Origin of the sequence: Amycolatopsis sp. NPDC058986, assembly GCF_042741125.1 — a bacterium.
In the GTDB taxonomy this organism is placed as follows: domain Bacteria; phylum Actinomycetota; class Actinomycetes; order Mycobacteriales; family Pseudonocardiaceae; genus Amycolatopsis.
In genome coordinates this window covers 1-57671 of the sequence record NZ_JBHYJW010000001.1, presented here as the reverse complement: position 1 = coordinate 57671, position 57671 = coordinate 1, and the positions used below count along the sequence as shown (strand labels likewise).

At 66.0% G+C, this 57671-nt stretch carries 45 protein-coding genes (1 of these 45 running past the window's edge); 18 read left to right on the top strand and 27 right to left on the bottom strand.

All coding sequences use genetic code 11. From position 1 onward, the window contains the following. The 3 genes in view from ACFW0G_RS00225 to ACFW0G_RS00215 are tightly spaced (each overlapping or abutting the next) and all read right to left on the bottom strand, a layout consistent with a single transcriptional unit that may run on beyond the window. Positions 1 to 670, bottom strand: the 5' portion of a protein-coding gene (locus ACFW0G_RS00225) for an FAD-dependent oxidoreductase (RefSeq protein WP_378322377.1). The gene continues 593 nt to the left of window position 1, outside the view; only the first 670 of its 1263 coding nucleotides appear in the window; it begins with the start codon at positions 668 to 670; the stop codon falls past the left edge of the window. Beyond that, positions 670 to 3834: a ferritin-like domain-containing protein gene (locus ACFW0G_RS00220; protein WP_378322376.1), complete on the bottom strand. Its 3165-nt coding sequence runs from the start codon at positions 3832 to 3834 to the stop codon at positions 670 to 672. The genes ACFW0G_RS00225 and ACFW0G_RS00220 overlap by 1 nt, the downstream gene beginning before the upstream one ends. Further along, on the bottom strand, positions 3831 to 4523 hold the full coding sequence (locus ACFW0G_RS00215; protein ID WP_378322375.1) for a class I SAM-dependent methyltransferase: 693 nt from the start codon (positions 4521 to 4523) through the stop codon (positions 3831 to 3833). Before ACFW0G_RS00215 ends, ACFW0G_RS00220 begins: the two co-directional genes overlap by 4 nt. A 205-nt stretch (positions 4524 to 4728) precedes the next feature. On the opposite strand from ACFW0G_RS00215, the gene ACFW0G_RS00210 reads away from it, so the two are divergent. Beyond that, positions 4729 to 6621: an FAD-dependent monooxygenase gene (locus ACFW0G_RS00210; protein ID WP_378322373.1), complete on the top strand. Its 1893-nt coding sequence runs from the start codon at positions 4729 to 4731 to the stop codon at positions 6619 to 6621. Positions 6622 to 7646: 1025 nt separating this feature from the next. Here ACFW0G_RS00210 and ACFW0G_RS00205 read toward each other — a convergent pair. The 5 genes from ACFW0G_RS00205 to ACFW0G_RS00185 all read right to left on the bottom strand — a co-directional run bounded on the left by ACFW0G_RS00205 (position 7647) and on the right by ACFW0G_RS00185 (position 13411). Further along, positions 7647 to 8882, bottom strand: a complete 1236-nt coding sequence (locus tag ACFW0G_RS00205; RefSeq protein ID WP_378322371.1) for an aspartate aminotransferase family protein — start codon at positions 8880 to 8882, stop codon at positions 7647 to 7649. An 11-nt stretch (positions 8883 to 8893) separates the two neighbouring features. Then, positions 8894 to 10090, bottom strand: coding sequence for an MFS transporter (locus ACFW0G_RS00200; RefSeq protein ID WP_378322370.1), 1197 nt, complete (start codon positions 10088 to 10090; stop codon positions 8894 to 8896). Continuing rightward, on the bottom strand, positions 10087 to 11313 hold the full coding sequence (gene hemA / locus ACFW0G_RS00195) for a 5-aminolevulinate synthase (RefSeq protein ID WP_378322369.1): 1227 nt from the start codon (positions 11311 to 11313) through the stop codon (positions 10087 to 10089). Before hemA ends, ACFW0G_RS00200 begins: the two co-directional genes overlap by 4 nt. Positions 11314 to 11591: 278 nt before the next feature. Next, positions 11592 to 11906 (bottom strand): hypothetical protein, encoded by a 315-nt coding sequence (locus tag ACFW0G_RS00190; RefSeq protein ID WP_378322368.1) that lies wholly within the window; start codon positions 11904 to 11906, stop codon positions 11592 to 11594. 1283 nt (positions 11907 to 13189) lie between these two features. Further along, a complete protein-coding gene (locus ACFW0G_RS00185; protein ID WP_378322367.1) occupies positions 13190 to 13411 on the bottom strand; it encodes a hypothetical protein in 222 nt (73 codons plus the stop codon). A gap of 75 nt (positions 13412 to 13486) precedes the next feature. Between ACFW0G_RS00185 and ACFW0G_RS00180 the strand changes: the two genes are divergently transcribed. Next, the gene (locus ACFW0G_RS00180) at positions 13487 to 14758 is read left to right on the top strand and encodes a helix-turn-helix domain-containing protein (RefSeq protein ID WP_378322366.1); all 1272 of its coding nucleotides are present in this window, start codon (positions 13487 to 13489) and stop codon (positions 14756 to 14758) included. Between the two features lie 399 nt (positions 14759 to 15157). Here the strand turns inward: ACFW0G_RS00180 and ACFW0G_RS00175 are convergent, their stop codons facing one another. Then, positions 15158 to 16390, bottom strand: a complete 1233-nt coding sequence (locus tag ACFW0G_RS00175; RefSeq protein WP_378322365.1) for a helix-turn-helix domain-containing protein — start codon at positions 16388 to 16390, stop codon at positions 15158 to 15160. A gap of 1069 nt (positions 16391 to 17459) precedes the next feature. Between ACFW0G_RS00175 and ACFW0G_RS00170 the strand changes: the two genes are divergently transcribed. Beyond that, positions 17460 to 18185, top strand: coding sequence for a response regulator (locus ACFW0G_RS00170; protein WP_378322363.1), 726 nt, complete (start codon positions 17460 to 17462; stop codon positions 18183 to 18185). 18 nt (positions 18186 to 18203) lie between these two features. Beyond that, positions 18204 to 19190 (top strand): S1 family peptidase, encoded by a 987-nt coding sequence (locus tag ACFW0G_RS00165; RefSeq protein WP_378322362.1) that lies wholly within the window; start codon positions 18204 to 18206, stop codon positions 19188 to 19190. A gap of 979 nt (positions 19191 to 20169) precedes the next feature. Here ACFW0G_RS00165 and ACFW0G_RS00160 read toward each other — a convergent pair. After that, positions 20170 to 20709, bottom strand: a complete 540-nt coding sequence (locus tag ACFW0G_RS00160) for a class I SAM-dependent methyltransferase (RefSeq protein ID WP_378322361.1) — start codon at positions 20707 to 20709, stop codon at positions 20170 to 20172. 905 nt (positions 20710 to 21614) lie between these two features. Here ACFW0G_RS00160 and ACFW0G_RS00155 point away from each other — a divergent pair. From ACFW0G_RS00155 to ACFW0G_RS00115, 9 genes are all read left to right on the top strand, one after another. Continuing rightward, positions 21615 to 22031 carry a hypothetical protein gene (locus tag ACFW0G_RS00155; RefSeq protein WP_378322360.1) on the top strand — a complete coding sequence of 139 codons (417 nt, stop codon included), beginning with the start codon at positions 21615 to 21617 and terminating at the stop codon, positions 22029 to 22031. Between the two features lies 1 nt (position 22032). Further along, positions 22033 to 24339: an MMPL family transporter gene (locus ACFW0G_RS00150; protein ID WP_378322359.1), complete on the top strand. Its 2307-nt coding sequence runs from the start codon at positions 22033 to 22035 to the stop codon at positions 24337 to 24339. Positions 24340 to 24462: 123 nt separating this feature from the next. Continuing rightward, positions 24463 to 25044 carry a DUF6230 family protein gene (locus tag ACFW0G_RS00145; protein WP_378322357.1) on the top strand — a complete coding sequence of 194 codons (582 nt, stop codon included), beginning with the start codon at positions 24463 to 24465 and terminating at the stop codon, positions 25042 to 25044. 50 nt (positions 25045 to 25094) lie between these two features. After that, positions 25095 to 25928: a DUF6114 domain-containing protein gene (locus tag ACFW0G_RS00140; protein WP_378322356.1), complete on the top strand. Its 834-nt coding sequence runs from the start codon at positions 25095 to 25097 to the stop codon at positions 25926 to 25928. 1258 nt (positions 25929 to 27186) lie between these two features. Continuing rightward, a complete protein-coding gene (locus tag ACFW0G_RS00135; protein WP_378322355.1) occupies positions 27187 to 29496 on the top strand; it encodes a sensor histidine kinase in 2310 nt (769 codons plus the stop codon). Between the two features lie 65 nt (positions 29497 to 29561). Beyond that, positions 29562 to 29990: a roadblock/LC7 domain-containing protein gene (locus ACFW0G_RS00130; RefSeq protein WP_378322354.1), complete on the top strand. Its 429-nt coding sequence runs from the start codon at positions 29562 to 29564 to the stop codon at positions 29988 to 29990. After that, a complete protein-coding gene (locus tag ACFW0G_RS00125) occupies positions 29987 to 30376 on the top strand; it encodes a DUF742 domain-containing protein (protein ID WP_378322353.1) in 390 nt (129 codons plus the stop codon). The genes ACFW0G_RS00130 and ACFW0G_RS00125 overlap by 4 nt, the downstream gene beginning before the upstream one ends. Before the next feature lie 60 nt (positions 30377 to 30436). Further along, entirely contained in the window at positions 30437 to 31240 is an 804-nt protein-coding gene (locus ACFW0G_RS00120) for an MHYT domain-containing protein (protein ID WP_378322740.1), read from the top strand. A 175-nt stretch (positions 31241 to 31415) separates the two neighbouring features. Continuing rightward, positions 31416 to 32675, top strand: a complete 1260-nt coding sequence (locus ACFW0G_RS00115) for a helix-turn-helix domain-containing protein (RefSeq protein ID WP_378322352.1) — start codon at positions 31416 to 31418, stop codon at positions 32673 to 32675. Positions 32676 to 33239: 564 nt separating this feature from the next. On the opposite strand, the gene ACFW0G_RS00110 is transcribed toward ACFW0G_RS00115, so the two are convergent. From ACFW0G_RS00110 to ACFW0G_RS00100, 3 genes are read right to left on the bottom strand one after another with little or no spacing between them, the layout of a single operon-like run. Further along, positions 33240 to 33593, bottom strand: a complete 354-nt coding sequence (locus ACFW0G_RS00110) for a hypothetical protein (RefSeq protein WP_378322351.1) — start codon at positions 33591 to 33593, stop codon at positions 33240 to 33242. Next, on the bottom strand, positions 33583 to 34398 hold the full coding sequence (istB, locus tag ACFW0G_RS00105) for an IS21-like element helper ATPase IstB (protein WP_378322349.1): 816 nt from the start codon (positions 34396 to 34398) through the stop codon (positions 33583 to 33585). The genes ACFW0G_RS00110 and istB overlap by 11 nt, the downstream gene beginning before the upstream one ends. A gap of 6 nt (positions 34399 to 34404) precedes the next feature. Beyond that, positions 34405 to 34608: a hypothetical protein gene (locus ACFW0G_RS00100; protein ID WP_378322348.1), complete on the bottom strand. Its 204-nt coding sequence runs from the start codon at positions 34606 to 34608 to the stop codon at positions 34405 to 34407. Between the two features lie 104 nt (positions 34609 to 34712). Here ACFW0G_RS00100 and ACFW0G_RS00095 point away from each other — a divergent pair, with 104 nt between their 5' ends. Then, entirely contained in the window at positions 34713 to 35258 is a 546-nt protein-coding gene (locus ACFW0G_RS00095) for a transposase (RefSeq protein WP_378322347.1), read from the top strand. After that, positions 35147 to 35620: a transposase gene (locus ACFW0G_RS00090; RefSeq protein ID WP_378322346.1), complete on the top strand. Its 474-nt coding sequence runs from the start codon at positions 35147 to 35149 to the stop codon at positions 35618 to 35620. The genes ACFW0G_RS00095 and ACFW0G_RS00090 overlap by 112 nt, the downstream gene beginning before the upstream one ends. A 445-nt stretch (positions 35621 to 36065) precedes the next feature. Here the strand turns inward: ACFW0G_RS00090 and ACFW0G_RS00085 are convergent, their stop codons facing one another. Continuing rightward, positions 36066 to 36479, bottom strand: a complete 414-nt coding sequence (locus ACFW0G_RS00085; protein WP_378322345.1) for a nuclear transport factor 2 family protein — start codon at positions 36477 to 36479, stop codon at positions 36066 to 36068. A gap of 187 nt (positions 36480 to 36666) precedes the next feature. On the opposite strand from ACFW0G_RS00085, the gene ACFW0G_RS00080 reads away from it, so the two are divergent. Further along, entirely contained in the window at positions 36667 to 37902 is a 1236-nt protein-coding gene (locus ACFW0G_RS00080) for a PucR family transcriptional regulator (protein WP_378322344.1), read from the top strand. A 9-nt stretch (positions 37903 to 37911) separates the two neighbouring features. Here the strand turns inward: ACFW0G_RS00080 and ACFW0G_RS00075 are convergent, their stop codons facing one another. The 7 genes from ACFW0G_RS00075 to ACFW0G_RS00045 form a co-directional block, all read right to left on the bottom strand. Beyond that, positions 37912 to 38751 carry an NAD(P)-dependent oxidoreductase gene (locus ACFW0G_RS00075; RefSeq protein WP_378322343.1) on the bottom strand — a complete coding sequence of 280 codons (840 nt, stop codon included), beginning with the start codon at positions 38749 to 38751 and terminating at the stop codon, positions 37912 to 37914. A 20-nt stretch (positions 38752 to 38771) separates the two neighbouring features. Next, entirely contained in the window at positions 38772 to 40316 is a 1545-nt protein-coding gene (locus tag ACFW0G_RS00070; RefSeq protein ID WP_378322342.1) for a long-chain fatty acid--CoA ligase, read from the bottom strand. A gap of 82 nt (positions 40317 to 40398) precedes the next feature. Continuing rightward, a complete protein-coding gene (locus ACFW0G_RS00065) occupies positions 40399 to 41436 on the bottom strand; it encodes an alpha/beta hydrolase (RefSeq protein ID WP_378322340.1) in 1038 nt (345 codons plus the stop codon). Beyond that, the gene (locus tag ACFW0G_RS00060; RefSeq protein WP_378322339.1) at positions 41433 to 42971 is read right to left on the bottom strand and encodes a flavin-containing monooxygenase; all 1539 of its coding nucleotides are present in this window, start codon (positions 42969 to 42971) and stop codon (positions 41433 to 41435) included. Before ACFW0G_RS00060 ends, ACFW0G_RS00065 begins: the two co-directional genes overlap by 4 nt. A gap of 148 nt (positions 42972 to 43119) precedes the next feature. Further along, the gene (locus ACFW0G_RS00055; RefSeq protein ID WP_378322338.1) at positions 43120 to 44610 is read right to left on the bottom strand and encodes an aminobutyraldehyde dehydrogenase; all 1491 of its coding nucleotides are present in this window, start codon (positions 44608 to 44610) and stop codon (positions 43120 to 43122) included. A gap of 1 nt (position 44611) precedes the next feature. Then, entirely contained in the window at positions 44612 to 45049 is a 438-nt protein-coding gene (locus tag ACFW0G_RS00050; RefSeq protein ID WP_378322337.1) for a hypothetical protein, read from the bottom strand. Beyond that, a complete protein-coding gene (locus ACFW0G_RS00045) occupies positions 45046 to 46683 on the bottom strand; it encodes a GMC family oxidoreductase (protein WP_378322336.1) in 1638 nt (545 codons plus the stop codon). Before ACFW0G_RS00045 ends, ACFW0G_RS00050 begins: the two co-directional genes overlap by 4 nt. Positions 46684 to 46736: 53 nt before the next feature. Between ACFW0G_RS00045 and ACFW0G_RS00040 the strand changes: the two genes are divergently transcribed. Beyond that, positions 46737 to 47366 carry a TetR/AcrR family transcriptional regulator gene (locus tag ACFW0G_RS00040; protein ID WP_378322335.1) on the top strand — a complete coding sequence of 210 codons (630 nt, stop codon included), beginning with the start codon at positions 46737 to 46739 and terminating at the stop codon, positions 47364 to 47366. Between the two features lie 185 nt (positions 47367 to 47551). Here ACFW0G_RS00040 and ACFW0G_RS00035 read toward each other — a convergent pair whose 3' ends face one another. From ACFW0G_RS00035 to ACFW0G_RS00020, 4 genes are read right to left on the bottom strand one after another with little or no spacing between them, the layout of a single operon-like run. After that, positions 47552 to 48925, bottom strand: coding sequence for an acetyl/propionyl/methylcrotonyl-CoA carboxylase subunit alpha (locus ACFW0G_RS00035; protein ID WP_378322334.1), 1374 nt, complete (start codon positions 48923 to 48925; stop codon positions 47552 to 47554). A 3-nt stretch (positions 48926 to 48928) separates the two neighbouring features. Beyond that, positions 48929 to 49144 carry a biotin/lipoyl-binding carrier protein gene (locus ACFW0G_RS00030; RefSeq protein ID WP_378322333.1) on the bottom strand — a complete coding sequence of 72 codons (216 nt, stop codon included), beginning with the start codon at positions 49142 to 49144 and terminating at the stop codon, positions 48929 to 48931. Beyond that, positions 49141 to 50697 carry an acyl-CoA carboxylase subunit beta gene (locus ACFW0G_RS00025; protein WP_378322332.1) on the bottom strand — a complete coding sequence of 519 codons (1557 nt, stop codon included), beginning with the start codon at positions 50695 to 50697 and terminating at the stop codon, positions 49141 to 49143. The genes ACFW0G_RS00030 and ACFW0G_RS00025 overlap by 4 nt, the downstream gene beginning before the upstream one ends. Next, positions 50694 to 52325 carry an AMP-binding protein gene (locus tag ACFW0G_RS00020; protein ID WP_378322331.1) on the bottom strand — a complete coding sequence of 544 codons (1632 nt, stop codon included), beginning with the start codon at positions 52323 to 52325 and terminating at the stop codon, positions 50694 to 50696. Before ACFW0G_RS00020 ends, ACFW0G_RS00025 begins: the two co-directional genes overlap by 4 nt. Before the next feature lie 81 nt (positions 52326 to 52406). Between ACFW0G_RS00020 and ACFW0G_RS00015 the strand changes: the two genes are divergently transcribed. Next, positions 52407 to 53591 carry a saccharopine dehydrogenase NADP-binding domain-containing protein gene (locus ACFW0G_RS00015; RefSeq protein WP_378322330.1) on the top strand — a complete coding sequence of 395 codons (1185 nt, stop codon included), beginning with the start codon at positions 52407 to 52409 and terminating at the stop codon, positions 53589 to 53591. A gap of 77 nt (positions 53592 to 53668) precedes the next feature. Here the strand turns inward: ACFW0G_RS00015 and ACFW0G_RS00010 are convergent, their stop codons facing one another. Then, positions 53669 to 55111 (bottom strand): MFS transporter, encoded by a 1443-nt coding sequence (locus tag ACFW0G_RS00010; protein ID WP_378322329.1) that lies wholly within the window; start codon positions 55109 to 55111, stop codon positions 53669 to 53671. Between the two features lie 15 nt (positions 55112 to 55126). Continuing rightward, a complete protein-coding gene (locus tag ACFW0G_RS00005; RefSeq protein ID WP_378322328.1) occupies positions 55127 to 56632 on the bottom strand; it encodes a flavin monoamine oxidase family protein in 1506 nt (501 codons plus the stop codon). Positions 56633 to 57671: the final 1039 nt, after the last annotated feature.

Below are 57671 nucleotides of genomic sequence, written 5' to 3'. Positions count from 1 at the left end.
GGTCGGTGGCGCCGAAGATCTTGCCGTTGCCGATGCGCACACAGATGCCCTCGTCCGGATCGGTGTCCCGGCGCGAGATCCGGAAGAAGATCACGTCGAGCGAGCAGCCGATCAGCCGGGGCGTCACGCCGACGGCGCGGCGGATCGCCGAGTGCCGACCGTCCGCAGCGAACACCAGCGTGGACCGGATGTCGAACTCGCCCTGCGGCCCGCGCGCCCGGACGCCGACCACGCGGGCGTTCTCCCGCACCACGTCCAGCGCTTCGGTGCGCATCATCAGCCGGAAGGCGGGATACCGGGCGGCCTCGGCGGTGACCAGATCGAGGAAGTCCCACTGCGGCACAAAGGCCATGTACGGGTAGCGCACCCGCAGCCGGCGGAAGTCGGCGATGTTGATGCGTTTGCCGTCTTGCACCACGCCGATCGTCGTGACCTTCTGGTGCGGCAGCTCGTGGAACTTGTCCACTAGGCCGAGCTCGTCCAGGATCTGCAGCGTCGCCGGATGCACTGTGTCGCCACGGAAGTCGCGGTGGAAGTCGGCGTGCTTCTCCAGCACCACGACGTCCACACCGGACCGGGCCAGCAGCAGCCCGAGCATCGCACCGGCCGGGCCGCCGCCGACGACGCACACCGTGGTGGACGCAGCCGGGGTGTGTTCGACTCTGGTCATCACAGGTCCTTCAGGTCCATCGCGCGCAGCTGCTCGCCGATGAACGCGAGCAGGTCTGCGACGGTCGGGGTGAGGCGGGTGCACTTGCGGGCCAGCGCGGCGATCTCATCGAACTCGCGCGCCATCCACTCCACGGCGACGTCCGGACGGGGGATGTAGACGGGCTCCTCGTCGAGCTCGAAGGACGGACCAGCGGTGCGGCCGGGACGGCCCGACGGCAGCGTGACGATCAGCTCGCCCAGCGGCCTCAGCACGCCGGTCATGATGTCCAGCGCCCAGTTCATCAGCCGCGAACGGCGCAGGCTCTTGTCCAGGCTGTATCCGAAGTGCTGCACCATCAGCTGCATCGACATGAAGTACGAGCGGTTGAACACCGTCATCGCCAGCCGGGCCGGCTCGTACGTGACCAGGTCCATCGCTGGGTTGCCGGGCCGCAGCGTGGGGTTGCGCATCACCGGATAGGCCGGCTTCCACGGGATCCGGCGGTCGTTGGGGCCCTGGGCCCGCTCGTGGATCAGCAGCTCGGAGATGCGCAGGAAAGTGTCGAAGTGCGACTCCTCGGCCGGCAGCGTGGACGGGATGTGGCCGCCCTCGCCGTGCTCGGTGACGAAGTCGATGGCGAACACCGCGCTGGAGACGTCGTCGACCTCCAACTGATAGTCCGGGTGCACGGCGTTGACCGACTCGCGCATGAACAGATGGTGCGCGCCCCCGCCCCGGCCCTTCTTGACCAGGAACACGCCGGGCACCGCCTGCACGCCTTCGCGGATGGCCGCGTACAGCTCACTCAGCGACCCGTACTGGTACGGCTCACCGTCCGGCCGCAGTGCCGTCGAGTCGTTGCCCTCGACCTCCTCTATCAGCTCGTGCGGCTGCTCCAGAGCGACGAAACGCTGCACACTGGCCAGGTTGAGCGCTTCGAGCGAGAACTCCAGCGGCACGCAGACCTTGCCATTGATGTCGCCGAAGTTCAGCCGCGGCAGATGGAACGGCCGCCCCATGGCCATCAGGATGTTGTTGATGGCAAGGAAGTGCATCATCTCCTCGCGGGCAACACACATCAGGCTGCCGCGGATGCCGTTGCTCCACGACTGTGTGCCCTCGCCGCACGCGATCAGCAGTTGCTCCGGGGTCCATTCGCCGCGATCGACGTACTGCCGGCCCGCGCTGTGGAGGGGGACTGAGTACGCCGCATAGAGGTACTGGATCATCGTGGCTAGCTCGATCGCCGCCGCCTGGTACAGCGCGTGCAGCAGTTGCTCCTTGGTGGAGATCACGCCGAGCTTGCGGTGCTGCTGCACCATCGTGGGCGGGGTCTGCCGCCGCGCCTCGTCGGCCAGCAGGTAGCGCAGCATCATCCGGATCTGCGGCGCGCTCATGTCGCGGGTCGGCGGCATGTAAAACGTCTTCGACTTGTGCTGGGGATCGGAGACGTGCCAGATCAGCCGGGCGTACGGCTCGACCTTGAACTCATCGGCCAGGCTGAACACTTCGGCGCGCATGAACGAGTACTGCAGCTCGTAGTACGCCAGCGCCTCGCGGTAGAGAGTGTGGAAGGTGATCTCGCTGTCCGGCAGGTCGTCGAGGTGCCAGTGGTTGGGCAGCACCCGGACCGCCACGCTGCCGACCGCCGACCAGTAACCCTGCTCGTCGTCGTTGTCGTAACGCTGGGCGGCGTTCTCCCCGCACGGCAGCTCCTGGCCGTCGGGCAGCAACAGGATCTTGGCGGCGCCGCCCCGGATTCCTTTGATCGCGATCGCGCCCTGCCCGTGCTCGTCGGTCGACGCCACGCACTCGGGCTGGTAGTCCTGTTGCCCGGCAAGCAGAAACGCCGCGATCCGCACGTCCTCGTGGTCGCTTTCGAGCGGCCGGCCGCGGGGGTTGACGTACTGCCGGACGAGAATACGGTCCACACGGGCCGGCTCACCACGCACGTACGAGCGGATGGGGATCTCGACCGCGTGGTCCTCCCCCGTCTTCGGGTTCTCGTGTTCAAGGAACAGAGCCGCCTCGTCGGATTCGACGACCGTCTCCTCCTCACGGGCCAACACCGTGCCGTCGGACGTGGTGATCACCAGGGCTTCGCCGGGATTGCCGACGCCGCCGTCGAACCGGGGCACCACCAGCACGCCCGAGCTGAGCCGGTACGCCTCGCCGAGGTAGGCCTCGCGGGAAATGGTCGCGAGCACCGTACCCGAGCTGGTCCGCACGTCGAGATCGCCCAGGTCGGCGAACGGCCCGACCCGGTGCGTCGGGCCGGGACCACGAGTGTCGGCCCGGTTGGTCACCGGGATCGCGCTCACCAGATTCGCGGTGACGATGGCGTCGTCGACCTGAATGGACAGGTTGTGCAGCGCCGAATCCCCGGCGACGCGTGGGGTGAGCAGCCGGCCCGACGGGTAGGTGCGCAGTTCCGTCGCGTGCCACGCGGCGATTGTGCCGCGCAGGTCCCAGAAGTCCGGCTCGCCGTTGGCGGTGGGCGTGGCCATGTTGGTCATCGCGAACTGCACCACCAGTCCATCGGCCGCGCCAGACTCGACCAGTTCGCGCAGCCGCACCAGCGTGGGCGAGTCCACCGCGCCGGCCAGCCAGTTCAGGCCGTCCGTACGGTCCACGACGAACTGGTGCACCACCGACCGCCGGAACCGGGGATCGAGGCTGTCGTCCCGGACGTAGGCAGTGTTCTGCCAGCGCGGCGGGCACATCCCCGACACGTCGCCGGTGACCAGGTAGCCGACCTCGTGCGAACGGCCGAGCCGGCCGAGCGCGAGCTGGCCCACCATGACCGTGGTCGTCCAGTTCGAGGCCGGGTCCACGTCAAAGACGCGCGATCGGTTCGCAGTGCCGGCGGTGTATTCGCAGTAGTGGCCCCATAGATCGAGCTGCCGCCCCACCAACAGGTCCGCGACGCCGACCACGCCCGGCGACAGCTCGCAGCCGACCACCTGCGCGTCGATCCAGAAGTGGCCGTTGCCCTCGAAGTTGGTTCCCTTGGCCGCCAAGAGCTCGTGGTACTCGCTGACTGGGCGGTCAGTGTCGAACACCCCATCGTCGGTCACCGCCTGGTTGGTCTCCAAGTCGAGCAGCCCCGCGCGCGGACCGGTCGGCAACCTGGTGACGGCGACCCCGGCGAAGTGCACCCGCGGCAGGTCAAAGACGCTCACGCAGCGTCCCAGACGGCCGCGCTCATGGTGGGGATGACGTCCTTGGTGATCCGCACACCCGGCAGCGACTTCTCGTACTGGAGCGCGAACTCGGTCTCGGTGAGCGGGGCCGCCTGCGCGCTCATCTCCAGCCAGCGCGGGTGCAGCATCATCCGGATCGAGTCCACGGCCGACTCCACATCGCCGGAGACGTCGTAGATGATCTTCCCGGTCTCGAACGCGTACGCGCTCTGCTCGCGCGGCTCGGCCCCGCCGTCCGACTGCGTCACGTCGATGATCACCAGCCGGCCGCCGGGCGCCACCAGGTTGCGCAGTCTCGGCAGCACGACGTCGGCAGATCCCATGTGGAACACCGCGTTCACCGACATCACCAAGTCGAACACGCCGTCGCGGTCGGGCGTGAGATCGATGGCGCTGCAGCACTTGTAGCGTACCGGCACCCGGGACGGCTTGGTCTTGGCGATGTCCAGCATCTTCTGCGAAATGTCCACGCCCACGACCTCGTCATAGCGGTCGGCAAGCAGGCGGCAGTTGTTCCCGCCGCCGCAGCCGACGTCGATCGCGCGCACCCCGGTCCGCAGCTGCTCGGTGAGCCACGACCGCACCGGACTCGTCGCGGCGTCCCGGACTTGGGTGAACCGCTCGTAGAGCTCGGCGAGGTCGTCGAAATACGGTTCCGTTGCGCTCATGGCACTCCCGGCTTCGTAGCGATCGGTGCGTGGTCAACTGTCACGATCGATGCCGCCCGCACCTGCCCAAAAGGGCCACAGTGCAGAACCTGCGCGCTCACGTGGGGAGATCTGCTCATCACACACCACGCCGGGTGATGTGGCGCGTGCCGGTCGCTCGCGATACTCGCTCACACAGAATCGGCGATGCGAATGGGGAAGTCCGATGCGCGACGAATACGACTGCGACGTACTCGTGGTGGGTGCGGGCCCGACTGGGCTGTGCACCGCGCTCATGCTGGTGCAGCACGGCGTGCGCGTCCGGATCGTGGACCGCAAGCCGGGTCCGGTCGAGCAAGCCCGCGCGGCCATCGTGCACGCGCGGACGCTGGAGTTCCTGGACCGTCTCGGCGTCGCGGAAGCGGCGGTGGCCCAGGGGCTGCCCATCACCGACGTGGCGATCCACGAGAGCGGCCGGCACGCTGGCGACATGCCTCTGGCCGGCGAGGGCGTCGCGGCCCAGACCCGCTTCCCCTACGCACTCGCCCTGGAACAGTTCGAGACTGAACGACTGCTGGTCGAAGCGTTGGGGGAACACGAAGTCGCCGTCGCCTGGGACTCGGAAGTGCAGGATCTGATCGACACTGGCGACGGCGTGCGGGTCCGGATCGAGTCTGAGGACGGCCCGGCCACGGTCACCGCGCGCTGGCTGGTCGGCGCCGACGGCGCGAGCAGCACAATCCGCCGGTTCCTCGGCCAGGAATTCGACGGCAAGACCTACGAACAGGCCGGCATGCTCGCCGACGTCACGCTGGACGTCGACCTGGGGGTGAAGGGCATGCGCCTCAACCTGACTCGCGGCGGCTTCGTCGGCATCCTCCCGCTGGCGAGCGGCCGCTGCCGACTCTTCGGCGTCGTGCCGCCCGCGCTGCACCAGGCGCCCGCGCAGCCCGGCGGCCCGTCACACGAGTCATACGCCCCCCTGGAGAGCGCCGACCTACAGCGCTGGTTTGACGACTACTTCAAAGTGGACGCACGCCTGCGCGAGGTGGTCTGGGCATCGATGTTCCGCTTCCACAGCCGTCTCGCGTCCCGATTCCGTGTCGGCAACGCGTTTCTGGTCGGCGACGCCGCGCACATCCACAATCCAGCTGGCGGCCAGGGACTCAACCTGGGGATCGGCGACGCGGTCAATCTCGCCTGGAAGCTCGCGCAGGTGGTCAACGGCGAAGCGCCGATGTGGCTGCTGGACACCTACGAATCCGAGCGCCGGCCGATCGCGGAGAGTGTCCTGAAACGCACCGACCTGGGTTTCAAGCTGGAGACCGCCAACAATCCCATGGCCAGCTGGATGCGCGCCCACGTGGCCACGCGCGTCGTCGGTGTGGTCAGCAGGCTTCCCCCGGTGCGCAGGCTGTTCTTTCACATGTTCTCGCAGTTGTGGATCACCTACCGCGGCAGCCGTGCGGTCGGTTCCGCCGCGGGCGCATTAAAGCCTGGCGACCGCGCGCCGTACGCGCCAATCAAGCCGACCCGTGACGGCGCGCGCAGCATCCTGGACCTGACGTACGGCGCGGGCTACCACGTGCTGGTGTTCTCCGCCGACAACATGGACACCGACGAACTCGGGTCCCAGCTCGCTGCCCGCTACAGCGCGTCCGTTACCACACACGTAATACCGGCCAGTGAGCACGCGGCTTACCAAGCCTATCAAGCGGACGGCGCACGCCTGGTGCTGGTGCGACCAGACGGGCACATCGCCGCGCTCGCCGCCCCCTGCGTCGGTGGAGCCGCTCATTACGCACTTGGACACCGTGCTTACCCAACCCGGTGGCCCGAGCTACCGATAGTTTACGGCGGTTTCAGCGGAACCCCGGAGCTCAGGGGGTATCTATTAATCCCGTGCAGCGTGGCAGTGCCCACGCATCCGCCGTCACGCCGACCATCCCAGCGGCGGCCAGGCAGGCAGCCACGCCGGCGGAGCGAGCAGGACGCCCTCTCCGCCTTGCCCATAGGTGCACTGCGCTGTCGTGCTTGGCCACCAGCGCGGCGGCGACCCGCGCCCGCCTTCAAACAGGCTTCCACAATAAGAACGAGACGACAGCATGTGCCGGTTTAGGACGACCCGTAGAGCCCCATCGCGTAAACGTGATCATTGCATTTCCGAGAAACGTCGAAATTCCACCGGAGATGAAACGCCCAAAATTGTTCGAATAGTTCGCCTCCGAGCAGATGACACTGCCGTTGCGCTGATTAAAAGTCCTGTATTACGAAATTCCGCGAACTTGTCGTGTACCTTCGAGCCGACGACGAATCTGGAGGAAGCGCTCACCCGTTCTGGGCGGCGCTCGAACCAGCCGAGCTGCCGCGCCTTGGCGAGCCGTCCTACGGCACGCACATGCGCGAACGCGGAGGAGGTCGAGCTTGGTGCGGCCGTACATCTGTCGTTTGATGGCCTTAAAAGCCGGTGGGCGTTGCCTTCGACCTTGACGGAGCCGTAGGGTACGTGTCGGGAGGTTCGTGAAGACACCTCCTTCACGGCCCGGCGGGCCCGGGTCAGTCTCCCGGGCTGCAGTGTTCGATCACGCCGACCGGGATGAGACTCGCGCGATCGATGTCGTCGGCGGTCACCACCAGCAGGCGCTCCTTTTACTCATGGATGATCGTTCCCTCGACAAGAACGATCATCCCAGGTCAAACGTCCTTCTCGCCAAGGGTGCTCCCGCGCCGCGCGCGGTGAGGGACAGTATGCAACGTCACGCCCAGATCCACGACGTACACGCCACCATCCGGTCAGGTGGGGAATTACATGACCGCCGACACCTTGATACCAGCACCTTTATCGCGCAAGGTATGCACGGCGGCGTGTCGTTCCGGGGGTGCGTATCGCCTACCGGTCCATCCGTCGCCAGCATCGACCTCGAAGGGGGTCTTTACCTCCCTTGCTGCGCTGTTGGTGGGGCGCCAGTTCTCGGTTTCAGCCGCGGTCTCTCCCACTCCGGCGCTAGGCGTGAAGTACACCTCTCCACTTCGCTTTGCGCATGTGTATTGCGCCGGCGGGGCACGCTGCCGTGTTTCCGATACGCCAGGAGGCGGGATGATACCGGCAGGGTTCGCCTGGATGAGGTCCGGGCGAGCGTGGGGTCAGCAGGCAGTGAGTGCGGCGTCCAGTCGTCGGGTGAGTTCGTCGATGTCGTCTTCGGTGCTGGTCAGTGGGGGTGCGATCAGGACAGATTCTGTAGTGGTGTTGATTCCGGCGGGACAGAGAATCAGCCCTGCGTTCCGGGCGGCGATGGTGAGCTGCCGGGCGCTGGTGGAGGGGCGGTGCGGAGCGTAGGTGAGACCGAGGCCGAGCATCAGTCCGCGTCCGCGGACGTCCGTGATGCATGGGTGGCGTGTGCGGAGCACGTCCAGTTGGGCACGCAGGCGGACGCCGAGTTCTCCGGCACGACGCGGAAGGTCGTGGGCGATGGTGTAGTCGAGCACGGCGAGGCTGGTCGCGGCGGCCAAGGGGTTGCCCGACATGGTGTGCCCGTGGATCACGGAGCCGATGTCGCCCTCGAAGGCCTGCGCGACAGTGCGGTTGATGAGGGTTGCGGCGAGGCTGGTGTAGCCCCCGGTCAGGCCTTTGCTGGTCGTGAGCAGGTCGGGGGTGACTCCAGCGGTGTCGATCGCCCACCAGGATCCGGTGCGGCCGAGGCCGCTCATCACTTCGTCGGCGATGAGCAGAAATCCGTGCTCGTCGGCCAGGGAGCGCAGACCGCGCACGGTTTCGAGTGACATCGGCGCGGCGCCCGAGGACGCACCTCCAAGGGGCTCGATCAGGACGGCCGCAATGTTCTGCGGTCCGCGAGCACGGATGGCTCGTATCCACTCGCCCAGCCCCGCGCGGAGCTGTCCTGCGCGGGGCGTGACACGCGGCGTGGCGACGTGGTTGTCGAGGAGTGGTGCGAAGGCCGCGGTTCGCCGTTGGGGATGGCCTGAGAGGGAGAGCGCTCCCGCGGTCATGCCGTGGTAGCTGGGTTTCTCGGTCAGCACGTGCCGTCGTCGGTGCTCGCCGTTGCGGTGGTGGTAGGCGAGGGTGACGCGGAGCGCGCATTCGTTGGCTTCGGAGCCGGAATTGGAGTATTCGATGTGGTCGAGGCCCACCGGTGCGATCGACACCAGAGTCTGGGTCAGCTGATCGAGGGCGCCGGAGATGAATTGGGATCGGTGCACGAAGCACACCCGGTCGAGTTGGTCGATGATCCGGGCGATGATGTCGGGATTGCGGTGTCCGAGATTGGTGTTGAGGACACCGGAGGACCCGTCGAGGTACTCCTTGCTGTTCTGGTCGTACAGGTACACGCCGTCGGCGTGGCTGATCGTCGGTCGATGCACGCGTCCTCCGTTCAATGGTGGCTGGCGGGCCGGGAGCAGCGGTCCCTGCCCACCAGGGTGAGAGACAGTGCGACGGCGGTGGCGCCCAGGCTTCCCGCCACGACCGCGAATGCGGCGCCGCCTACGGGGAGTAGTCCGAGCATGCTGGTCGCGGCGGCGGCACCGGCGTTCATCATCGCGTTGTTCCAGGACACCGCGGTAGCCCGCCGCGAGGGCACCACTGTGCTGAGGTAGGCCTGCTGGGTGCTGTAGAAGGCACCTCCGGCGACGAACCATCCGGTGAGGCCGGCGAGGCTGGCCACGAGACCTTCCGACACCAGCGCGGTCACGATCGAGGCGGTGAACAGCAGCCCCCAGGCCGCGGAGAGGCCGATCTCGTGCCGTCCTGCCAGGCGGGCCCGGTCGATCGCCGGGCCGGCGACGAGCGAGCCGATGAGCGAGCCGCATCCGACTATCAGCCCGGTCAGGCCGAGACCGTGCAGGGTAAAGCCGAAGCGTTGGGTGTAGAGGATTCCGGTGAAGGTGAAGGCGCCGAGTCGTGCGCCCTGTAGCGCCGCCGTCGCGGCAAGTGCGAGGCTGACCCGTGAGTCGCGCCAGAGCCGCCCCGCCGTGCGCCGGGCCGGGCGGGTCGGTGCGGGGCCGGTGTCATATCGGGTCACGCCGAGCAGGATGATGGCGAGTGCGAGGCCGATCGTGGTGAAGGTTGCGCGCCAGCTGAACATGGCGGCGATCATCGTGCCCGCCGGGATCCCGGCGACCTGCCCGAGCGCGTAACACGCGGCGCCGAAGGACACCGCCCTGCCGCGCTGGCGTGGATGCGCCGCCTCGGCCAGGTAGGCCCAGATCGCCGGTGCTGCGGCAGCACCGCCCAGCCCCGTCACCGCGCGGGCGGCGACGAGCCACGGCAGCGTGGACGCGGCCGCGCACAGGAGGTTCCCGGTGAGGAACACCGCGATACCCGCGAGGATGAAGGTCCTGCGGCGGGCCCGGTCGGCCCAGGCTCCCAGCAGGGGGCTGGCGAGGGCGTAGCTCAGTACATACGCGGTGACCAGATACGCTGCAGTGCTCGGTGCGGTGCGCAGCTCCGTGGCGATCGTGGGCAGTAACGGCGCTATGACGTACATTTCGCTGCCCATGAGGAAGAACACGGCGTAAAGCAGTACGAATCTGCCCCACGGGGTGCGCAGCGCGCTGGTGGAGGCGGTCATTGCGCCGCGAGGGTGCGGTGCATGCCCAGTTCGGTCCATTCGCGACTGATCGCCTGGGTGAGCCGGAGGACATCATCCGGTTCGTGTACCGGTGAGGGATTGATGCGCAGTCGCTCAGTGCCAGTGGGAACGCTGGGGTAGTTGATCGGCTGCAGGTACATCTGGTGCAGGTGCAGCAGCCGGTCGGCCAGTTGCTTGCACAGGTGCGCGTCGCCAACTAGCACGGGGACGATGTGGCTCTGCTCGGACATGACGGGGATGCCCGAGTAGTGCAGGAGCCGTTTGAGCATAGTGGCGCGGCGGTGCAGCAGGTGCCGCTCGGCATCGGACTCGCGCAGGTGCCGCACGCTGGTCAGCGCGGCGGCGGCCAGTGCGGGTGGCAACGCAATCGTGAAGATGAAGGACGGAGCGAAACAGCGGATCGCGTCCACGATCGGTGCGGGGCCGACAAGGTAGCCGCCTGCGGTGCCGTAGCCCTTGGCGAAGGTACCCATCAGCAACGTCACGTCCTCGGCACAGCCGCGTTCGGCCGTCAGGCCTGCACCACCTGGCCCGTACATGCCGACCGCGTGCGCTTCGTCGACATAGACCAGCGCGCCGTGGTTCTTGGCTACTGCGCACAGATCGACCACGGGGGCGAGATCGCCGCCCATCGAATAGATCGACTCGAACGCCACCACTTTCGGCCGTTCCGTGTCCAATGCGGACAGCAGCCGATCGAGATGCTCTACATCGTTGTGCCGGAAAACGCGGCGTTCAGCTCTGGTGGACCGCATGGCATGGATCATGGACGCATGATTGGCCTCGTCGGAGAGAAAGACACAGCCCGGCAATAGTTTTCCCAGTACACTCAGAGCGGCGTCATTGGCCGCGTAGCCGGTGACGAAGGTCAGACCGCGCTCCTTGCCGTGCAGTTCGGCGATTTCTCGCTCCAGGAGCACGTGGAAGTGATTGGTGCCAGCGATGTTCCGGGAACCACCAGCTGCCGCGCCCGAGCGATCCAACGATGTCCGCATCGCCGCGAGCACCTTCGGGTTCTGCCCCATGCCCAGATGGTCGTTGCTGCACCACACGGTAACCTCGCGGTCGCGGCCATCTGGATGGTGGTACAGCGCCCGCGGGAAACGTCCGGCGAGGCGCTCGATGTCGATGAACGTCCGGTACCGTCCCTCACGCTTGGTTGTTTCAATACGCTCAGTGAAAAACGCCGCATAGTCGAACATGAACGCGCCCTCCGCTAGTGTCCGGCCGGGAACACTCCGACGTCCCGCACCGCAACGATAAGGCGGCAATCCCGCAGTACTGTTCGCGCTCGTGAACAGTACTGTCGGGCCTGGTTTGCGCGGGGCGCGATTCCATTCGGCCTCGACCGAGGAATAGCTGAGCGGTGGCCGCCCGCCCGCGACGCAGAAGATCGGCGGGCAGTACGGTCGTTCCTTCCAGCTTCTCCGCACACGTCACGTGGATCGGTCAGGATGCCCTGCGACCCCTGATTGCCGCGCTAGGTGCTGGGAGCCGCCGCGCGAGTGTGCGCGAGCCACGCCCGGATCTGCTGCAAGGTACGGCGACGGCGGGTCAGCCCGAGTGCGAGCCACCACGCGACCTCGGTACGTTCACCGAGCAGCAGGTCAGAAGTGTGCAGCACCGTACAACGGATCGCCTCCGGCTGCCCCGTGCTGCAGTACTCACAGTCACCGTGCCGGTCGAGCCGGTGCTGGCCCAGCAGCGCCAGCACCGTTCCCGCGACCCGCACCAGACAGTCACGTCGCTGTCGGCACCGCGCGGAACCGTTGCAGCATTCTTCCTCCTCAGCCATTCCCTCGAGTAACAGTTGAAGAGAATCGACCAGCTCCGCCCGCCGATCAACCGGATTGCTCGGCGCGGGAAGCCTGCGCACCCGCCGCAGCCGAGACCCTCGCCGACGCCACGTGGCCGTGCACTGCCGCATCCGCACGGTCATACCCCATTCCCCCCGCATCGGCGTGGTGTCACACAAGACGGCACTGGCGCGCTAGAGCGGCCGCTCCCCTCCACATCCGCTGCGCTTCTCCGTTGGCCATGTCCCAGGCCTTTCGGCGTCGGCCTGCCTGCGGACCTCCCGCGCATGACGCTGTGCTGCCATCGATCAGGTGCGTTCCGGCGTCCCTGCACTCCGGACAGTCGCGACGCCCGACAGTTCCCCCTGCACCCACCGCCACGACACGCGGACGAGTTGGTCATCGCTGATCTCCTGTCGTCGAAGTGGGGGTACCGACATCGTCGCCCGGATGCCGGTTGGTACGTTGATGATGCCGCAGCAGTCGGCCGGTCCACGACGCCGTTGCCCGGCGAATGGGCCACAGCACGAACATCCCGCCGCGACGTGAACGACGCGCTTGGCTCCGCCCGTCTGCGGCCTTCGCCAGCCCGCTACCGCAACCGATGTGCGGCTGCGAGCACCGAGGCCCCCCGGTTCCTGCCCCGACAACCGTCGCTTCGGTGAACGGCAAGGACAAGCTGATAGAAGGAGCTCCCGTCAGCGGGAACATCAGATGTGGTTCACCGCTGTTCGACAGCACGTGGCCGCCGAAATGCAGGCCCGCCCCGTCGCAACCTCGTAGTGCTCGCTGCAGCATCAATTGCAATGAATCATCGTCTAAATTCACGATGAACCTTTCGGCTAACGTCTGCCACCGCGCGACACCACCACAAACAGTCTGGTCCAGCACCGCTGCGCGGAGGAAGACAGAGTTGTGCGCCTGGTCCGATGTGCACTCTTCGCATTACTGCGTGCCCGGGGCGCTACGCTGCGAACCCGAGCGTCATCGCTTTGACAACTGGAACCATCGTAGTGGTACGGCACGTGGTGGTGTTTACGTCAGTGAACACTTCCACATGCAACACGCATCCACCCGCTTGAATCCCCGCACGGACACCGAAATTGCCGACATGCCACCATTCGAGGGCACATCAACCGATCACCTGTTGGCGTCTGCGGGATTGCGCTGGCACGCACTGTCGCGGGACAACCGTGGGCACCAGCACGATCCACGGTGCCGCATGACACAGCTCGTTCCGCCTGCTCTCGATACTTCGCCGGCGTCAGGGCGATCAACGTGGTCAGACCGCGCAGCAGCTCACCTTGAACCGCGCGTGCCACCAAACCAGGACGCCGTCGGCGTCGAATACCCCAACATGCAGTTCGTCAACGATGTTCGTTCCGAATTCTTGCGACAAAGAGACCCTGGCACACTCGAAGCTGGGCCCCGGTACGATCTGCGCAGATTCGCCGACAGGCCGCGCTGGTTCGGCGATGCGCACACCCAGCGACCGCGCGGTCATGGTGCCGCTCCGTGACCCACCTTAGCCATCCGGGTGAACCCGTTCGCACTATTCTCCCGAGAATGGACTCTACTTATGATCGGCATCGTGCCGTTACCCTCTCGACGCAGCCCCGCCGATGAAACCGTCAGCGATATCGGACAACGAGTCCGCTTCTATCGACAAATCAGAGGCCTGAGCGTACGTACCGCCGCGAGACTGGCAGGACTCTCGCCCGCGTTCTTGTCAACGATAGAGAACGGTCACCGGTACCTTGACCGGGTTTCCCACATTGTCGCGGTAGCCGATGTGCTCAACGTTTCACCCGCCGACCTGGTCGGCGTGGACTTCTTGGCGCAGGCACGGCAACAGGGCGGGATCTCCCTCGACGCTGCGGCGGCCAGGCTCCGACTGGCACTCGCCGCAGCACCATTGTCGACGCCGTCGGATTCGGTGAGCATCACTGATCTTGACGCCCTCACCGCCTATGCGAGGCATCTTCGCACTCTTTTCCTGGAATGCTGTTACGGCCAGGTGCTGCAGCGACTACCCGATCTGATCCTCAGCATCCACAGGCTGCTGGTGTCCCCGAAACACCCTCAGGAGAAACTTCTCCGCCGTCTCCTGGTGACCATCTACCAGGATGTGTGCGCGCAGGTACTCCGAGAACTCGGATACATGGACCTTGTGCAGTTGGTCATCGAAAGAGCCAGTACGTTGGCACGCGAGTCCGATGACCTGGTCCTTCACACCGTCTCGTCTTGGCAACAGGCGCAGCTCTGCACACGTCTCGGGCTCTACGAGCAGGCAGCAGACGTCGCGCTCGACGCCGCGAACCAGTTGTCGTCGGCATCGCTGGGCGCACACCGTAGGAAAATCATGTACGGCAGGTTGCACATCACAGCGGCCCTCGCGCAGGCTCGCCTCCGTCCCCACGCCGAAGCCGTCGCCTTCGACCACCTCGCCGAGGCACGTGAGATGCTCGGCTGGTTGGAGCCGCAGTTCGAGGAGTATCCTCGCCTCACACGCACCTCTTTCCTTTTGAATAATCTGGAACTCGTCAACGTGCTCGGCAACTTCGACGCCGCACCCGCGGTCGTGGATAATATACGTGAAATCCGGAACCGTGACCCGGCGGACGAGTATTCGTACCAGTTGCTGGCGGGAACCGCACTCGCGCGAATACACGCATGTCAACCACAAGCCGTAGCGCACCTCCAGGAGGCCGAAACCATCAGCCCGCATACCCTGCACGCCGACCCCTACGCCCGCCGCACCATCACCCACCTGCTCACAGAACCCAGTTACGAAAGCGTCAACGCGACCGTGCGCGCTCTTGCCTACCGGATGCGGCTGACCTCACGGTGAACGCGCCGATGGCGACACCTTGGTGATCGACGCGGCAAGGACGCGCGGAAGCGATTCCACGGTGGTCATCGCCGGAAGCTCGACTGGGAGCCCGCCGAGCTTGAGCAGGCCAGCGTCGTAGCACGGGCCTGGCGCATGTGATGTCGAGTAGCCGCGGTGGCCTGTCGGGGAGGGCACCGCTTGTGCGAAGGTCTGCGAGTAGCGGCGTTGGCGTCGAGACGGATCTCCGCCAAGCACTGACCGCGGCAGAACATGCGCGCGGCGTCTACCGACACCTTGTTGTATGGGTTGCTACGCAGGCGCGCTCATCGACACAGAACCACCGATGCCGCTCGGATACAGCTGGTTCTTGGAAATCTCGTGTGGTCGATACAGCGCACAGACCGAAGGATTCCGAACCTATGCATCGAGGTAAGCCGCCAGGTCATGGATCTGGCGGCTTACCTTACCGCGGGTAGGGCGAGAGGCGAGGCGGGTGACCGCCTGCTTCACGTACTCGTCATCGTCGCCGAGCCTGGCCGGAGCGGCCTCCCGCCAGCTCGTCAGATGTCTGACGGCGCTTTCTTCGTGGCCGGGCAGCTGGGCGTATGAGCATCCGAGGACGCAGTGGAACATCAAGTTGAACGATATCCCGGAGGTGAGACGTAGCCGTTCCCCGATGTTGACGACGTCCTTGAAAAGACCGCGGTGAAAGAGGATGTACATTCGGTTCAACGAGGCGTATGCGGATCCCGCTTCCGGGCGATCGACCAGCGCCCAGTGATGGTGGTCGAGAGCAGCGAAGTATCGTTTGCTTTCATCTAGGTGTGTCACTGCGTCCGCGATGTCGCCGCCGCGGGCGTGAGCGAATGCCGCCTGCGAGTGAAGGATGTAGCGGATTGCTTTCTCGCGATGTCCGTGCCGGGGATTAGATCCGATTTTCTCGATCGCCTCTTCGGCGATCTTCGCCGCGGTATCATAGGAATGTAGTATAGAGAGGATCTCAGCCTGCCTGTACGTGGCAGTGGCGTGATCGAGCGGGTCATCGAGTCGACGAGTGGCCGATTTTCCCAGTTCGTATGCAGCGATCCCGAGGTCCTTCGCACCGAGACTTAGCAGTAATGGACTGCACACCTCGCGATAAAGGCGCGCTTGCTGGCGGAGCAGTTCTGTGCGACCTTGCCTCCGCCCGCTTGACAGCGCGCCTCGTACTTCTGCGATAAGAACAGGCAGGCGTTGCAGCAGCTGAATCGCGTCAGTGTGCAAGCGACTCTGGATAGCGCGATCAATCCTGCTGGCCAGCTCTGAAGCCTCTCCGGTCCAACTGGTGCGCCGCAGCATGCTTGAAGGCTCGGTTATCGCCAATCGCACTCCGGACAGATCGGCGTCGAAACGCCGTGATTTTACCGGGTTGCTGTCGCGCCTTTGAGGCAGACCGATCAGGTCTCCAACAGGGACTCGTAGCGCGGTCGCGACAGTCACGATATGACTGAAACGATCAAGCGTTCGATCTCCTTTTTCCACCATGGAGAGAAACGATGGCGACAAGCCGGCAAGCTCGGCGGTGACCCGAAGACCCATTCCCCTCATACGACGAAGCTCCCGGATCCGCATACCGATATCAGGGTCGAAAGGCGTGTTCTCGTCAGGCATCCTGCCTTTCCTCCCTTTACCCATCCTGTGCATGTACTCAACGTCGCATCGTGACACGACGCGAAGACGGCACCCCAACCAATCTGGATACCTTCTTCTGGTTTCGCGCATGGTTACCTCAGTTCGCCAGGTTCCATGACATCCCGGATCTGCCGATCTCGACAGCGGGCTAACGATTATAAAGGAGTGATCTTGACGGATTACATGGCAATAAGAGGCCATGACAGTGGCCATAGGCCTCGTTCGGACCAGGGATCCGGCTTCCTAATTTTCCACACGGTCGGCGGATACCACGAAAGGCGTGCACGCCAGTCTGTTCATGCGACGTTCATCTCCACGCATCCGGTATCCTTGCAGGCCGTAACCATATCTGCACAATCAGTGCGCCTACTTCACAGTAAGGAGCACTCGAAGCCAAGTGGATTGTGATGGCAGTCACGTTACAATTGTATGTGGCCACAACAAATGACGGGCGGACTCTCCCCTGCTGAAGCAACTAGACCTCCCGCGACCCTCGCCTAGCCGCAGGCTCGACAAGGAGTAGCGCCCGCTCGCCACCACGATGCACGTTCGGTGCACGCACAAGGACGGTTGCGAACTTTCCTCGGCCAGCCGAGGACCCCACGCCGATGCTGATCCCAGCAAGCCATCCAGTACCGCCCAATGCCTCGCCCGGTTCCGCCGAACCGACGCCACGTAAGTGTTCACCAGCGTGAACGGGATATGACCGGTGCAGGCCTAGGGTCATCGCGTGAACAGCCACACGGTGACCAATGCTGAGGTACGCGGCCCTCAGGCGCCACTGGTCGGGCGCCTAGGTGGTGACCGGCGGCGCGACAGGCCTCACGGATCTCACCGACGTCTCGACGCCGTGCCACGCAGCTTCCGCAATGTTCGAGCGACCTCCTCACACATTGACCAGACATCGTATGCTGCCGCAGCTCAGATCGTTGAGCACGATCCCGAGGACAACTGATCGGCCACGCTCGCCTCCGAGGTCCATAACAAGGCGATCGGGCCGGGGCTGAAAGAAGCAGACCACCTCAGCGGGCAAGCGACATCCGTTGTCATGAGCGACATCAGTCCGTACATCGGTGCGGATCAGAGCGTTCGACGAATGCTTGAGACGATGAGACACATCCGAGTGCTTCTGGCCGACGATGAGCGGCTCCTGCGAGCCGGCATCCGGCTCATCCTGCAGCAGGAAGAGGACATCGACGTCGTCGCCGAGGCCGAGGACAGCGAAGAAGCGGTGAAACTGGCTTGCCAGACTCCGCTCGACGTCGTACTGATCGACATCCGCATGCCGGGCGACGACGGCCTGGCCGCGATCGAGCAAATCGCCCGGCGGGCACCCGCGGTCAAGGTTGTCGTGCTGACGACGTCCGCGAACCGTAATGATCTCGCACGGGCGCTGCGGGCAGGTGCCACAGGCTTCATCCTGAAAGACATCGACCCACAGAACCTCATCCGGACACTGCGGGTGGTCGCCCACGGCGATGCCGTCCTGTCTCCGCAGATTACGAAGGACCTCATCAAGCAGTGCGTAGCGACCGACGACAGCAGCCGGCGGCGTGAGGCAAACCGGGTCGTGAGCATGCTCACGACCCGGGAACGAGATGTGTTGGTCCATATCGGACTCGGAGCGGCGAACGCGGAGATCGCGCGGCAACTGTTCATGGGGGAAGGGACGGTCAAGACCTACGTGAGCCGGATTCTGGAGAAACTGGGCTGTGACAACCGAGTGCAGGCCGCGATCATCGCCAATGAGGCGCGCATCCTGCCAACCAGCTGAGCCGAGACGATCGATGTATTGACCAAGGCCGATCGTCTCGTGCCTGTGAGAACGCTGAACCTACCGCTGAGCCGTCCCGTAGAGCCAGGCAAGAACCAGTTCAACGGTATGGAGGTCATCGACATGCGCTCCCGGCACAGAACGATCAGCAGAGGCAAGATCCTGATGGTGGCCGCTACCATCGCATTGGCCGGCGCCGCAGCCATCGCGCTCCCGCAAGCCGACGCCGCCGGCACCGGGCCTGCGGACATTGAGACGTCGGCGCGCACCATGCCCGGCACCGCGTGGGCAGTCGATGCGCAGACTGGCGAGACGGTCGTCACCGCCGATAGCACTGTGCAGGGTGACAAGTGGGAACGGCTGACGTCCGCGACTCGGGGCAAGGCGGTGCGGGTCGAGCGATCACCAGGAGCGTTCACGCTGTTCGCGGCTGGCGGTGACGCGATCTTCACCGATCGTGCCCGCTGTTCCCTCGGTTTCAACGTGACCACGAACAACGGCAGTCCCGGTTTCCTCACCGCCGGCCACTGCGCGGCGGCCGGGCAGCAATGGTCGCTGGATCGAGGCGGGCAGCCGGTCGCCAGGGTCAGGCGGGCGACGTTCCCCGGCGACGGCGATTTCTCCCTGCTCACCTATGACGACGCCACGACCGCAGCGCCCAGCGTGGTTGACATCGGCGGCGACCAAGCCGTGCGAATCAGGCAGGCGGCCGCGGCGAAGGTGAACCAACAGGTGTTCCGTATGGGGAGCACGACCGGGCTCCACGACGGTCAGGTCACCGCGCTGAACGCGACCGTGAACTACCCGGAGGGCAAGGTCACCGGGCTCATCCAGACCACAGTGTGCGCCGAGCCTGGGGACAGCGGAGGGCCACTGTTCACCCGCGACGGCAGTGCGATCGGACTGACCTCAGGGGGCGGCGGGAACTGCCGCACAGGCGGTGTGACCTTTTTCCAGCCAGTGACCACCGCGCTCGACGCCGTAGGAGCGCAAATCACCGGCTGATCCGACGCGAACTTGCACGAAAGCGCTGCCTGACCCGTGCGGCGCTGGGAGTTCCCCGCGCCGCACGGGTTGTCGGCGTGCCTTGCACCGCACCAGAATCAGGGGCAACCATTGGTTACTCGTGCCGCCACGACCATGGGGCATACGGAACCCGCCTCACCTCCAGCACCGCTGTGATCAATGCCCGCACCGGCGCCCAGCCGCCCGTCTCGACCGTTGACCCGAAACCGCTCCGGGGAGAGAATCGAGCGTTCGCGCAACAACCCCAAGCTCTGCGGCGCCCCTTAGCGTCGTTGTCGTCCCGGCGGTGAGCCGAACAACGATGACGGTCAGGCTGAGCAATCGCCACCGGCCGGTGAGCATGCCGCCATGACCTTCGGTATCTCGAGACGCCGTCGGGACCCGAGCGTTCAGAAAACCGTCTCCACACCGTCGCATCGAATCGTCGCACGACCTCGTCAGCTTAATCCTGAGTGCTGGTCAATGGAGTGCGCTCAGAATGGACCCCGGTGTCGTGCTAATCCCGGTGGGCACACGACCAGCGTGTGGTGGCCGAGCCAATGGAGCAGCGCCTCGAGTCGAGGTCGCTGGCGTAGTGCCCAGGCGTGGCGGTGACAGCCGCCACAAGCGCGCGGAGCGTGCTGTGCTGTGCCTGCATCGCCTGTTCAGGGCTGGTTCACCGGAGCGCCGCGTCCAGGCAGCAAGGCGGCAGAACGCCCTGGTGTGGTCCCGAACGTCGACGATTTCCACCGCTTGCGTGATTTTCCGGGAACGAGGATTCCGAAGCGCCACTGCGAACACCCGCAAAGACGGCCGCAGCGGACAAGGCTTTGCCCGACCAGGCCGGGATCGGACACGGTTTCCCCAGCCACGCCGCACGTGCCCGGGAGAACTGGTGTATCTCTGCGTGTTTCTGGTAGCTGAGCGGCGAGTTGTTCAGCACGCCGATGGTCGCGGAAACCGTTCGTGTCATGATAACCTACGTCTTCGGGCGCCGTCCCCACACGAACTGTGTGAACCCGGCGATATGCTGTCCGATCTGCTCGATTCTACGGTCTTCCAATGCGCCTGTCAGCTCCGAGTGGCCGAACAGTCGCCTGCCAAAAGCACGGCGGTACCATTGTTGCAATACGGGGCTGGCAATATTGTTCGGCAGGCGACTGGCGACAATGACGAGCCGTCCTCCCGGTATCAACACGCGGACGGCCTGATTGAGTGTGCGCATCGGGTCGGTGGACATGTCGAGTGTGCCCAGGCAATAGACGGCATCGAAGGCGCTGTCGCGAAAAGGTAGAGCGCTGACATCGGCTCGCACAGAGACGACGTTTGATTCCGAGACCGGTTGCGTCGCGTGGTCGATCACATTCCGCGAGTTGTCGACACCAACGACGAGACCGTTGGCGCCTACGGCATCGGCGAGAGGAGACGTAAATAGCCCCAGGCCGCAACCCAAGGCGGGGATAGCAGCGCTGTAGCGAGGTGCTAATCGGTAGCGGACGATGTCATGCTCGCCAGTCATGCGCGGAGCGCCGCCCCTAAGCAACCACCCAAGGGTTGGCTGCCACCAGACGGAGTGGATCCGCAGTATGTAAGGGCGTGACATCAGAGCTTGAGTTTGTCCGCTGGCGACCACTGGATGGCCGTCAGGAAGGTCAACGTGCCCTGCGAGCTAGCGGGGTGATCTGGTCGCCCCTGCATGAGGCGTGGACCGCGTTGTGCTACGTCCAATAAGGGTTTCTTCATAATTCAATGTGGCCACCTGAGGGAGCCTCGCGCAAGCTCCACAAAGGCTACCCAGCGAGCGGGCACAAAGTTCATCATCAACATCCAAATGTTACAAGGATACTGTTGAGAGCAGTACAACTATGATGACTGCGTCGACTCCGGCAACAGTAGTGGTTGCATGGAACGATCGACATCTCATATCGTTCGTTCATGCGAAGAGCCGAGAGGTATATTTGGATAGCAACTGAATTCAACCGCGCCGTCGAGTCCACGCTGTTCCCCTCGCAGAAATTCATCGCGCAACGTTGCCTAAGCGGCGAACAAGGAGCAGCGTATCTACTGCCCCAAGGATATGCACGGCGGATGGATCCACCGTATGCCAAGGCGTGGATTCTTGCGGTTTCCCCATCAAGCCCATTTCCCAGGTCGCTCCTGGAGGGACGGAGTTTGTTCCTCTCCGATCTACCGTCCAGGAGTGACATCTGCTTGAGCAGAACTCGACGTTGCGGCCGTCCCCGCGGTGGCGAGTTTACAGTATTTGAACGCAAGTCCTTCGCTGTCGGTTCGCTCGTGCACGTGTGCCATGGGTGCGGCCTGGTGGAGCCGGCACAGGATCAATGCGGTCAGATAGCTCGTCTCCTCGGGCCGGATGGCGCAGGCGCTACCCCGTCGACGCCGTCATACCCGCGGGACTCCGCCATGTTCTTCGTCGGCGGACCGGTCGAAGGCATGCATATGGGCCTGGCCGACGACGACGGATCGCTTCTACAGGAAGGTACGCTCGGCGAGATCACGCTGGCCAGGCGCCGAGCGACCATCCTCATGCACCCGGCGCACGAGACGATCGTGTGCGAGACTGCTATCCGCTACCCGGCCGGTGGCATCATCGTCGTACTCATCAAGAACGACGTCGGGCACCCGGTGCAGATCGTTGCCCAGCAGGTCTGCATGTGGACCCTCGACTTACCAGTCGACATCGTGCTGCTCACACGCAAGTGGATTGTTCCCCGTCCGACCGGCAGCACGAAGAAATACGTGCAGCGGCGAACGCGGTCGTCGATCGGCGAGTGGGTGGCCGGCCAGGTGCTGTGCCTCGGGGCTGACGTGGAACCGTGACATGCTGTCAACACTGTTGAACCGGTGGGGCCTGCTCGTCGCGCGGTACCGCTTTTTGACGCTGGGCGCGTGGCTGGTAGCGCTCGCGGCCGCCGGCACTTCCTACGCTCAGCTCGACGCTCGCCTTGGCGTGCCCGACTATTCGGTCGCGAGCTCCGAGTCCTCGCAAACGGCGGAGCTGTTGGAGCACAACTTTCCCGAGCTCGGCTCCGCCCAGGAAGCGGTGGTGTTCCGGTCGGAACGGCTTGGCGCCGACACTGCTGAGTACCGTGCCACGGTCGCCGATGTGCTCGACACCGTACGACAGTCGCCCCACGTCGCGGCCGTGCTCAGCCCTTACGAGGCAGCTGGCCAAGTGGCTTCTGATCGGCGCGTCGCCCTCGCCGTGGTCAGCATCAGCGGCGACGACACAGCTCGAGCCGCAACGTCGAAGGACGTGCAGCACCGGCTGGAGGCAGCGACCGCCGGTTACCTGATCAAGGCATATCTTACCGGTCCCTCGTCGCTGAACAACGACCTATCCGCCGCGGAGGAGCGTGACCAGGCGAGGTCTGAGGCAATCGGCCTATCTGTCGCGTTGCTGGTCCTGTTGATCGCGCTCGGCGCTCCGATCGCGGCAGCGCTCCCAGTGGTGCTTGCCTCGTCCTCGGTCCTGGTCTGTCTGGGACTCTTAGGATTGCTGGCCCTTCCGTTGCACCTGGACCGGTTCGCCACCGTGGTTGCCAGCATGATTGGGACCGGCGTCGGCATCGATTACGCCCTGTTCATCGTCGGTCGATTCCGTGAGGAGTTTGCCAAGCGGGTAAGGCGCGGTCAAGGTCACAGTGACGTGGCCGAATCGGTCGCCGTGGCTCTCCGTACCTCGGGCGCGACGGTGGTGACGTCAGGTCTGATCGTCATCGTCGCTCTGGGCGCCCTAACCGTGATCGACGGCCACATCTTCACAGAGATCGCACTCACGTCGAGCCTGGTGGTGGCGATCTGCGTCGCGGCCGCACTCACACTCCTGCCAGCGCTGCTGGCCATCCTCGGGCACGGGGTGAACCTCGGGGCGCTGCACAAGCGGAGAGCACGGCATCGCATCCGCAGCCGTCGATGGTCGAGATGGGCACAATTCGTGCTACGGCACCCCGTGCGGCTGGCCCTCCCCGCATTCGTGGCATTGGGCGTACTGGCGTTACCCACAGCATCGATGAGTCTAGGGTTCGATTTGGGCAGTGCTTCCCTTTCCGGCACTCCGGCCGGCCAAGGACAGAGGATTCTCACCCGTGCGTTCGGCCCGGGGACGGTAGCGCCGGTGGACGTCGTCGTGTGCGATCCCCACGTCCCACTCAACAGCGTGCATCTCGACGCGGTCGCTCGACTGACCTCGATGCTGCGGGCGGACAAGCGCGTGGCGGACGTCACCTCGCTCACAGACGTGCTGGACGCACGAACAGGTGGCCACACCGCCGAACTGCTCCAGGACGCCATTACCCGGTCGGCGCATCAGGGAGCGCTCACACGCCTCATCGATCTCGACCACGGCCGGAGATGCACCTATTTAAGGGTCGCACCGACATCGTCAGTCGACTCCCCAGAGGCCGCTACACTGGTGAACGATATTCGCAACAAAACATCGCTCGGTGCTTTCTCGGGCACGGCGCTGCAGACGCACGTCGGTGGTGTGACAGCGCAGTATGTGGACCTGTCGACAGAGGTCGGCGGCAAGATTCCCGTAGTAGTTGGAGTCGCGCTGGCACTGTCATTCTGCTATCTGCTCGTCGCCTTCCGTAGCCTACTGCTCCCGCTAAAGGCCATCACGCTCAACATTGTTTCCACCGCAGCGGCGCTGGGGGTGACAGTGCTGGTCTTCCAACTCGGTTTCGGCGAGCGCATATTGGGCTTCCGTAGCGTCAATATGCTCCCAGTCTACTTACCTATCGCGCTATTCGTCATGCTGTTCGGCCTGTCCATGGATTATGAGGTATTTCTGGTGAGCCGTATACGCGAGGAGTGGTGCGCCGGCAGGGGAACCGCGGACGCGATCACGGTCGGGCTTAAGCGAACTGGCGGTCAGATCAGCGCGGCCGCAGCCATCATGGCCGCGGTGTTCGGAAGCTTCGTATTCGGCGACGTTTTGGAGATCAAAGAGTTCGGCTTTGGGTTGGCGGTAGCGGTCATCCTTGATGCCACCGTGGTGCGCATGGTGCTCGTGCCCGTGACGATGGCGCTCGCAGGTGCCGCCAACTGGTGGCTTCCGCAATTCTTGCGAAGAAGAAATCTGTCCGAGCACAGCAGGCACCAAGTCAGGTCGAGTCTCTCGTGAAGTAGACGCCACCAGCCCGAAGACACGATCCCGCCGGAAGGAGTTCGCCTCTGAAATACTGCATACGGCCCACCCGTAATTGCTACGTTTCCCATTGAGTCGCAGAACTGAAGTGAGGTTGTCATGCTCTGGAATAGATTTGTCGGCACCTTAGCCGCAGGCGGTGTTGGAGGGGCATTTCTGCTCGTCGGGCTTTCACAGGGCGCAATTGCTGCATCGTTCACCGTATCCGGGTCCTATTTCTCCGTGTCGGCCGGTGAGCTCACCGGCACTGGTTTCGTACTCTTCGGCGGCAACGACCGCACGGCCTCTGGGCAGAACCGCGCGGCTGTTTCAACCGGCTTCCGGACGGCCAGCCTGCGCGACTTCTGTCTGGCGGCTGTGACCCCCGATGTCCCCCTGCTCGGACCGCTCACGGTGAAGATCACGGCCAGCGGCAGCTCGCCGTCGCAGGCCGAGAACCTCGTCCTCAATCTCCAGAACCTCATAGGCGATCTGGCGTTGAAGAAGGCCGACATCGGGGTCGACGCCGGCCAGTTCAAGAATGGTCCGGACGGCGCTGTCGGTGTGCCGGGCGGATTCGGCGTGCAGGGCGCCGAGATCACCGTGACCGGCGTCAAGGCCATAGCTTCATCCACAACGTCGACCTCGCTGGCGCTGAAGGGCATGAGGCTGACCGCGACAGCGGGAGCCAGCGGATGCTGAGCCGTCGGCGGAGACGAGCGCCTGACAGGACGGGCTCCGGAACGTGGCGAGTGCGCGTCACCACCGGGCGTGCTGCATTCGCTCGGTGGCGGCGCGGACGCCCCTTCGGCGCCGGTGTGTTCACGGCCGCCGCCGGTCTGGCTATCGGGATCCCACCCTACGCGAGTCTTCGACTCGGCGACGTCTACGTTGCGATCAGCACGTTCGGCGGAGTCTCCTCGTTGCTGGTCGGTGTATTGCTGCTGCTTGGTGCCGGCGCGTTATGGCTACGCCCGCAGTTTCGCTTCGTGACCGGTGTGGCCACTCTGCTGCTCTCGCTGACCGCCTTGGTCACCGCAAATCTCGGCGGCTTCCTGATCGGCACCGGGTGCGGCGTTCTGGGTGCCGCGCTAGCGATCGGCTGGACCAGGGCGGCCGCGGCCGCGCTCATCTTGGCCGTGGTTCCTGTTCTGGCTCTCTCGCCGATTCGGGCCGAAGCGCAACCGTCGTCGCCGCCGTCTTCGATGACCGCACGGCAACTCAAGCTCGACAAGCCGAAATTCGAAGGCCAGGTGGGCGCTGCGTTGCGTTTCACCGCCAGAGGGATCACCGCCACCGGCCTGGTGCTCGAGAGTGATCGAATCGTTCTGCGTGCAGCCGCCAGGACGACGATCGGCGGGGACCGAACGACATTGTTGGTAGAGCGGTTGAGCGGCACGCTGTTCGGGCAGTCCTTCACCGCAACTCCCAGAGATCCAGGGATCGTGCGGTTGCTGAGCCTGGGCTTTCCGGGCACGTTGACCATCGATGACGTGGTCGCGACCAACGTCCAACTGCGCAACGGTGATCTTACGATGCCCGGCCTCGCCCTAAGCACGAGTTCACCACCAAAAGGACAACGATGAAAGCCGGCGCCGAAACCGCACACCACATGACCGTTCTACTCGAAGCTCTACCCCCTCCATCAACCGTCGTAGCCGCATTTCCGTCCGGGGAGGACGTCGGCCGTCAGCGTGCCTAACATGATGAACGCTGACCGGCCCGTTACGGCATGAGGACGCCTATTTCCAGGCTGACGGGACTGCAAGCGGTGTTCTGTGGCCGGTGGCTCAGGTCCAGATGTGTGGCGTCCACCCTCATGACCAGGTCGGTCCGGACGGGCGGCTTGCTGCGGGCCAGTGGCGGTGGCCCCTGGAGGCTGACCGGCAGCTCGGTCGGTCTGGTTGGTCCTCCCAGCGTTCCAACGGTGTGTCTGGTAGATACTTTGGCTCTGAAGGGAGCGCTGGGCGATGATCGCTGTCTCCGGAGGCGGGCACCGAAGCTCATGATGCGCCCGGAACCAGCGAACTTTCGCCGAAATCGACTCGCCTGGTCCCTCAGTGGGCAGGAGAATGGCGGCCCCAGGACACACGGATGCGGCGCACCTGCTGGCCCGCGCTCGTGCGCGAGTCGGAGAAGACGCCGTTGATTACCACGACCTGGCTCGCAGCGGCAGTCCAACAGCAGTGCGCCCATGCGCTGCTCGACGGCCTACGCCGCCAGCGCGGTGACACCGCCACTCCGATGCCGTGGCCAACCTCGATGCCTGGCTGCCGACGACGGCGTTCACATGGGTGAACACCGCGTTCCCAAGGTGCCCTACCCTGTGCTGAACAGCCAGTTCCTGCAGCGCCCACGGCCGCTTCGCGTCGAATCCGCTAGCTGGCACGGCTACCGAAGACCGACATCGGAATATTGGCAGCACATACGTAAGAAGGGGTATCGATGTTCACCACTTCACCACGGCCGACGTTGAGAAGGCGAAACGCAGAAGTGCTCGGAAGTATGATGCCGGCGACGGTGCCCGGTAGTCGCTGACCTGCTGCGATCAGCTCTCTTCTCGATCAGGTCTTGGTATCACAGCGATTCACGGCATCAGCTTATTACTGTGCCACGAAAGGCGGACACGTGATTGCCGTGGATACTCGTCAGACCGTTCGGGCACGTCTCGTCGGTCGAGCATCCTTGTTCACCTATTAGAGTTGCATGTCCTTGTTCAGTCATCCGCGCACATGAGATTTAATGTCAGAGAAGAATCGAGCTTGGTTGCACATGGGAAACCAAGGTCCAGGGAAACGACTGCGCCATAAGGCTATCCGGAGGCCTATTAGCTGGAGCCTATGGATGAAGGTGTCTATCGTTCTGGTGTTACCCGCAGTTGTGGCACTGGGTCTGGCTGGTACGCGAATACGTGCGGAGATTATGCGGGCAGACACTCTCAGCGCACTGCGCGACCAGTTGCCTGTGGTGCGAGGAATCGCCGAATTGGCAGACCTCCTCAGCAGAGAGGCAGGAGAATCGGGGGCTGGAAGTAAGGTAGTTGCCGCCCAGGTTGACTCCAAGTCCTCCGGCATCGCGACCGAGGCCGATTTCGCGAAAATGAACCCGGATGCCAGGCAGCATCTGAAGGTGACGCTGCTCCAGCTCAAGGAATTTCGCGGTCGTCAGGCCCGTACACAGGACATTGCAATTGATACATGGAGGTATCACGGTCTCGTATTCGCCTTGAGTGGGATTATCCCGGAGACGGTCAGCGTCGCAGGCGACGACGGTCTCAACTCCACCGCGAATGCCGTCGCGGCCTTGTTCCGGCTACGGAGTGGTCTGGCGCGTGAACAGATCCAGCTTCGCAGTGCGACGCAGGCCCTGCGGACGGACGCCGCGCTGGTGACCGCTAGCCAGCTAGCAACGGAAACGGTAGTGCTCGGCGACGAGGTCGCGCGTGTCATTCCGCCCGGTATCGCCTCTCGATTCGCCGTGGCGAACTCTTCTGCCGCGAAGCGGCGGACGGCCGTGGAGGAGGCACTGACCGGCGAGCGTGCAGCAGGCCTGTCGAACATGATCGGGCCGATCGGCTCCGACTTCAGCGCTCTCGGCGGCATCGTTAGTGAGCTTGTCGACTCGCTGTCGAGCACTGTTGAGGCGCGGACAAGTCAGGCTCGCTCCGATGCGCTCCGGGATGCCGCATTGGTGCTCGGTGCGCTGCTCGGGGCTCTCGTCGTAGCTCTGTACGTAGCACGGAGCCTGGTCATGCCGATGAAACAACTACATTCGGCCGCCTTGGAGGTAGCCCACCGCCGGCTGCCCAACGCCCTCGACCGGGTGCTGTCCGGCGAGACAGTGGACTGGCGATCGGTCGAGCCTATGTCGCTATCTACTGGCGAGGAAATCGGCCAGCTCGCTCGTGCCTTCGAGGAAGTGCATAGGCAGGCGATTCGTCTGGCCGGACAACAGGCGAAGCTGCGGGCGCAGGTCACCGAGATGTTTGTCACTCTGTCTCGGCGCAGTCAGTCCCTTGTGGATAAGCAACTGTCGGTGATTGAAGAGTTGGAGGCGGACGAACGAGATCCGCACCGGCTGGCCCTCCTATTTCGCATCGACCACATTGCCGCGCGGTTGCGGCGCAACGGCGAGAACCTCCAAGTGCTCGCCGGGGCCAACCCTGCACGGCACGACCGGGCCCCGGTGAGTGCCGCCGAGCTGATGCGCGCGGCCGCCTCCGAAGTCAAGGACTATCGACGAATCGCGTTCGGGAATGCGCCCAGCGCGTTGGTGCTTGCTCTGCCAGCAGCCGACGTGGTGCACATCCTCGCCGAGATGATCGAAAACGCGACCCGGTTCTCGCCGCCCGACAAGAAGGTTCTCCTCACCGCCGAGCGCACTGCGCACGGCGGATTGCTGATGGAGGTTGTCGACAGTGGACTCGGTATGGCACCGGAGGATATTGCAGCGGCGAACGAGCGGCTGGCAACCATGCACTTCGCCGGACCGGAGACGGTAAGGCGGATGGGACTGTTCGTGGTCGGCCGGCTGGCCGCGCCACTCGGTGTCACGGTGCGGCTACGGCGAAATCCCGGGCCCTCCGGCATTACCGCCAGCATTTATCTACCCGCCGAACTAGTGGTCACCGACGCCGTTCCCTCGTCTCCCGAGCTGTCTGCCGTACAGGGAAAAACCCAGCAGGCCAGCACAGCGGCGAGCACTGGGGCGGCAATCAGGCAACGTGACGAGTCGGCCATCCAAGACACCCAACCGATGACTTCGGTTCGCGACATCTATACGCCAGCCAAGATTCCAGTCTTTGCTCCGGCTGCCTCAGAGCGGCTGGAGAACGACCGCGGACGTCACACGAGCACCACCGGCTGGGCCGACTGGTTCATGCCGACCGATGAGCCAGCGCGAGCGGCACGCAGCACCGTCGAACCATCAAACAACGCCGCAGTCACGAAGGCTGGCCTACCGGTACGCGAACCTGGTGCGCAACTCGCCACTGGCGCGGCGCCGGCACCACAGGTGTCAGCCGAGACCACGATCGAATCTCGCGACCCCACCGCGATTCGACGCAGCCTCGTCCGGCATAGCCAAGGGCTCCGGGCAGCACGGGCTCACGTAGCTGATCCGGCATCGATCAGCGAGAGCCCCGCACAGGAATGAAGACCATTCATCCACGCCACTGGGACACGGTACACATACCGCTCGAACACAGGCAGGAAGGGACCATGGACGCCCGACTACCGGACTCGCCCCGGCCGTCACTCGACTGGCTGGTGTCGACATTCACGCAAGAGACCGCTGGAGTGGTGCACGCAGCGCTGATGTCGGCGGACGGGCTGCTCGTGGCAGCCGACGCCCAACTGTCCCGCGACCGAGCAGATCAACTGTCCGCCATCGGGTCCGGGCTGGCGAGCCTCGCGGCCGGCGCCGCGTCGCTGTTCGCTGCTGGGCGGACGGTGCAGTCGGTCATCGAGCTGGAACAGGCTTACCTGCTTCTCATGAGGGTCGGAGACGGGTCCCACTTCGTCGTGCTGGCGAGCGCTGGCTGCGACATTGGCCTGGTCGGCTACGAAATGACTCTTCTAGTGGATCAGGTCGGGAAAATGGTAGACACTCCGGTTCGCCAGGCGCAGGGCTCCGAGGCGAAGCGATGACGGGAGTGCACGAACCAGATGCCGAGCGGCTTACGCTCGGCGCCGCGCCTTCATTAGCGCGCCCATACTCCTGGACCGAAGGCCGTACTCAACCAATGACCGACCTGCCTGTCGAGGCACTCGTCCAGACCACGCTCACCGGCAGTGCCCTGTCCCACAACAGTGCCGACCCGAGATCTGTGGTGACCCGATTGTGTCTGCGACCCCGGTCCATGGCTGAGATCTCGGCTCTGATGTCAGTTCCAATCGGAGTAGCCAGGGTACTGGTCAGCGACCTGCTCGGTGCGGGCCTGGCACATCTTCACCACACGCTCACCGAGAACATGACCTGGGACAATCGGATTGAGCTGATTGAAAATGTCCTCAAAGGACTGCACAAACTCTGAACAGCAGTCCACGGTGCACCTCGGTTGCGCCGACAGCACAAAAGGAGTGACATGGATCAGATGGAGCATTTCGCCATGGGCCGGTGGCTCATGATCCTTGCGTACCTGACCTCAGCATTGGGCTGCGCAGTGGGACTTGCCTGTGCCGTCCGCGCCCGTCGTGCTACCACCTCGCAGGGGCGTCTGTCGTGGCTCGGCATGGCCGCGGTGTCCATCGGCGGCGTCGGCATCTGGATCATGCACTTCACCGCGATGCTGGGATTCGCTACGCCCGGTATGCCGGTACGCTACGATATTCCGAATACCGCGCTCTCGGCGGTTCTCGCCGTGATCGCCGTGTTCGTGGGCCTTGTCGTGTTCGACGCCCGGACCGACTTCGCTTGGTGGCGGCTGATAGTCGCCGGGTTAATCACCGGGCTCGCGGTCAACATCATGCACTACACCGGTATGCGAGCCGTGCATGTCCAGGGCGCTATCAGTTACGAGCCGACCCTGGTAGCACTATCGGTCGTCATCGCTGTTGTGGCGGCGACCGTCGCGCTGTGGTTTACCGCGAAACTCGATCTACTCGTCCACCGATTGCTCGCCTGCGTGGTTATGGCGATCGCGGTCACAGGAATGCACTACACGGGCATGGCCGCGGTGCGGGTACACCTGGCTGCAGCAGCACCGCATCCAGCAGGCGTCGAGGTCTTCTCGTTCGTGTTCCCTGTGTTCGTAATTTCCGGGTTCGCTCTGGCGGTCCCAATCACTGCTGTACTGGTGACGGGCACTTCCCCTACTCCAGGCCCGTGGTCGTTTCAGTACACGGCAGACAAGGACAAGTTGTCCACGGAGCATCTGGCCAACTACAAGATCGGCTAACACGATTATTGCAGCCCGTTCGCCTGTGGCATAGCAACTATAACAATCGCCGGGATACCTACCAGCAGCACAAAGAGTAAGTGGGTCGCCCGACGCAGGTACCTGCAAACTGTATTCTCGCCGAACCGGAAGGCCCCCGAATTCAGGGATGCCTATGAAAAGGGGATGAAACACCATGCACCCTGACGATGACTCTTCCGAAAATGCATTTCCTTCCAAAAGGACACGAGCCCCGCAAGTATTCGAAGAACTGCCAAGCGGTTTAGGTGCACTGATCCTGCCTGAGCTGCCGAGCTTGGCAGACGAAATCGTCCGCCGGGTTCGCGAGACGATCCCCGAGTATGGCATGGCACTGGACGGGCCATACGCACAAAAGATCCGCCTCGGCGTCGAACACGCACTACGCCAGTTCGCAGATCAGATCATCGACCCTCGTTTACCGCAAGACGAACGCGCCGAAGTGTACCGCGCGCTCGGCAGAGTGGAAGCCCGCGAGGGGCGGAGTCTCGACTCCCTCCAATCGGCGCTTCGCACCGGCATGCGCGTTGCATGGAAGAGGATCATCGACTTCGGGCAGCGCGCCGGTCTGCCACAGCGGACCATCTGGCTGCTTGGCGACGCTGCGCTTGCACACATGGACTTACTGGCCGGACTCGCCGTGGATGGATACACTCAAATACAGACACGTACCGCAGGGAACATCGAACGCGCACGCGGCCGCCTGCTTGACATGCTCGTCGGCGACGCGTCCATTTCTCACGACACGCTATTGACTCTTGCCCAGCAGGCCCGATGGTCGATTCCACAAAAGATATGCGGTGTGGCGCTATCCAGGATAGTTGATTCAGGCGCACGGCCCTCGGCACACTGGCCAGGGTCCTACCTCGTCGACCTAGAGCGCGACGTGCCCTGCCTGCTCGTACCGAACCCACGAGGACGCTCCTGGTGGAACGACGCAGCCCGGTCACTGGCCGGTTGGCACGCGATGATCGGTCCCACCGTGCCGCTCGCGGACGCCGCCAAGTCCCTGCGACTCGCGGTTGAGGTGTCCACAATAGTTACCGATGATCACCTCAAGATGACCCCGGCCACATGGTGCGTCGACCATCTGCTGACAGCATGGCTCATGCGGGACTCGTTCCTGGCCACGCAGCTCATCGAGACCCGGCTGGCGCCCTTACGTGACCTCACCTCTAAACAGCATGTACGGTTGCGCACGACGCTGCTTGCCTGGCTGCAAACGGGTGGCAGCCTCACCCACGTAGGAGCGGAACTCGCAGTACACCCGCAAACGGTGCGCTATAGAATGCGACAAGTCGAGAACCTGTTCAACGACCAACTCTCTGACCCCATCGCGCGCCTGGAGCTCGAACTTGCCCTTCGCGCATTCGACATATACCAACGCGCGGGAAGTCGCGAACCCACATCGAATTGACGAAAGGGCATCGAACGCGACGCTGAACAAGCAGCCTGTCCGCGCACTAAGCTTCCCGCTGTCCAGACGGCCAGCCCATCCAAAAAAGATGACCAAGTAAACGAAGCCTCCTTGCCCCAGATGATGGGTTGTGCAGCGGCAGTACTCGGGCACGGCCGGGCGGACGGAGAACTGCCATCGATACGCTCCTGGCCACACCTCTCTGTTCACGGGCACGCGATGATCGAACGGGAATTATACCAGCCTGAGCTCTAGCCAGTCCTGACGCGAGCGTCTGCGTCGCCGGGCTCCATACCGGGGCGGGCACACAAGGCGAAATTGACCCGAGCGCAACTGCGCTCGCTGCTGAAAAAGGCCGGCAGGCACCGCGGTGTTGACGCCGAAGCTGACCGGCTTCGAGGCCTATTCCGACACGACCAACTCCGTCAGCCCCTTCACGTCGAGCACGCATACGGCCAGCAGACCCTGGCGTTGCTGCGCGTGCTCAACGCTGACGGCGCTCTTTGAAAGTCCTCAGGGGTACTCAGTGAAATTCCCCAGCTGAGGTGTGCAGCGTAGCGTGGGTTATCGGTGGAGTGGGATCACTCCGTCGGGTGCTGCGAGGGGCATCTGCGGTCGGGCGGCTTCGGGTGTGGTGAGCAGGGCGACGATGGTGACCGGACCGCCGCAGTGTGGGCAGTCGCGTTGCGCGGCCAGCTGCGGCAGCGGCGCGGGCGGCGGGGCCAGCGGGGCGGCCGCCGGCGGCGGCCCCAAGGGCCTGTCAGGGTGGCTGCTGCGTTCAACCTCGCGGCGGGCCGCGGCGGTGCGTTTGCACTCGGGCGAGCAGTAGCGACGGGTCTTGGCCTGGCGGCCGGTCGCGATGAACGCTTCCCAGCAGATCGGGCAGGTCTTGGGGATGGCGTTGGTGTTAGGAGACATGCGAGTTCACCGCCTTGCGCAGTTTGTCCGATGTGGACTGATGGGTGCGGAGCCGGTAGGAAGGGCCGTCGATGCCGACTACGGTGGCGCGGTGCAGCAGCCGATCGAGCATCGCCGCGGCGACGGTCGCGTCGCTGAAAGCTGTTGCCCAGTCAGCGATCCCGACGTTGGTCGTCAAGATCGTCGAGCTCTTCAGGTAGCGCTGTTTGATCACCTGGAACAACGCGGACGCGCCGTCGCCGGGCAGCGGCAGGTAGCCCAGCTCGTCGATCACCAAGAGTTTCGGGCCGGCGAAGAAGCGCATGCAGGTCGCCCATCGGCCCTCGATCGCGGCTTTGTGGCAGCGGGCGGCGAGGTCTGCGGCGGTGGTGAAGTAGACCCGGTGCCCGGCCTCGACCGCGCCGCGGGCGAGCGCGGTGGCGAGCATGGTCTTGCCGACTCCGGGCGGGCCGACGAGCAACGCGTTCGACGCGTCGTCGAGGAACCGCAGGGTGGCCAGGTCGCGGATGAGTTTCTCGTCGACGCCGGGCTGGGCGGCGAAGTCGAAGTCGGCCAGGGTCCAGGGATCGGGCAGGCAGGCGAACCGCCACCGGCTGGCCAGCCGTCGTTCCTCGGTGGCGTTGACCTCGATCTCCAGCAGCCGTTCCAGCGCGGCGGTCATGGACAGGTTCTCGTGCCGGACATCGTCCAGCACTCGCGGTAAGGCTTCGGCGGCGTTGTCGAGTTTGAGGTAGGAGAAGTGCGCCCGCAGTTGCTGGTAGCGGCGGGCCTCGCTCATCTGTGGTGCGGATTTGTTGGCAGACAACAGATCTCAGTCCTTCCCGGGTTCATCAGTGGGTGCGCTGTCCAGCTTCGCGGCGGTGGCCGCGTAGGCGGACAGGTCGATCACGACGTGGGCCGCCGGCCCCGTCGCGGGCAGGCCGCGCAGCCTGGCTGCTTCGGCCAGCGCCGCCGCCGAAGGTGGGCGGCGGGTCTTGTGGGTGCAGGGCCGCGCGGTGCTGAACGCGCCCAGCACGGCCCGTTCCAGGGCTAGTGCCTCATCAAGGAACGTTGACGTGGTAACCGTGTCGCGTGGACATTCGGGCTGGTGAGCGTGAGGCTGGCCGGTGGAGGTGAGTCATGGCGCGTCAGCCTGAGGTGTTCGCGCGGTCGTTGGAGCCGGAGGAGGCCCAGCGGCTGGTCAAGATCACGAGGTCGGCCCGGGATCGGGTGCGGCTGCGGCGATCCGGGATCGTGCTGGCCTCGTGGCAGGGCCGGTCCGCGGGGGAGATCGCCGCGATGTTCGCGGCGACCGAGGGGTATGTGCGGGAGGTGATCCACGCGTTCAACACCTCCGGCTTCGCGGCGCTGTCTCCAAAATGGAGCGGCGGCCGACCTCATAAGGTCGGGCCGGCCGCCCGTGACCAGATCTGCCGCATCGCCGCCTGCAAACCGACTGAGTTGGGTTGCCGTTCACCACCTGGAGCCTGCCAAGCTGGTCAGCTACCTCGCCGACCACGCCTGGATCGTGGCGAGCACCGAGACCGTCCGGGGAGATCCTGCGCCAGGAGGGCGTGTCCTGGCAGGCGAGGAAGACCTGGAAAGCCAGCAAAGATCCGGACTTCGTGGCCAAGAAGACCCGCATCCTCGACCTCTACGACCACCCGCCCGCCGACGGACGAGTGATCTGTGTCGACGAGTTCGGGCCACTGAACCTGCAACCCCGACCCGGTCGTGGCTGGTTCCCCCGCGGCCACCCGGCCCGCCAGCGCGCCACCTACACTCGCATCAAAGGCATCCGGCACATGTTCGCCGCGCTCGACCTCGCCACCGGTCAGATGTTCTACCGGTTCCGTGACCGCAAGCGCTGGCCGCAGTTCCTCGACTTCTGCAAGCAGCTGCGCCGCCGTTTCCCGGCCGGGAAGCTGTATTTGATATGTGACAACTACGGACCGCACGGCAAAGCCACGGCAAAGCCGAGGTCACCACGTGGTGCACGGCCAACGGGATCGAGCTGGTCTACACACCTACCAACGCGTCGTGGCTGAACCGGATCGGATGCGAGTTCACCGCGGTCCGCTACTTCACCCTCGACGGCAGCGACTACCCCAGCCACGCCGCCCAAGAGACCGCCATCGACGGCTACCTGCGCTGGCGCAACCGCCACTGCCACCCGAAGCGTCACTTCGCGGTTAACTCCAAGATTCGCCGCCCAGATTACCTACCCAACGTTGCCTGATACGGCACTAGCTCGCCCGACACGACGACGCACCAGCCCCAGCCCGTCCTCGCTCCGGAGTGCACGGGTGAAAGTGTCCGGCTGACGGGCTCCCTGCTGGGGGTTCACGACGGAACGGAGTGGCCCTGAACGAACTATTGGTGTCACAAAACGATAATGGCCACAATGGTGGCCATGCACCCCGGCTACAGCGACGACCTCGCCGACACCTACAGGACTGTCGGAGTAGGGCACACGGAGCGTTGGCCGGCTCGTTATTCGGCCAGCGTGGCGTCGTTGATCTTCTGCTCGAGCGCTGCCTCGTCCATGAAGTAGACGTCGCGGACGATCTTCAGTGTTTCTGGATCGAATGTGGAGTAGCCGGTGCCGATCCACGTCACCTTCGGGCCGGTGCCGCCGGCGGTTCCCGTCACCTCGAAAAGGACGCCGATGGTGTCGCCCTCCAGGAAGGACGTCGCCACTCGCGGGGTCCAGTCGGGGAAGGTCGCGAACATTTCCTCGAATCCGGGGACCAGGGCCGACTTGTCGCCCACCGTCCCGCCCGCGCCGTTGACTACGACGCACTCGTCGTCGAAGTACTCAAGCACCTTGTCGAGATCGTGGGCGGCGACGGCGGCGCAGATCTCGTCCATCGTCTGGGTGTAGAGCGCGAGCTTGGCACTGGACACAGGATTCTCCTTCACGGGCGCGACAGCCCCGGGCCGAGCCGGTGGCACACACCACCTTGCTCGCCACCGGGGTGGCGACCTACACCAAGGAACACCGCGCTGGCCGACGGTTTGGTGCACTCTGCACTCGTGACGGCCACCACGTCTGCGCCTAGGCTGTTCGTCCAGCGCAGGTTTGGAGGCAACGGTGAACGCGAAGGACGAGCAGAACGAGCGGTCTTCGCAGCGGGTGCGCGAGCTGTTCCGTACCGCCGCGGCCAAGATGCAGGCGCACCAAGCCGAGATTGCGCACGAGATGTGGGCCGCAGGCCAGGAGAGCCTGCGTGAGCGTGCCCTTGCACAGGACCCGGTCCTGTCCGAAATGGATCGCGTCTACTGTGCGTCCACTTTGGCCCATTGGCTTATCGCCAACATCGACGATCCCGGCTGCCGGGTCGAGACGACGATGATCCCCGACACCCGCCACTACGCGCGCGACCTCGCGCTACGCGGGATGGACACCAACGATATCGAGGCATGGCGGGCGTCGCAGCGGATCGGCTGGTCCGCGTGGCTGCGGTTCTGCTTCGACACGACCGACGACAAGGAGGAGCTTCGCGAGCTGGTCGAGGTTTCCGGTGATTCCCTGGGGACCTATGTGGACGACTCGATGGCTGCGGTCGCGACGTACATCGACGAGGCGAGGGCGGAACTCGCCGCGGGGCCGGAAAGCGAGCGATTGGCGACCGTGCAGCTGCTGCTCCGCGGCGCACCGATCACGCGTCCCCGCGCTGAAGCCCAGCTCGGCTACGCACTCACCGGGCACCATGTCGCGGCGATCCTCTGGGGCGGCTCCCCTGACCAGCTCGCCTTCCTCGAAGACGCGGCCGAGCGGGTCATGCGCGCCGCGGGCGCCGCGCGCCGCCTGACCCTCGTCGCGGGGACGACGACGCTCTGGATGTGGATTCCGGCGAGTTCGGCGCCCTCCCGAGCCGAACTCGACCAGATCCTGGCGGACGTCCCTCACGTGCGGATCGCCTTGGGGCGGCCGGCGCCCGACGTGCACGGCTTCCGGCGCAGCCACCTCGACGCGGCCGCGGCGCAGGGGCTGCTCACGCGCCTTCGGTCCGGGTGCCGCGCCGTCCACTTCGAGGACGTTCAGCTCATCTCCTTGCTGACCAACGATCTCGCCGAGGCGCGGCAGTTCGTCGCGGACACGCTCGGCGGACTGGCGACCGCCGATCCGGTGCTGCGCGAGACCGTTCGGGTCTTCATCGCCGAGCAGTTCAACACCTCGAAGGCGGCCGACCGGTTGTTCGCGCATCGCAACACGATCGACCGGCGTCTGGTCCGGGTGGACGAGCTGCTCCCGCGGCCGCTCGCGCAGAACCCGGCGGCGGTGGACACCGCGCTGGCTCTGGTCGAGTTGCAGAGCGGCGAGTAGCGCGCCGGTCTAAAGCAACGACTGCGCGGAGTACCCGAGGTGACCCAGGCCGGCGTGCTCCGCGGCGTCGAGCTTCCGTGACACCGCTGCCATCACCGACGAGTCGACGTCTGCGCTCTGCAGCTCTCCGAGGACTTTCCGGGCGCCGTCCGCGAAGACGTGGATGGTCGCTTGGTCGGTTTCGTGGCGTCCGGACTCGATCGCGGCGGCCACCTCCTCGGTGGCGTGGCGCAGCAGTTCAAGGCCGTACAGCGTGGTGTCCCGGATCTCCTCGAGCGTGTGGCCGCGCTGCAGCAGGCAGGCTGTCGACTCGACGAAGCCGGCCAGCGCGGTCACGAAGAAAGCTCCGCTGCCCAGGTATAACCCCTTCGCGCCGCTGATGTCGTCGGACACGTGTCGCGAACGCCCGCCGAGCAGCATGAGGGTGGGCTCGTGCGCCGCCCAAACCTGAGCGGAGCCGGAAAAGACCAGCATCGCGCTCGGCTCGCCGATCTGTTCGGGGTAGCAGAAGGTTGCCCCGTCCAGGAAGGAGGCGCCTCGCTCGCCTAGCCATTGCGCCAGCGTTTCGACATCGTCGTGGGTTCCGTCGCTGAGGTTGACGACGGTGAGTCCGGCGAGGCTCGGCGCTGATTCGAGCGCGCCCCGGGCCCCGTCGATGTCCGACAGGCAGACGACCACCAGCCCGGCTTCCCCCACGGCCTCCGCGACGGACGCGGACGGCCGGACGCCATCTGCGGCGAGCGCTTCAGCCCGGTGCGGCGTCCGGTTCCACGCCGTCACCGCCAGGCCGCCGGCCGCGAACCTCCGCGCCAGCGCCGACCCCATCAACCCGCAGCCGAGCACGGCCACGTCGTACCGAGTCGCGTGAGTCATCGCAGCCGCCGCTTGAGGATCTTGCCGGTGGCGGTCGTCGGAAGGGAGTCGACGATCTCCACGATCCGCGGGTACTTGTAGCCGGCCATCTGTTCCTTGCTCCATTCCACGAGTTCGCGCGGCGCCACCTCGGCACCGCTGCGGAGGATCACGAATGCCTTGACCTCTTCGCCGTGGCTCTCGTGCGGAACACCGACGACAGCCGCGAGGGAAACGGCCGGGTGGGTCAGCAGAACCTCCTCGATCTCCCGCGGGTACACGTTGTACCCGCCCCGGATGATCATGTCCTTGGCCCGGTCGACGATGTAGTACCAGCCGTCCTCGTCCCGGCGGGCGAGGTCGCCGGTGCGCAGCCATCCGTCGCGGATCGCTTCGGCGGTCGCCTCGGGCCGCCCGTGGTAGCCCTTCATCACATTGTGCCCGCGGATGGCGATCTCGCCGATCTCGCCCGGGCCCGTGACCTCGGTCCAGTCCGGCTTGATCAGCTTCACCGCGACACCCCAGACGGGCTTGCCGATGGAGCCGGGGCGAGGCGGGGCCTCCGGGTCGCCGATCGTCGCCAGCGGTGAGGTCTCCGACAGCCCGTAGGCCTCGAGGATCCGCACGCCAAGGCGAGTGTCGATTTCCTTGATCAGTTCAACGGGGAGGGAGGCTCCGCCGGACATTCCGACGCGCAGGTTCTTGGCGATGCGGGCGACGTCGACGTCAGGGGTCAGCTCTCGCAGCAGCCCCCACCACATCGTGGGGACGCCTGCGAAGAAGGTGATGTCCTCTTCGGCCATCAGGCGGACGACGTGGGCGGCGTCAAAGCGGGGCACCAGGTGGAGCGTGGCCGCGGTCGAGAAGCCGACGTGCAGCTGAACGGTGGCGCCGAAGGTGTGGAAGAGCGGCAGGCACACCACGTGACTGTCGGCGGCCGGCCGGTTCCGGAGGATCCGGTTCGCCGTGAGCACGTTGAGCATCGTGTTTCCGTGCGACAGCTCGGCGCCCTTCGGCTGGCCCGTCGTACCGGAGGTGTAGAGGATGACCGCGGTGTCGGTTGCCTCGGTGACCACGGATTCGAACGTTTTCGGTTGTCCCGCAAGGGCATCGCTCAAGGTCTCCGCCGCGATCGAGGCAGGCGCGTCCGGGTCGGCAGGGATCAGGAAGAAATGCTCGACGGAATCGACGTCATCGAAGGCCTGCCGTCCCTCCTGGCCGGTCGGAAGCTCCTCCGTGCCCTCGAAGCAGAAATACGCGACCGCGCCGGCGTCCGCGAGGTGGTAGGCGATCTCGCGCCGCTTGAGCAGCACGTTCAGCGGTACGACGACCGCGCCCGCCTTGAGGACGCCATAGTAGACGATCGCGAACTCCGGCCGGTTCGGGCAGCTGAGGGCGACCTTGTCGCCCGGCTTGACGCCGCGTTCGGCCAGGAGGTTCGCCACTTGGCCAGCTGCGGCGTCGACTTCGCGGTACGTCATGCGTTTCTCGCCCAGCACCAGCGCGGTTCTGGCTGGGTGGTTGCGGGCGGAGTCCTCGAGGAGGACGGAAAGGTTCAGCATGGTGGCTCCTGTCGGCGACGTGGTGGCCGGGCCGGGCGCCGGGTGTGGTTCCGACGCCCGGCCCGGTGCTCATCGGGTGCGTTTACGCCATCGCCGACGCGATGGCCGACGCGATGCGCTTGACCGCGTCCCGGCTGGTCGTGCTGAGCGCGGTGAGCGACAGGTAGCCGTGCACCAGGCCCGGTTCCCTGATCAGCTCGGTGGGGACACCGCTTTCGGTCAGCTTGGCGGCATAGGCGAGACCGTCGTCGCGGAGCGGGTCGAAGCCCGCGACCGTCACGAGTGCGGGCGGCAAGCCGCTCAGGTCCTCGGCGAACAGCGGTGATACGCGCGGGTCGGCGCGTTCGACAGACGGCGGCAGGTACTGGTCGGTGAACCAGGCGATCTGCTTGGCGGTCAGTGCGGGTGAGTCGGCGAACTCGCGGTTCGAGGGCCGGGACCCAGCCAGATCGGTGACGGGATACATCAACACTTGAAGCGCTGGCTTTTGCCGGGCGTCGCGCAGCTTCTGGGCGAGCACAGCGGCGATGTTCGCTCCCGCGCTGTCGCCCGCGACGGCGATACGATCCTGCGGGATGCCCCACGCGGCGGCCTGCACGACGGCGTACTGCCAGGCAACCATCGCGTCGTTGTGTGGTGCGGGGTAAGGGTGTTCCGGTGCGAGGCGGTACTCGACGGACAGGATGTCCATGCCCGTGTGGTGTGCGAGCAACCGCACCGGACCGTCGTAAGCGGCCCGGCTGCCCAGCACGAACCCGCCGCCGTGGAAGAACACAATGAGCCCGGCGGAGGAGGTGCGCGGGCGGTAACGGGTCGCGGCGAGACCGTCCAGCAGCTGGAGTTCCTCCACCGTGCGCATCGGGAGCGGGCGCTCGCCATAGATCGCCGCGTCCTTCAGTTCGGCGGCACGCGCCTCTGCGGGAGTGAGGTCGCTGAAGTCAGGGGCTTTCGCGACAGTGGACATGAGCATCGCGATCTCGGGAGCCATCTGCTCGCCGTCCGCGTTCACCGGTGCTTTCACCAGTCGCTTCAACAGCGACGCGGGAAGCCGGCCGATGCCGACGCCGAGCTGTCGCTGCACCCAGTCCCCGGCCGAGATGCGGGTGGCCACGGTGTTCATCGCACCTGCTCCTTGCTTGCGGAGGCGGCACGGACCGCTGACTGTTCGCTGGCGGAGCTGAACTGCAGGTGGTCGTCGTAGAGCGGGCCCTTGAGCAGCCGCTTGTCGGCCTGGTACGAGGTGAGCATCCGCCATGGCAGCCTGGTGCCCTGTTTGGGCGTGGTGTCCGCGGCGCGGGTCACGTAACCCGCGTTGAGGTCGAGCAGCGGTTCGGTCGCCATCCCGGATTCGGCCACGGGCATGGCCTTGGTGTAGCCGTGCGCGTCCATGTGCCGGACCAGCCGGATGACGTATTGTGCGGTCAGGCCGACTTTGAGCGTCCATGACGAGTATTTCGTGTAGCCGAACGCGAAGGACCAGTTCGGCAGGCCGGACAACAGCATTCCGCGGTAGGTCACGCAGGAGCCGAGGTCCAGCTTCTCCCCATCGACCGTCTGCGGGATGCCGCCGAACATGCGCATGGTGAGCCCGGTCGCGGTGACGATCACGTCCGCCGGGATCTCCTCGCCCGAGGCCAGCAGGATGCCGGACTGGGTGAAGCGTTCGATCGTGTCCGTCGCGACGGAGGCCTTGCCCGCGGAGATCGCCTTGAAGAAGTCTCCGTCAGGCGTCATGCACAGCCGTTGTTCCCAGGGTTTGTACGGCGGGTTGAAGTGCGTGTCGACGGCATAGCCCTTGGGCAAGGCTTTCCGGGTCAGGTTGCGCATCAGCTTCCGCCCGGAGTTCGGGAACTTGAGCATGTACCCGACGAAGAAGAAGTCCCGCCACACATTCTTGAGCCGGGTGACGGCGTATCCGCGCCGCAGGCCGAGAATTCGGTAGAGCAGCTGGGAAATCTTGTCGATGCGCGGCAGTGTCATGATGTAGGTGGGCGTGCGCTGCAGCATCGTGACGTGTTCGGCCGCGCCGGGGCCGGTCGTCATCGCCGGAACCATGGTGATGGCGGTGGCTCCGCTGCCGATCACGACGACCTTCTTGCCCGCGTAGTCGTAGTCTTCGGGCCAGAACTGCGGGTGCAGGATGTCGCCTTCGAAGTCTTCGCGGCCTTCGAAACTGGGCGTGAAACCTTCGTCGTACCGGTAGTAGCCGGTGGCGCCGTAGACCCATTTGGTCTTGATGGCCACGGTTATCGGTTTCTGCCCCGGAACCGCGACCCGGACCTGCAGCGTCCAGGCGCCCTCGGCGCTGGACCAGTCGGCCGACACGACCTGGTGGTGGTAGCGGATCAGGTCGTCGATGCGGTGCTCGGCGGCGGCCTGTTCGAGGTACTCGCGGATCAGATGCCCGTCCGCGATCGCGTGCTCGTGGCTCCACGGTTTGAACTGGTAGCCGTAAGTGTGGAGCTCGGAGTCGGACCGGACGCCGGGATACCGGAAGAGGTCCCACGTGCCGCCGATCCGGCCGCGCCCTTCGAGCACGACGATCTTCTTGCCGGGAAAGGCGTCCCGGAGGTAGCACGCCGATCCCACACCGGAGACCCCGGCTCCGATGATGACGATGTCGGCGACCTCGGGGCGGGCGTCGTTGCCGGCCATGGTGAGCTCCTCGTCTCGATCTGCTCAGGCCGGTCGTCCGGCCTGAGAAGTCATGCTGTGCCAACGGGTACGGCCGACGCCACGCACATCCGTGGCATCCTGGGACCGGGCCTGGTGCAGAGTGCACCGGGCCCCGCGGGCGTCGTGCTCAGGCGTCGAGCGGCGCCCCGATCGGGAGCATCACGTGCTTGGTGCGGGTGTAGTCCTCGAGGGCGTACGTGGAGTTGTCGCGGCCGTAGCCTGATCTCCCGAAGCCGGCCCACGGCATCTCGTTGGCGAAGGTGAGGTGGGTGTTGACCCAGACCGAACCGAACGCCAGGTCCTCGGTGAACCGGAGCGCCCGGGCCTGGTCATTGGTCCACACCGACGCCGCGAGGCCGTACTCGACATCGTTGGCCTTGGCCAGCGCCTCCGCGTCGACGGCGAAGGTCTCCACCGAGATCACCGGGCCGAACACCTCCTCGCGCGCCATCTCCGATCCGGAGGCGACGTCGGCGAGGATCGTCGCCGGGTAGAAGAATCCTGGGCCTTCGGGGATTTCGCCGCCGAGGACGACGTTGGCACCGTCCTGGCGTGCCCGGTCCACCATGGCCGCGACGCGGTCGCGATGAGCTGCGCTGATCAAGGGACCTAGTTCGAACTCCTCACCCAACGCGGCGTTTCCGCTGCGAAGTTCCCGGGCGGCTGCGGCGAGCGCTTCCAGGAGCCGGTCGCGCACGTCCTCGTGGCAGATCACCCTCGTTGCCGCGCCGCAGTCCTGGCCCGCGTTGCCGTACCCCACGGCGATCAGCGTCTGCACGAGGAGATCCAGGTCGGCGTCCGGGAACACCACCACGGGAGCCTTGCCGCCGAGTTCGAGGTGGACCCGTTTGACCGTGGTCGCCGCGCCCTCCGCGACCTGCCTGCCCGAACCGACGCTGCCGGTCAGTGCCATCATGGCGATGCCGTCGTGGTGGCTCATCGCGTGACCGACCGTCGCGCCCGCGCCGGTCACGATGTTGAGCACGCCGTCGGACAGGATGCCCGTGGCGAGGTCGGCCAGGACGAGTGTGCTGAGCGGTGTCAGCACGGACGGTTTGAGCACGACGGTGTTCCCCGCCGCGAGCGCCGGCGCGATCTTCCAGGCGGCCATCAGCAACGGGAAGTTCCATGGCGTGATCGCGCCGATCACGCCGACGGGTTCGCGCCGGATGTAGGACAGCCGGCCCTCGACGTACTGGCCGGACGCTGGCGCCTGAGCGGTCCGTGCGGCTCCGGCCATGAACCGGAAACAGTCGGAGATAAGGGGAATCTCGTAAGTCGCGTAGGCGTAGGACTTGCCGACGTTGAGCGCTTCGAGCGCGGCCAGCAGTTCGGCGTGTTCGTCGATGACGTCCGCGAATCGGAACAGCGCCTCGGCGCGGGCGCGGGGCGTCCTCCGCGCCCAGGCCGGCAATGCGGTGCGCGCCGCCGAGACCGCGGCGTCGACGTCAGCCGCGGTGCCGTTCGCCGCGGCCCCCAGCCGTGTGCCGGTGCCGGGACTGGTCACCTCGATCGTCTCGGCGCTCGTGCTCGCGACGAAGCCGCCGCCGATGTACTGGGCCGGTGCCAGGTCGTCGATGCGCCGCTGCGCGGCGGCCAGGATTTTCTCGGGGGTCATCTCAGGCTCCTTCGATCGGCGGTGGGGTGGGGACGTAGGTCGGGCCCAGCGCGAGCACCGGGGCGAGCAGGTCGTCATCGAGCAACTGGTCGGGCGTGGCCTCCGCCGAGGGCGTCCGGACCTGACCTGGATAACCGACTGCCTGCCGCGCCTCGGGTGCCATGTAGTAGGTGCTGCTGAGGAAGTAGAAGGCCGCCTCGGCGAGTTCGGCCGGCCAGCCCGCGACCGTCTCCGCCGAGAGTTCGTCGGCCGCGGCAGCCAGCTCGGCGACCTGAATGAAGGCCGCGGAAAGTTCGGGGTTGGCCTGGAGCGCTCGGCGCAGGAGTGCGTCGTAGCCGGGCAGCGCGGTCAACCTGGGCGATCGCCCTGTCCCGGGAAACCACAGGTCGGCGAGGCGCGCCGCGCCGGAACGTGCCTTGTCGTCGGGGAAATCGATCACAGCGGAGTCCTTTGGCCGGCAGCGGTTTCGATCAGGTGCTCGGCAGCGCGCAGCGCGAAGGCGGTGATCGTCGGGGTCGGATTGACCGCGGAGGACGTCACGAAGACGCTGCCATCGAAGACGTACAGGTTGGGGACGTCGTGCGAGCGCCCGTAGCCGTCGACCACCGACGTCGTCGGATCGATGCCGCAGCGGGCAGTGCCGAGCAGGTGCCAGCCGGTCTCGCCCCCGAAGTCCACACGCTTGGTGGAGACGGCACCGGCCGCCTCATGGACCTCGACGATCCGGTCCAGATGCCAGTCGAGCGCGCGCTTGCTCTCGTCCGACATCGTGTAATGGATCTTCGGCGCCGGAATGCCGTCGCTGTCGACGAGATCCGGGTCGAGGGTCACCCGGTTTCCGGAGTCGGGCAGGTCCTCGATCGAGGCCGAGATCTCGAACGCCCGGCGGTACAGCCGCTCGACAAGCTGATGCCCAGCCACGCCGGTCCGCTCGGCGAGCGGTAGCTCCGCGAACCGTTGCAGCAGACCCACCGGACCTTGAAGCACCACGGCCGTCCACTTGGCACCGCGGTGGAAGCCGCGGCTGACATCGGTCTCCGCGAAGTGCATCGACCAGATCGGGTGGCTCTCCGGGCCGAGCCAGGGCTCGACGTCCTTTTCGTACTCGCCCAGCACCGTCGCCACCGGATGCATCATCAGGTTGCGCCCGACATAGCCGGAGGAATTCGCGAGCCCGTCCGGGAACTGCGGCGAGGTCGACAGCTGTAGCAGCCGAGGGGTGCCGATCCCGTTGGCGCACACGATCACCACCGGCGCGGACGTGTGCTGTTCGGTTCCGGCTCGGTCGATCCACGTGGCACCGGTCGCGAGGCCCTGGTCGGAGACCGTGATCTCCCGGACCCGCGCCCCGGTCACGAGATCGACCCCCGCCGCCAGCGCGCCGGGCCACATCGCGACGTCGAAGGACGCCTTCGCTCCCTCGGGGCAGCCGCTGCCGCAGGTCCCCCATCGTGCGCACGGGCCGCGGGAACCGACGCCCTGAGACAGGATCGCCGACGTCCCCGGCCACCAGCCGATGCCGAGCTTGTTCATGCCCTCGGCCGCGATCCGGCCAAGGCGGCCGATGGGCAGCGGCGGCTGGGGAGGCACGTACCCGGGCGGGTAGGCGATGTTGCCGCCCAGCCCCGAAACGCCGATCATCTCGTCGACAGCGTCGTAATAGGGCTGCAAATCCTCATACGTGAGAGGCCAGTCGTCGGCGATGCCGTCCAGGGTGCGGACCCGGAAGTCGGACGGGATCATCCGCGGCCACTCCGCCCAGAACAGGATGCTGCTGCCGCCGACCCCGTTGAACATGAACGGATGCACGTCGGAGTCGGAGTCGTTGACCGGATAGTCGCTCGGCCCGCCACGGTGGTTGGGGTTGGGGTTCCAGGGCCCAGCGACGAGCAGGTCGCGTTCGAGCTTGTCGCTGGGATAGTCGGCGACGGCAGGCCAGTCGCCCTGTTCCAGGACGGTCACGCGGAATCCGCTCTCGGCCAGCAGCCGGGCAGCGGTGGCGCCGGAGGGCCCCGCGCCGATGATCAGCGCGTCGATGTCGCCGCCTCTCGAAGACAGGCCAGGCACGGTCATGGGCGCGCTCCTTGCTCGGTATTTAAGTCAGACGGTTGTGTTTAAATAGGGACATGCCGAAGATCGTCGACCATCGCCAGCGGCGTGCCGAGATCGCCGACGCCGTGCTGGCGATCGTCGCCGAGGACGGCGTCGCCGCCGTCACCCTGCGTGATGTCGCGGACCGCAGCGGCTGGTCAACCGGCGTGCTGAACCACTACGTCGGCGGCAGGGACGACCTGCTGCGGCTGGCCTTCCGGCATACGTTCTGGCTCTCCGGCCGCCGGCTGGCCGCGATCGCCGAGAACACCGAACTGGAACCGGTCGAGCGGCTGGTCCGCATCCTCACCGCGCACCTGCCGCTCGACGGGCCGTCGGTGGCCTTCGCCCGGATCACGCTGTTCTTCTACGCCGAAGCGGCCAGCTCCCCGGACAAGCTCGGGGAGGACATGCTCAACTACCTCAGGTCGTGGCGTTCGACCGTCGAGGACCACGTGCGCGCTGCGCTGGATTCGCGCGGCCTGCCCACGTCCCGGGCGCGGCAGATCGGCGACCACCTGGTAGCGGTCATCGATGGCTACGCCAGCTACGAAGTGCTCGGCTCGAACCTCTGGAACGGCGGCGACCCCGCTGTCGCGCCCCCGGTCCAGGCCTGGGTCGACTCCGCGCTCGCGCTGAGCACCCTCGACGCGGCGCGGCGCTGAGGCCGGACCGGCCGACCGCCGTGACCCGGCGGCGTCATAGGCTTCGATGCCTGCCATGGGCGCACTCCCGAACTCCGTCCGCCGGGCCGCTCGCCCGGCGCGGTGCCCATGTTTCGACATCGGCCATGGCGCGCGCCACACACATCTGGGGTGTCCGCTCCCGCGCCGCGGTGCACAGTGCACCGTCACCCGGACCGGTCCGCCCAGGCGTCCGTGGACTTCAGCCAGGACCGGTCCCTGACCAGCTCACGGCACGTGCCTGCCCGTTCCCACTCCTCGCTCGCCAGCAGCGCGCGATGGAACGGGATCAGCGTCGGGATGCCCGCGACCGCGGTCGCGTCGAGGGCCCTGCGCATCGCGGCGGTGGCGGCCCGGCGGTCCTCGCCCCAGGTGATCACCTTGGCGATCATCGGGTCGTAGTAGGGATGGACGTCGTCGCCGTCGGCGACACCGGTGTCGACCCGTACTCCGTCTCCGGTTGGTGCGGCGAACCGCTCGATCCGGCCGGGGCCGGGGCGAAACCCCTTGGCGGCCGATTCGGCATTGATCCGGCACTCGATCGCGTGGCCGTTGACTCGTACCTCGGACTGGCCGAAGCCGAGCGGCTCGCCGGCGGCGATGCGGATCTGCTCCGCCACCAGATCGAGGCCCGTGACCAGCTCGGTGACAGGGTGCTCGACCTGGATGCGGGTGTTCATCTCCAGGAAGTAGAAGTCGTCGCCGACGAGCAGTCCTTCGACGGTGCCGAGCGAGAAGTAGTTCGCGGCTCGCGCTGCCCGCACCGCGATCTCGCCGAGACGCGCGCGCTGCGCATCGGTCAGCAGTGGGCAGGGCGCTTCCTCGACCAGTTTCTGGTGCCGCCGCTGCACCGAACAGTCCCGTTCGAACAGGTGGACCACGTTGCCGTGCGTGTCGGCGATGATCTGCACCTCGACATGGCGCGGGTCCTCGAGATAGCGCTCCAGGTAAACCGTGGCGTCGCCGAAGAAGCGCTCGCCCTCCCCTGCCGCGCCTTCGACCGCGGCCGCGAGTTCGTCGGGACCGCCGGCCACGCGAAACCCCTTCCCGCCACCGCCGCTCGCCGCCTTGGCGGCAACGGGGTAGCCGATCGCCTCCGCCGTCGCGAACGCCTTCGGCCCGGGGTGGACCGGCTCGGTGCACCCGGGAACGACAGGGACGCCGGCCGCCGAAACGGTCTCCCGCGCCCGGATTTTCGACGACATCATCTCCATCGACTCCGGGCTCGGGCCGATGAACACCAGCCCGGCCGCCGCGCACGCACGAGCGAACTCCGGATTCTCCGACAGCAGGCCGTAGCCGGGATGGATCGCCTGGACCCCGGTGGACAGCGCGGCCTCGATGATGCGATCGATCCTCAGATAACTTTCGGCCACCGGGGCCGCGCCGATCAGCACGCTCTCGTCGGCTGTCCGGACATGCAAGCTGCCCGCATCGACGTCGGAATGGACGGCGACGCTGGCGATTCCCATGCGCCGCACCGTTTTCATGACACGTACCGCGATCTCGCCCCGGTTCGCGACGAGAACTTTGTCGAACACGAGTCAGCCCTCCAGTGTCACGAGCACGTCACCGTCGGAGACGATGGCTCCCTCGGCGACGTGGATCTCAGCCACGACGCCGTCCTCCTCGGCCTCGATCGGGATCTCCATCTTCATCGACTCGAGGACGAGCAGCACGTCACCCTCGCTGACCTGATCTCCAGCCGTCACAACGACTTTCCACACTGAAGCCGCACAGTCGGCGACGATCTCGTTCATGGCTTCTTCCTTGTCTGTACGGCGAGCGCGCCCTGGCTGGCATCGAGGAACGAGGCCAATACCTCGCGGGTCTCACGCGGGTCGATCATGTGCTCCACGCCGAACGCTTCAACGGTCCGCCACGGATCGACGAGCGAGCGCATGCGGTCCTCGATCTGCGCCCGCATCGCGGCGGGGTCGTCCGCCGCCTCGATCTCGCGCCGGTAGGCGGCTTCCACTCCGCCTTCGATCGGAAGGTCGCCCCATTCGCCGCTGGGCCACGCCAGGCGCAGCCCGAGCCGGTCGGGGTTCGAGGTCGCGGAAACGGCCAGGCCGTACGCCTTGCGCACCTGCACGGTGATGATGGGGACGGTCGCCTCGACCACCGACTGGATCGCGCGCACTCCCCAGCGCATGACGTTGGCCCGCTCCGCCTGCGGGCCGACCATGAATCCGGGGACGTCGACGAAGTAGAGGACCGGGAGGTGGAAGGTGTTGCAGAGATTCATCAGCCGCACCTGTTTCTCCGCCGCGGCAGCGTCCATCGCTCCGCCGAGGTGCTGCGGATTGCTCGCGAGGACGCCGATCGGCATCCCGTCGATCCGGGCGAGACCGGTGACCAGGCTCTTGCCCCACCGGGAGCCGATCTCGAAGAACGACTCCCGGTCGACCACGGCCTTGATCACCTTGGCCGCACGGTAGGCCTGCCGCCGGTTCTCCGGGATGACCTCGAGCAGTTCCGGTGCGCGGCGGTCGACGGGATCGTCGCAGGACGTGCGTTCCGGGAGCTGCCAGACGTTCTGCGGCAGATAGCTCAGCACCGCGCGCAGCTGGGCGATCGCGTCGTCCTCGTCCCGCGCCAGGTTGTCGACCGCGCCGCTCGCGGTCGCGACGGGACCGCCGCCCAGCTCGTGCTTGTCGATGTCGATGCCCAGCGCGCGCCGTACGAGCGGCGGGCCCCCGGCGAAGAGCACGGAATCCTTGGTCATCACCGAAAAGTGACTGGCCACCGCCCGCGCGGCGCTCCCGCCGACCGCCGCGCCACTCACCATCGTCAGGACCGGCACTTCCTCGAGAAGCTCGAAAGAACGCGTCCAGCTCAGGGAACTGGTGAGGTAGGTGTGTCCCTTGTCCTCCTGGGCCGCGACATCCCCGCCGATGCCTTCGACGAACATCAGCAGCGGGATCTTGTACTCGTGGGCGAGGTCCTCGACGAAGCCGCCCATCCCGCCCTTCATCCGGTCGAGATAGCCCTGCGGGGCGCCGGCGCGCACCGTGAAGTCCTCGCCGCCGAGCGCGACCGAACGACCGTCCACTTTGGCCAGTCCGCACACGTAGCTCGACGGCAGTGTGCCCAGCCGGTTGCCGAGCCCGTCGTACTCCTCGAAGACCGCGAACTCGCCGATCTCGCTGAAGGTCTCGGCGATCGCGGCGATGCGTTCGCGGATCGTGTACCGGCCCTGGTCCTTCTGACGGGCTACCCGCCGCTCGCCGCCGAGCTTGCGGGCCTGCGCGCGGCGAGCCTCGAACTCGTCCAGGGCGTTCGACCAGCTGAATCCACCGGGTGTGCTCATCGCGGCACCTCCACGACGTCGGGCGACGTGATGTCGCGGGACAGCAAATGTTTCTGGACCACGCCGGTCCCGGCGCTGCGGACGAACTCGGAGCCGTCGGTGACGGTCAGGTATCTCGGCATCGCGAACCGGGGAAGCACCTTGCGGCAGTGCTCGACGAACTCCTCGAGCACCAGGGACTCGCCGTCCGGGACCACGAAGACTTTGATCTCGTCCTCGCCGCCGTGTTCGTCTCGCACCGCGATCGCGACACACTCCTGAACACCGCCGGCCGTGTTCAGGCTGTGCTCCAGTTCCCAGACCGAGATATTCTCGCCGCGCCTGCGGAAGCTGTCCGTCCGCCGACCGTCGAAGTACAGGAAGCCGTCGGCGTCGAGGTGGCCGGAATCACCGGTGTGGAACCACAAATTGCGCCATGCCTCGACGGTCGCCTCAGGTCGGCGCCAGTAGCCAAGGGCCGTAAGGTACGGGCGCCGCGGGCGGTAGATGATATCGCCCGTCTCGCCTGCGGGCAGCGGCCGGTCGTTCTCGTCCACCACCTGTACCTCGATCGCGTCGTGCGGATGTCCCGCCGCGCCGCGCCGCCGCTGCCCAACGTTGTCCATCGCGATGCCGTCGCACTCGGTCTGGCCGAAGAGCGTGAGGACGGGAATGCCGAGCCGGTCCTCGAACGTCTCGTAGGCGATCTGCGGAATCGGCGCCCCGATCAGCCGGGTCAGGCGATGTGAGCCCGGCTCGGGCAGTTCGCCCTGGGCCAGGATCGACAGCATCGCTCCCACCCCGGACGCCCAGGTCGCCCCGAACCGGCGGACGTCGGCGAAGTACTCGCTGGCGGAGAACCGTTCGCGGAAGGCTATCGAGCTGCCCGACTGCAGGCACGCAGTGAGCTTGACGTGCGCGTCGACGTGAAAGAACGGCAGCGGGAAGTACCCGATGTCGTCGGCGCTCAGGCCGAGCCGGTCGGTCCAGACCTCGGCGAGATTCGAGAAGTACGCGCGCGGGAGCATCACGCCCTTGGCCGGTCCCGTCGTTCCCGACGTGTAGAGGATGGTCGCGAGGTCGCCGGGACCGAAACTTCGTTGCGCCGCATCGAGTTCTTCCCGCTTCGCCTGGCCGACCGGGTCCGCGGTCAGTTCACTCATCGGCAGGACTTCGCCGGCCACCGCCTCGCGCACCTGCCCCAGGCAATCGTCCTGACAGACGATCAGGCTCGGGTCCGAGTCGGTCAGGACATGCGCCAGCATCGGGCCGCGGAGCTCGACGTTGACCGACACCTCGACCGCGCCGAGCCACCAGATGCCGAACATCCACCCGACCCGGTCGATCGAATTGCCGCTGACCAGCGCGACGCGGTCCCCTGCCGACACGCCGCGGCGGCTGAGTGCTGCTGCCACGCGACGCGCCCGGTCAGCCAGCTCCCCGGTGGAAAGGACCTCGCCGCGCGACCGGAGCAGTGGCCGGCAGTCGTCCCGGGCGACCGCCCGCAGCAGGTCGTCAACGGGGCTGACGCGACCGGCCACTGGCCGGCGCGACCTGCTGACGTCGTTCACGAAAGAGATCCCTTCCGTCGTCGGGGGTTTATTATTTGAGACGTTTGATATAGAACAATTCCATGCACCCGCTGTCAAGCCCCGTGGAGAGCGCTCAGCGCAGACATCGCTACGTGACCACCGGATTCCCGCTGTCGAAACAGGAGGCTGAAATTCACCATGGCTGCTGAACACCGCACTGGAAAACGTGTCCTCGTCACGGGCGGCGCGGGCGAGATGGGCGCACATGCCTGCCGCGTGCTGGCCGGCGCCGAGGAAGTCGCCGAAGTCCTTGTCGCCGACCGCAACGAGGAGGCCGCCAAGGCGCTGGCGGACGTGCTCGGCGCTCGGGCGAAGCCGCTCGCGCTGGACATCTCCGACGCAGCCGGACTCGCCGACGCGCTCGCCGACGTCGACCTCGTGCTCAACACGGCAGGACCGTTCTACCGGTTCGGCCCGCTCGTCCTGCGCGCCGCGATCGCGACGGGAACCCACTATCTCGACATCTGCGACGACTTCGAGCCGACTCTCGAAATGCTCGATCTCGACGCCGACGCACGGGAAGCCGGCATCACCGCGGTGATCGGGGTCGGTGCGAGCCCGGGCATCAGCAACCTCCTCGGTGTACTGGCGATGAACGAGTGCGACGAGGTGGAAACCATCTACACCTCGTGGCGCGCATCGGGTTTCCAGCGCGCCGAGGTCGACCGCGGCGTGCAGTCGTCCGCAGCGGTCGAACATTGGGTCCACAACTGCACCGCGACGATCAAGGCCTGGCGCGACGGCGGTCTCGCCGACACCCAGCCGCTCGAGGAGCGCACGCTCAGCTACCCGGGCTGGGGCGAGGCACCGGTCTGGGTGTGCGGTCATCCCGAGCCTCTGACCCTCCCCCGTTCCCGTAACGGAGTGCGGGAATCCCTCAACCTCATGACGTCTCGCCCGCGGTTGATGGAGGCGGTGATCCGCACTGCGAACCGGGTCCGCTCCGGCGAACTCGATGTGGCGGCGGCGAGCCAAACCCTGGTTCTCGAGCCGGGCACGATGGGCTCCGCGGCGGGTCCCGCGCCGTCGCTGCCGGTGCTCTTCGCCGTCGCGGAAGGAACGAAGGACGGCAAGCGAATCCGCGTCGGCGCCCGTCCCCTCGTCGTTCCCGACGACAGCATGGGCACGATGACCGGCATCCCGCTGGCCGTGGCAACGCTCATGGCGGCACGAGGCCAGGTCGACCAGCCCGGCGTCCACGGCCCCGAGGTCATCGACGCGCACTCGTTCTTCGACAACCTGGCCCAGCACGCGCCCCAGGCCCCCGGCAGCGAGCGTCCGACCGAGGTCGTCGAGGTTGTCGTCGAGGAGATCGCCGCCTGAGCACCGCTGTCGTGAAACCAAGGAGGTGCACCTCGGGCCGGGCCGAGGTGCACCTCCTTTGGCCGTGATCACGGCGGTCAAGCCGCCGGACACATCGCGATCCCGCGCGGGTGGCGCAGCCGCGACGCGCCCGTGGCAATGAGAACCACCACCGACATAGCCACGGCTACGACGTAGCCGGTGGTGTAGAGAGACTCCTTCGGCAAACCGGTAGCCGTATCGGTGGCGGAACCGAGCACGGCAGTGATCACCGCCGAACCGAACGCGAACCCGATGGCCATCGCGGTACCGCCCATGCCTGAGGCCATGCCTGCCTTGTCCTCCGGGACCGCGTACTGCGGGACGGCGAACGCGCCGCTGTATCCGGCACGGCTGCCGAGACCGATGATCGCGGAGCCGACGAGGTAGTGCCATGCCTGATCGTGAGCCACGGCGAGCCACAGGAACCCGGCTGCGGACACGAGACCGCCGAACACGAGAACCACTCCGGGCCGGCCCTTCTCGACGAACTTCTCGGCCGCGGTCCCGCTGGCGAACATCGACAAAGCGAACGGCAGCATCAACAGGCTCGCTTTCAATGCGCCATATCCGAACCCGTACCCCGCCGCAGCCGGGGTTTGCGTGTAGTAAGTCACCAAAAGCAGCAGCGCTCCGTCCGTCGCGCCGAAAAGCCCGACCGACAGGCACGACGTGGAAACGTAGGGCTTCTTGAGGAGGCTGACGTCGAAGACCGCCGTCGAGGATCGACGTTCCGCCACTGCCCAGACAACACCAGCGATGAGCCCTGCCGCCAAGAGAATGTACGGCAGGCTCCCCGTCCAAACTGTTCCTTGCGAAAGGGCGAGGAGAACAATGCCGAGCCACCCGATCATCCAGACCGTTCCGAACACGCCCATGCGGCCGCCCGCAGCGGGCCGCCCCGCCGGAAGAACTACCACCAGTGCGGCGGTGGTGAGAGCCAGCACCACCGCCATCGTGTAAAAGAACGTGTCGACGCTGAAGTACTCGACCATCACCCCACCGCCGGTCAAGCCCAGCACCACGCCGATTCCGCTGGAGATGATCCCCACGCGCACGGCGCCGCTGATGGCGTTCCCGGGCAGCAGCCGGCGCAGAAATGCGAGCGGAAGCAGCATCGAACCGCTGCCCAAGCCCATCAGCGAGGCCCCGACGACCAGCGTCACGTAGGTGTGGCCGACCGCAGCGAGCAACGCGCCGACCGTCATCACGACGCCCGACGCCATCGCCGTCGTGCGGTCCCCACGCAAATCCGAGAGCCGCGGAATGAGCACGAAGCCCGCACCGGAGGCCAGCGTCATCGCGGTGAAGACCCATGCCCCGGACACGACACCAAGGTGGTACTGCGCCTGCATGTCCGGAAGCAAGGGCGGCAGCATGAACGCGATCGCATTCGTCACGGTTCCGAGGAACCCGGCCACGGCAATGAGCGCCCAGCGCGCCGGCGCCCTGCCCACATCGATTCTCACCGGCATGCCGACCGCATCATTGAGGTCTGTCATCCGTGTCTCCCATACTCAGTTTTCTGGCCGAGCCGCACGCAACTCCTGCGCTCGGCTGTGCGGGCGGACCGCGTTCTCGCGTGGTTGGCGAGCCAGCGCACCGCCTGTTTGCCCGGCGGATGCCAGCCGGTCGGCAGCCTCCGCGTCGATCAGGGCAGCGATGTCGGCCGCCGCCCGTTCTCCGGCGACAACCGCGCCCTCCATCGAGCCCGCCCACACGGGAGCGGCCTCCGAGCCGGCGAAGTGCAACCGCCCGGCTGGGGCGGCGTAGCCCGGTCCGCAGGTGGTGAGCAGTCCGGGCGACCAGACCGGGACACAGCCGGAGGTCCAGCGCTCCTCGGTCCAGTTCATCTCGTGGTACTCGTCGGGATGCAGAGCCTCCGGCCCGAACGCACGGGCCAGCCCGGCGAGGACGGCCTCGCGACGCCGGTCCGGGTCGCCGGGCATGGGGTCGGGCAGATCCGCGCGGATCCCGCCATCGCCGCGCGCGAAGCCGACGAGCACGCCCTGCCGCTCCCCCGGCGGAGTGTCGTCGAAGGTCAGCATCAACGGCGCGGTGTCGCTCATGCTCGCACCGCTGAGCCCCTGTCGGCGCCAGAAGGGCTCGGGATAGACCACATGGACCTTGTAGGCGTGCATCATCGACATCCGCTCGCCCATCGTCCGTTGCGGCAGCGGGAGCTGAGGATCCACCTGGATGGCAGCGCGGTCGGAGGGACTCATCGCGATGACTACGCGGCGAGCGCGATGGGTGCGGCCAGGCGTATCGACCTCGACGCCCTCGTCGTTCTGACGGATCGCCAAAGTCGGGGACCCAAGGACAACGCGGTCCCCGAGATCGGCTGCCATCCTCAGGCTCAGCTCGGCCGACCCGCCGGTGAACGAACGCTCGTCACCGCCGGACAGCGACGCGAGAAGGGTCTCCACCCCGCCGATCAACCGCAGGTGACGGACGACGAAGAGCAAGGACATGTCGCCGGGAGGAGACCCGAGGGTCAGCGAGGCGATAATGGCCCAGAGCGTGCGCGCCGTCGCCGTCGTGGTGCAGCGGCGCACCCAGGACTCGAAGGTGAGCGCGTCCAGTTTGGCCGCCTGCGGCGTTCCCAGCGCGTCGTCGCCTGGGCAGCGCTTGCACAGCCGGTCCAGCCGGAGCAAGGACTGCGCGAAATCCGCTGACCCCAGCGGATCCGCGGTCCACGGCATCGATCCGCTGAATTTCATGACGCGCCCGCGACGCTCGAACACGGCCTTTCCGTGCTCGTTGTGCGGCCAGGTCGGCACCCCGAGTTCTTCCCCCAGCGCGATGAGCCGCTTGTACTCGGGGCCGACCAGCTGCCCGCCTTCCTCGACGAACCGCCCGTTCCCGAGCTGGTGGACCTTGGTGCGCCCGCCGACCCGGTCGCGGGCCTCGAGCACTCGCAGGGACGTGACGCCCGCCTGGCTGAGCCGGCGTGCCGCAACGAGCCCCGAGAGGCCGGCCCCGACCACGATTACGTCGACCGGAGCGTTCTCGCGTTCCATGGATTCCTCGCTCTTTCGCCCAGACCTTGTGTCGCCGTTCACTGTCGTGACCGGGGTCACCTCCGCTCTACGTCAACACCCACCGGGTGCGGCGCGGCGGCGGTGCACTCTTCACCAGGCGCTGTCGGCTAACCAGGCGCCGCTGGGCAGAACGGGCATCGGCTGTTGTCGCATGCCTTGACCGCCGAGGCGGTCGATTCGGCGCCCAGAACGTGCCGGACCAGCCGTCACAGCCCGACAGCGTGGATGCGGCCCGAGGTGTCGCGCCGCTCGGCGCGGGCCGCCGGGTTCGCGGTGGTCACCGACCCGGTGGTGGACCGGCAGAGCACGCTGGTCGACATCGGGATCCTGGCCGAGGCTCTCGAGCATCGCGCCGGGCCGCTGACCGGGTTCTCCGAGACCAGCAACTCCGATTACGCACCTCCACCATCGAACTGGCCGAACCTACGGGCGCGTTCTCGGCGCGAACCGCAGCAACCAGAGCCCGCGATGTCGTCGCACCGGCCCGAAGCTGCTTTCGCAGAGTCTCCGCCGAAATCGGGCGCCGGAAGCGTCGCCAATGTTCGACGTCCGCACGCCGAGCCCGATCCACGAGTTCATGATCGAGATCACCGATCCGGCCAGCCGCCGGCTTCCTCCGCATGTCGCGCTCACGGGCCGCAGCCGCGGTCATCTCCTCTTCCACACCGTCGGCCGCCAAGCCCACCGACGCCACCACCGGCCTCGCAGACTCGACATAGGTCTCAGCCGTGCTCAGCGCACAAAGAAGCCCGGGGCCCGTTACTGATGGAGGGCACCTATTCGAAGTGTGCGCTATTCGTGGCCAGGTCAGCGGCGGCTGCATCGGTCCCACCTGACACCGGATGTCGGTCTCGTTCGACATCAGCATCGAGGGGCCGTACCGGGTGTCGATGGGCGTCGACGCCGGGAGGTAACGGCAAAGCACCAGCTGTGGCTTATATAAGTCAGGTCTGGTATGTTTCTGGTTCGTGCACGCGTTCGACGTTCTCGGCGACCCGGTGCGCCGGCGCATTCTGGA

Coding starts and splice junctions, on each gene's coding strand:
- ACFW0G_RS00095 (WP_378322347.1), top strand. CDS start 34,713: ATGGCGCGTCAGCCTGAGGTGTTCGCGCGGTCGTTGGAGCCGGAGGAG.
- ACFW0G_RS00060 (WP_378322339.1), bottom strand. CDS start 42,971: ATGGCCGGCAACGACGCCCGCCCCGAGGTCGCCGACATCGTCATCATC.
- ACFW0G_RS00065 (WP_378322340.1), bottom strand. CDS start 41,436: ATGAACACCGTGGCCACCCGCATCTCGGCCGGGGACTGGGTGCAGCGA.
- ACFW0G_RS00045 (WP_378322336.1), bottom strand. CDS start 46,683: ATGACCGTGCCTGGCCTGTCTTCGAGAGGCGGCGACATCGACGCGCTG.
- ACFW0G_RS00125 (WP_378322353.1), top strand. CDS start 29,987: ATGACGGGAGTGCACGAACCAGATGCCGAGCGGCTTACGCTCGGCGCC.
- ACFW0G_RS00135 (WP_378322355.1), top strand. CDS start 27,187: ATGAAGGTGTCTATCGTTCTGGTGTTACCCGCAGTTGTGGCACTGGGT.
- ACFW0G_RS00120 (WP_378322740.1), top strand. CDS start 30,437: ATGGAGCATTTCGCCATGGGCCGGTGGCTCATGATCCTTGCGTACCTG.
- ACFW0G_RS00110 (WP_378322351.1), bottom strand. CDS start 33,593: ATGTCTCCTAACACCAACGCCATCCCCAAGACCTGCCCGATCTGCTGG.
- ACFW0G_RS00130 (WP_378322354.1), top strand. CDS start 29,562: ATGGACGCCCGACTACCGGACTCGCCCCGGCCGTCACTCGACTGGCTG.
- ACFW0G_RS00115 (WP_378322352.1), top strand. CDS start 31,416: ATGCACCCTGACGATGACTCTTCCGAAAATGCATTTCCTTCCAAAAGG.
- ACFW0G_RS00030 (WP_378322333.1), bottom strand. CDS start 49,144: ATGAACGAGATCGTCGCCGACTGTGCGGCTTCAGTGTGGAAAGTCGTT.
- ACFW0G_RS00005 (WP_378322328.1), bottom strand. CDS start 56,632: ATGGAACGCGAGAACGCTCCGGTCGACGTAATCGTGGTCGGGGCCGGC.
- ACFW0G_RS00145 (WP_378322357.1), top strand. CDS start 24,463: ATGCTCTGGAATAGATTTGTCGGCACCTTAGCCGCAGGCGGTGTTGGA.
- ACFW0G_RS00210 (WP_378322373.1), top strand. CDS start 4,729: ATGCGCGACGAATACGACTGCGACGTACTCGTGGTGGGTGCGGGCCCG.
- ACFW0G_RS00155 (WP_378322360.1), top strand. CDS start 21,615: ATGTTCTTCGTCGGCGGACCGGTCGAAGGCATGCATATGGGCCTGGCC.
- ACFW0G_RS00190 (WP_378322368.1), bottom strand. CDS start 11,906: ATGGCTGAGGAGGAAGAATGCTGCAACGGTTCCGCGCGGTGCCGACAG.
- ACFW0G_RS00040 (WP_378322335.1), top strand. CDS start 46,737: ATGCCGAAGATCGTCGACCATCGCCAGCGGCGTGCCGAGATCGCCGAC.
- ACFW0G_RS00070 (WP_378322342.1), bottom strand. CDS start 40,316: ATGCTGAACCTTTCCGTCCTCCTCGAGGACTCCGCCCGCAACCACCCA.
- ACFW0G_RS00185 (WP_378322367.1), bottom strand. CDS start 13,411: ATGACCGCGCGGTCGCTGGGTGTGCGCATCGCCGAACCAGCGCGGCCT.
- ACFW0G_RS00180 (WP_378322366.1), top strand. CDS start 13,487: ATGATCGGCATCGTGCCGTTACCCTCTCGACGCAGCCCCGCCGATGAA.
- ACFW0G_RS00150 (WP_378322359.1), top strand. CDS start 22,033: ATGCTGTCAACACTGTTGAACCGGTGGGGCCTGCTCGTCGCGCGGTAC.
- ACFW0G_RS00200 (WP_378322370.1), bottom strand. CDS start 10,090: ATGACCGCCTCCACCAGCGCGCTGCGCACCCCGTGGGGCAGATTCGTA.
- ACFW0G_RS00170 (WP_378322363.1), top strand. CDS start 17,460: ATGAGCGACATCAGTCCGTACATCGGTGCGGATCAGAGCGTTCGACGA.
- ACFW0G_RS00055 (WP_378322338.1), bottom strand. CDS start 44,610: ATGACCCCCGAGAAAATCCTGGCCGCCGCGCAGCGGCGCATCGACGAC.
- ACFW0G_RS00175 (WP_378322365.1), bottom strand. CDS start 16,390: ATGCCTGACGAGAACACGCCTTTCGACCCTGATATCGGTATGCGGATC.
- ACFW0G_RS00025 (WP_378322332.1), bottom strand. CDS start 50,697: ATGAGCACACCCGGTGGATTCAGCTGGTCGAACGCCCTGGACGAGTTC.
- ACFW0G_RS00015 (WP_378322330.1), top strand. CDS start 52,407: ATGGCTGCTGAACACCGCACTGGAAAACGTGTCCTCGTCACGGGCGGC.
- ACFW0G_RS00215 (WP_378322375.1), bottom strand. CDS start 4,523: ATGAGCGCAACGGAACCGTATTTCGACGACCTCGCCGAGCTCTACGAG.
- ACFW0G_RS00160 (WP_378322361.1), bottom strand. CDS start 20,709: ATGACTGGCGAGCATGACATCGTCCGCTACCGATTAGCACCTCGCTAC.
- ACFW0G_RS00010 (WP_378322329.1), bottom strand. CDS start 55,111: ATGACAGACCTCAATGATGCGGTCGGCATGCCGGTGAGAATCGATGTG.
- hemA (WP_378322369.1), bottom strand. CDS start 11,313: ATGTTCGACTATGCGGCGTTTTTCACTGAGCGTATTGAAACAACCAAG.